59 protein-coding genes, 1 tRNA gene and 1 riboswitch (2 of these 61 cut by a window edge) are annotated in these 54561 nt (G+C 70.8%); of the genes, 37 read left to right on the top strand and 23 right to left on the bottom strand.

The genetic code is table 11. The features are described 5' to 3' along the window. The 7 genes from AB0I49_RS12730 to AB0I49_RS12700 form a co-directional block, all read left to right on the top strand. Window positions 1-749 carry the 3' portion of a putative sulfate exporter family transporter gene (locus tag AB0I49_RS12730; protein ID WP_363227001.1) on the top strand. Its footprint begins 232 nt before the window's first position, so only the last 749 of its 981 coding nucleotides appear in the window; its start codon lies off the left edge, out of view; it ends in the stop codon at window positions 747-749. Between the two features lie 111 nt (window positions 750-860). Then, a complete protein-coding gene (locus AB0I49_RS12725) occupies window positions 861-2435 on the top strand; it encodes an MFS transporter (RefSeq protein WP_363226917.1) in 1575 nt (524 codons plus the stop codon). A 186-nt stretch (window positions 2436-2621) separates the two neighbouring features. Continuing rightward, window positions 2622-2837 carry a hypothetical protein gene (locus AB0I49_RS12720; protein WP_363226916.1) on the top strand — a complete coding sequence of 72 codons (216 nt, stop codon included), beginning with the start codon at window positions 2622-2624 and terminating at the stop codon, window positions 2835-2837. Next, window positions 2834-3226 (top strand): type II toxin-antitoxin system death-on-curing family toxin, encoded by a 393-nt coding sequence (locus AB0I49_RS12715; RefSeq protein ID WP_363226915.1) that lies wholly within the window; start codon window positions 2834-2836, stop codon window positions 3224-3226. Before AB0I49_RS12720 ends, AB0I49_RS12715 begins: the two co-directional genes overlap by 4 nt. Before the next feature lie 232 nt (window positions 3227-3458). Then, window positions 3459-5246: a DEAD/DEAH box helicase gene (locus AB0I49_RS12710; protein WP_363226914.1), complete on the top strand. Its 1788-nt coding sequence runs from the start codon at window positions 3459-3461 to the stop codon at window positions 5244-5246. 320 nt (window positions 5247-5566) lie between these two features. Continuing rightward, a complete protein-coding gene (locus AB0I49_RS12705) occupies window positions 5567-6208 on the top strand; it encodes a helix-turn-helix domain-containing protein (protein WP_363226913.1) in 642 nt (213 codons plus the stop codon). A 221-nt stretch (window positions 6209-6429) separates the two neighbouring features. After that, on the top strand, window positions 6430-7173 hold the full coding sequence (locus AB0I49_RS12700) for a S16 family serine protease (protein ID WP_363226912.1): 744 nt from the start codon (window positions 6430-6432) through the stop codon (window positions 7171-7173). A 31-nt stretch (window positions 7174-7204) separates the two neighbouring features. Here the strand turns inward: AB0I49_RS12700 and AB0I49_RS12695 are convergent, their stop codons facing one another. The 5 genes from AB0I49_RS12695 to AB0I49_RS12675 all read right to left on the bottom strand — a co-directional run bounded on the left by AB0I49_RS12695 (window position 7205) and on the right by AB0I49_RS12675 (window position 11553). Continuing rightward, window positions 7205-8095 (bottom strand): glycine betaine ABC transporter substrate-binding protein, encoded by an 891-nt coding sequence (locus tag AB0I49_RS12695; protein WP_363227000.1) that lies wholly within the window; start codon window positions 8093-8095, stop codon window positions 7205-7207. 140 nt (window positions 8096-8235) lie between these two features. After that, entirely contained in the window at window positions 8236-9114 is an 879-nt protein-coding gene (locus AB0I49_RS12690) for an ABC transporter permease (RefSeq protein ID WP_363226911.1), read from the bottom strand. After that, window positions 9111-10385: a betaine/proline/choline family ABC transporter ATP-binding protein gene (locus AB0I49_RS12685; protein WP_363226910.1), complete on the bottom strand. Its 1275-nt coding sequence runs from the start codon at window positions 10383-10385 to the stop codon at window positions 9111-9113. Before AB0I49_RS12685 ends, AB0I49_RS12690 begins: the two co-directional genes overlap by 4 nt. After that, window positions 10378-11025, bottom strand: a complete 648-nt coding sequence (locus tag AB0I49_RS12680; RefSeq protein ID WP_363226909.1) for an ABC transporter permease — start codon at window positions 11023-11025, stop codon at window positions 10378-10380. Before AB0I49_RS12680 ends, AB0I49_RS12685 begins: the two co-directional genes overlap by 8 nt. A 24-nt stretch (window positions 11026-11049) precedes the next feature. Further along, on the bottom strand, window positions 11050-11553 hold the full coding sequence (locus AB0I49_RS12675; RefSeq protein WP_363226999.1) for an Lrp/AsnC family transcriptional regulator: 504 nt from the start codon (window positions 11551-11553) through the stop codon (window positions 11050-11052). A 101-nt stretch (window positions 11554-11654) separates the two neighbouring features. On the opposite strand from AB0I49_RS12675, the gene hppD reads away from it, so the two are divergent. The 4 genes from hppD (at window position 11655) to AB0I49_RS12655 (ending at window position 16213) form a co-directional block, all read left to right on the top strand. After that, complete coding sequence (gene hppD / locus AB0I49_RS12670; RefSeq protein WP_363226907.1) at window positions 11655-12794, top strand: 4-hydroxyphenylpyruvate dioxygenase; 1140 nt, start codon at window positions 11655-11657, stop codon at window positions 12792-12794. A 236-nt stretch (window positions 12795-13030) separates the two neighbouring features. Then, the gene (locus tag AB0I49_RS12665; protein WP_363226906.1) at window positions 13031-14134 is read left to right on the top strand and encodes a teichoic acid biosynthesis protein C; all 1104 of its coding nucleotides are present in this window, start codon (window positions 13031-13033) and stop codon (window positions 14132-14134) included. A gap of 79 nt (window positions 14135-14213) precedes the next feature. Beyond that, window positions 14214-15584, top strand: a complete 1371-nt coding sequence (locus tag AB0I49_RS12660; RefSeq protein WP_363226905.1) for an FAD-linked oxidase C-terminal domain-containing protein — start codon at window positions 14214-14216, stop codon at window positions 15582-15584. Between the two features lie 233 nt (window positions 15585-15817). Next, a complete protein-coding gene (locus tag AB0I49_RS12655; protein WP_363226904.1) occupies window positions 15818-16213 on the top strand; it encodes a VOC family protein in 396 nt (131 codons plus the stop codon). A gap of 31 nt (window positions 16214-16244) precedes the next feature. On the opposite strand, the gene AB0I49_RS12650 is transcribed toward AB0I49_RS12655, so the two are convergent. Continuing rightward, entirely contained in the window at window positions 16245-16718 is a 474-nt protein-coding gene (locus tag AB0I49_RS12650) for an SsgA family sporulation/cell division regulator (RefSeq protein ID WP_363226903.1), read from the bottom strand. A 359-nt stretch (window positions 16719-17077) separates the two neighbouring features. Here AB0I49_RS12650 and AB0I49_RS12645 point away from each other — a divergent pair, with 359 nt between their 5' ends. Both AB0I49_RS12645 and AB0I49_RS12640 read left to right on the top strand, forming a co-directional pair. After that, on the top strand, window positions 17078-18709 hold the full coding sequence (locus AB0I49_RS12645) for an RDD family protein (RefSeq protein ID WP_363226902.1): 1632 nt from the start codon (window positions 17078-17080) through the stop codon (window positions 18707-18709). Between the two features lie 104 nt (window positions 18710-18813). Further along, window positions 18814-19491 carry an RDD family protein gene (locus AB0I49_RS12640; protein WP_363226901.1) on the top strand — a complete coding sequence of 226 codons (678 nt, stop codon included), beginning with the start codon at window positions 18814-18816 and terminating at the stop codon, window positions 19489-19491. Window positions 19492-19530: 39 nt separating this feature from the next. On the opposite strand, the gene AB0I49_RS12635 is transcribed toward AB0I49_RS12640, so the two are convergent. After that, complete coding sequence (locus tag AB0I49_RS12635) at window positions 19531-19872, bottom strand: hypothetical protein (protein WP_363226900.1); 342 nt, start codon at window positions 19870-19872, stop codon at window positions 19531-19533. Between the two features lie 1227 nt (window positions 19873-21099). Between AB0I49_RS12635 and AB0I49_RS12630 the strand changes: the two genes are divergently transcribed. Beyond that, entirely contained in the window at window positions 21100-21444 is a 345-nt protein-coding gene (locus tag AB0I49_RS12630; protein WP_363226899.1) for a hypothetical protein, read from the top strand. A gap of 30 nt (window positions 21445-21474) precedes the next feature. On the opposite strand, the gene AB0I49_RS12625 is transcribed toward AB0I49_RS12630, so the two are convergent. Together AB0I49_RS12625 and AB0I49_RS12620 are read right to left on the bottom strand one after the other, a co-directional pair. Continuing rightward, window positions 21475-22068, bottom strand: coding sequence for an isochorismatase family protein (locus tag AB0I49_RS12625; RefSeq protein WP_363226898.1), 594 nt, complete (start codon window positions 22066-22068; stop codon window positions 21475-21477). Between the two features lie 322 nt (window positions 22069-22390). Continuing rightward, window positions 22391-23719: a nicotinate phosphoribosyltransferase gene (locus AB0I49_RS12620; RefSeq protein WP_363226897.1), complete on the bottom strand. Its 1329-nt coding sequence runs from the start codon at window positions 23717-23719 to the stop codon at window positions 22391-22393. 178 nt (window positions 23720-23897) lie between these two features. Between AB0I49_RS12620 and clpS the strand changes: the two genes are divergently transcribed. From clpS to AB0I49_RS12585, 7 genes are all read left to right on the top strand, one after another. Beyond that, window positions 23898-24209, top strand: a complete 312-nt coding sequence (gene clpS, locus AB0I49_RS12615; protein WP_363226896.1) for an ATP-dependent Clp protease adapter ClpS — start codon at window positions 23898-23900, stop codon at window positions 24207-24209. Next, the gene (locus tag AB0I49_RS12610) at window positions 24209-24811 is read left to right on the top strand and encodes a DUF2017 domain-containing protein (RefSeq protein WP_363226895.1); all 603 of its coding nucleotides are present in this window, start codon (window positions 24209-24211) and stop codon (window positions 24809-24811) included. The genes clpS and AB0I49_RS12610 overlap by 1 nt, the downstream gene beginning before the upstream one ends. A gap of 331 nt (window positions 24812-25142) precedes the next feature. Further along, window positions 25143-26648: an amino acid permease gene (locus AB0I49_RS12605; RefSeq protein WP_363226894.1), complete on the top strand. Its 1506-nt coding sequence runs from the start codon at window positions 25143-25145 to the stop codon at window positions 26646-26648. 108 nt (window positions 26649-26756) lie between these two features. Continuing rightward, complete coding sequence (locus AB0I49_RS12600; RefSeq protein ID WP_363226893.1) at window positions 26757-27182, top strand: M67 family metallopeptidase; 426 nt, start codon at window positions 26757-26759, stop codon at window positions 27180-27182. A 145-nt stretch (window positions 27183-27327) separates the two neighbouring features. After that, window positions 27328-27441, top strand: a complete 114-nt coding sequence (locus AB0I49_RS12595; RefSeq protein ID WP_363226892.1) for a putative leader peptide — start codon at window positions 27328-27330, stop codon at window positions 27439-27441. Window positions 27442-27533: 92 nt separating this feature from the next. After that, window positions 27534-27812: a MoaD/ThiS family protein gene (locus AB0I49_RS12590; protein WP_363226891.1), complete on the top strand. Its 279-nt coding sequence runs from the start codon at window positions 27534-27536 to the stop codon at window positions 27810-27812. After that, entirely contained in the window at window positions 27812-28762 is a 951-nt protein-coding gene (locus AB0I49_RS12585; protein ID WP_363226890.1) for a cysteine synthase, read from the top strand. The genes AB0I49_RS12590 and AB0I49_RS12585 overlap by 1 nt, the downstream gene beginning before the upstream one ends. Window positions 28763-29229: 467 nt before the next feature. On the opposite strand, the gene AB0I49_RS12580 is transcribed toward AB0I49_RS12585, so the two are convergent. Next, window positions 29230-29919, bottom strand: coding sequence for an FCD domain-containing protein (locus AB0I49_RS12580; RefSeq protein WP_363226889.1), 690 nt, complete (start codon window positions 29917-29919; stop codon window positions 29230-29232). A gap of 126 nt (window positions 29920-30045) precedes the next feature. Between AB0I49_RS12580 and AB0I49_RS12575 the strand changes: the two genes are divergently transcribed. Beyond that, window positions 30046-31257, top strand: coding sequence for an MFS transporter (locus AB0I49_RS12575; RefSeq protein WP_363226888.1), 1212 nt, complete (start codon window positions 30046-30048; stop codon window positions 31255-31257). A 4-nt stretch (window positions 31258-31261) separates the two neighbouring features. Here the strand turns inward: AB0I49_RS12575 and AB0I49_RS12570 are convergent, their stop codons facing one another. Next, complete coding sequence (locus AB0I49_RS12570; protein WP_363226887.1) at window positions 31262-31585, bottom strand: hypothetical protein; 324 nt, start codon at window positions 31583-31585, stop codon at window positions 31262-31264. 240 nt (window positions 31586-31825) lie between these two features. Here AB0I49_RS12570 and AB0I49_RS12565 point away from each other — a divergent pair, with 240 nt between their 5' ends. Further along, on the top strand, window positions 31826-32578 hold the full coding sequence (locus tag AB0I49_RS12565) for an MBL fold metallo-hydrolase (protein WP_363130710.1): 753 nt from the start codon (window positions 31826-31828) through the stop codon (window positions 32576-32578). Between the two features lie 76 nt (window positions 32579-32654). Here the strand turns inward: AB0I49_RS12565 and AB0I49_RS12560 are convergent, their stop codons facing one another. Both AB0I49_RS12560 and AB0I49_RS12555 read right to left on the bottom strand, forming a co-directional pair. After that, the gene (locus AB0I49_RS12560; protein WP_363226886.1) at window positions 32655-33956 is read right to left on the bottom strand and encodes a PTS transporter subunit EIIC; all 1302 of its coding nucleotides are present in this window, start codon (window positions 33954-33956) and stop codon (window positions 32655-32657) included. Between the two features lie 308 nt (window positions 33957-34264). Next, a complete protein-coding gene (locus AB0I49_RS12555; protein WP_363226885.1) occupies window positions 34265-35575 on the bottom strand; it encodes a PTS transporter subunit EIIC in 1311 nt (436 codons plus the stop codon). 174 nt (window positions 35576-35749) lie between these two features. On the opposite strand from AB0I49_RS12555, the gene AB0I49_RS12550 reads away from it, so the two are divergent. From AB0I49_RS12550 to rdgB, 4 genes are all read left to right on the top strand, one after another. Beyond that, the gene (locus AB0I49_RS12550) at window positions 35750-36034 is read left to right on the top strand and encodes a PTS glucose/sucrose transporter subunit IIB (RefSeq protein WP_363226884.1); all 285 of its coding nucleotides are present in this window, start codon (window positions 35750-35752) and stop codon (window positions 36032-36034) included. A gap of 108 nt (window positions 36035-36142) precedes the next feature. Then, complete coding sequence (gene rph / locus AB0I49_RS12545; RefSeq protein WP_363226883.1) at window positions 36143-36874, top strand: ribonuclease PH; 732 nt, start codon at window positions 36143-36145, stop codon at window positions 36872-36874. Window positions 36875-36997: 123 nt separating this feature from the next. Then, window positions 36998-37402, top strand: a complete 405-nt coding sequence (locus AB0I49_RS12540) for a hypothetical protein (RefSeq protein ID WP_363226882.1) — start codon at window positions 36998-37000, stop codon at window positions 37400-37402. Window positions 37403-37411: 9 nt separating this feature from the next. Further along, complete coding sequence (gene rdgB, locus AB0I49_RS12535) at window positions 37412-38014, top strand: RdgB/HAM1 family non-canonical purine NTP pyrophosphatase (protein WP_363226881.1); 603 nt, start codon at window positions 37412-37414, stop codon at window positions 38012-38014. 64 nt (window positions 38015-38078) lie between these two features. Here the strand turns inward: rdgB and AB0I49_RS12530 are convergent. The 3 genes from AB0I49_RS12530 to AB0I49_RS12520 all read right to left on the bottom strand — a co-directional run bounded on the left by AB0I49_RS12530 (window position 38079) and on the right by AB0I49_RS12520 (window position 40833). Then, window positions 38079-38162, bottom strand: a tRNA-Leu gene (locus AB0I49_RS12530). Window positions 38163-38216: 54 nt separating this feature from the next. After that, complete coding sequence (locus tag AB0I49_RS12525; protein WP_363226880.1) at window positions 38217-39218, bottom strand: HNH endonuclease; 1002 nt, start codon at window positions 39216-39218, stop codon at window positions 38217-38219. 118 nt (window positions 39219-39336) lie between these two features. Next, window positions 39337-40833, bottom strand: a complete 1497-nt coding sequence (locus AB0I49_RS12520; RefSeq protein ID WP_363226879.1) for an MFS transporter — start codon at window positions 40831-40833, stop codon at window positions 39337-39339. A gap of 247 nt (window positions 40834-41080) precedes the next feature. On the opposite strand from AB0I49_RS12520, the gene AB0I49_RS12515 reads away from it, so the two are divergent. Together AB0I49_RS12515 and AB0I49_RS12510 are read left to right on the top strand one after the other, a co-directional pair. After that, window positions 41081-41623, top strand: coding sequence for a hypothetical protein (locus tag AB0I49_RS12515; protein ID WP_363226878.1), 543 nt, complete (start codon window positions 41081-41083; stop codon window positions 41621-41623). Continuing rightward, window positions 41623-42897, top strand: coding sequence for a HAMP domain-containing sensor histidine kinase (locus AB0I49_RS12510; RefSeq protein WP_363226877.1), 1275 nt, complete (start codon window positions 41623-41625; stop codon window positions 42895-42897). Before AB0I49_RS12515 ends, AB0I49_RS12510 begins: the two co-directional genes overlap by 1 nt. Here AB0I49_RS12510 and bcp read toward each other — a convergent pair. Then, the gene (gene bcp / locus AB0I49_RS12505; RefSeq protein ID WP_363226876.1) at window positions 42878-43345 is read right to left on the bottom strand and encodes a thioredoxin-dependent thiol peroxidase; all 468 of its coding nucleotides are present in this window, start codon (window positions 43343-43345) and stop codon (window positions 42878-42880) included. The genes AB0I49_RS12510 and bcp overlap by 20 nt on opposite strands. 132 nt (window positions 43346-43477) lie before the next feature. On the opposite strand from bcp, the gene AB0I49_RS12500 reads away from it, so the two are divergent. The 3 genes from AB0I49_RS12500 (at window position 43478) to AB0I49_RS12490 (ending at window position 44790) form a co-directional block, all read left to right on the top strand. Next, window positions 43478-43798, top strand: coding sequence for a DUF3618 domain-containing protein (locus AB0I49_RS12500; protein ID WP_363226875.1), 321 nt, complete (start codon window positions 43478-43480; stop codon window positions 43796-43798). Window positions 43799-43939: 141 nt separating this feature from the next. Continuing rightward, window positions 43940-44242 (top strand): co-chaperone GroES, encoded by a 303-nt coding sequence (locus AB0I49_RS12495; protein ID WP_048831771.1) that lies wholly within the window; start codon window positions 43940-43942, stop codon window positions 44240-44242. A 128-nt stretch (window positions 44243-44370) separates the two neighbouring features. Next, window positions 44371-44437: riboswitch (guanidine-III (ykkC-III) riboswitch) on the top strand. 32 nt (window positions 44438-44469) lie between these two features. Continuing rightward, on the top strand, window positions 44470-44790 hold the full coding sequence (locus tag AB0I49_RS12490) for a multidrug efflux SMR transporter (protein ID WP_363226874.1): 321 nt from the start codon (window positions 44470-44472) through the stop codon (window positions 44788-44790). Window positions 44791-44828: 38 nt separating this feature from the next. Here AB0I49_RS12490 and AB0I49_RS12485 read toward each other — a convergent pair whose 3' ends face one another. Both AB0I49_RS12485 and AB0I49_RS12480 read right to left on the bottom strand, forming a co-directional pair. After that, a complete protein-coding gene (locus AB0I49_RS12485) occupies window positions 44829-45473 on the bottom strand; it encodes a TetR/AcrR family transcriptional regulator (RefSeq protein ID WP_363226873.1) in 645 nt (214 codons plus the stop codon). Between the two features lie 106 nt (window positions 45474-45579). Next, window positions 45580-47853 carry a transglycosylase domain-containing protein gene (locus AB0I49_RS12480; protein WP_363226872.1) on the bottom strand — a complete coding sequence of 758 codons (2274 nt, stop codon included), beginning with the start codon at window positions 47851-47853 and terminating at the stop codon, window positions 45580-45582. Window positions 47854-48204: 351 nt separating this feature from the next. On the opposite strand from AB0I49_RS12480, the gene AB0I49_RS12475 reads away from it, so the two are divergent. The 5 genes from AB0I49_RS12475 to AB0I49_RS12455 all read left to right on the top strand — a co-directional run bounded on the left by AB0I49_RS12475 (window position 48205) and on the right by AB0I49_RS12455 (window position 52311). Continuing rightward, complete coding sequence (locus AB0I49_RS12475) at window positions 48205-49005, top strand: ABC-2 family transporter protein (RefSeq protein WP_363226871.1); 801 nt, start codon at window positions 48205-48207, stop codon at window positions 49003-49005. Between the two features lie 31 nt (window positions 49006-49036). Then, on the top strand, window positions 49037-49801 hold the full coding sequence (locus AB0I49_RS12470) for an ABC transporter permease (protein WP_363226998.1): 765 nt from the start codon (window positions 49037-49039) through the stop codon (window positions 49799-49801). A 15-nt stretch (window positions 49802-49816) separates the two neighbouring features. Continuing rightward, window positions 49817-50806: an ATP-binding cassette domain-containing protein gene (locus AB0I49_RS12465; RefSeq protein ID WP_363226870.1), complete on the top strand. Its 990-nt coding sequence runs from the start codon at window positions 49817-49819 to the stop codon at window positions 50804-50806. Between the two features lie 312 nt (window positions 50807-51118). Beyond that, window positions 51119-51670, top strand: coding sequence for a helix-turn-helix domain-containing protein (locus tag AB0I49_RS12460; protein WP_363226869.1), 552 nt, complete (start codon window positions 51119-51121; stop codon window positions 51668-51670). Continuing rightward, the gene (locus tag AB0I49_RS12455) at window positions 51634-52311 is read left to right on the top strand and encodes a transposase (RefSeq protein ID WP_363226868.1); all 678 of its coding nucleotides are present in this window, start codon (window positions 51634-51636) and stop codon (window positions 52309-52311) included. The genes AB0I49_RS12460 and AB0I49_RS12455 overlap by 37 nt, the downstream gene beginning before the upstream one ends. Here AB0I49_RS12455 and AB0I49_RS12450 read toward each other — a convergent pair. From AB0I49_RS12450 to AB0I49_RS12435, 4 genes are all read right to left on the bottom strand, one after another. Then, a complete protein-coding gene (locus AB0I49_RS12450) occupies window positions 52280-52846 on the bottom strand; it encodes a hypothetical protein (RefSeq protein WP_363226866.1) in 567 nt (188 codons plus the stop codon). The two genes, AB0I49_RS12455 and AB0I49_RS12450, sit on opposite strands and share 32 nt — an antisense overlap. Window positions 52847-53792: 946 nt before the next feature. Continuing rightward, window positions 53793-54002 carry a DUF397 domain-containing protein gene (locus tag AB0I49_RS12445; protein WP_363226997.1) on the bottom strand — a complete coding sequence of 70 codons (210 nt, stop codon included), beginning with the start codon at window positions 54000-54002 and terminating at the stop codon, window positions 53793-53795. Between the two features lie 64 nt (window positions 54003-54066). Beyond that, window positions 54067-54279 (bottom strand): DUF397 domain-containing protein, encoded by a 213-nt coding sequence (locus AB0I49_RS12440; RefSeq protein ID WP_363226865.1) that lies wholly within the window; start codon window positions 54277-54279, stop codon window positions 54067-54069. A gap of 2 nt (window positions 54280-54281) precedes the next feature. Next, window positions 54282-54561, bottom strand: partial view of a helix-turn-helix transcriptional regulator gene (locus tag AB0I49_RS12435; RefSeq protein ID WP_363226864.1) — the end only. 590 nt of this gene lie beyond the right edge of the window; 280 of the gene's 870 nt are visible here — the last part of the coding sequence; the start codon falls outside the window, past its right edge; its stop codon occupies window positions 54282-54284.

Below are 54561 nucleotides of genomic sequence, written 5' to 3'. Positions count from 1 at the left end.
GCTGGGCCACCGTCGTGATGGTGCTCGCCGTCGTGACCGCCACGTTCTTCGGCACGCTCTGGCTCGGCCGCCGCATCGGGCTCCGCGGCGACCAGCCGCTGCTCATCGCCACCGGCTACTCGATCTGCGGCGCGTCCGCGATCGGCGCCGTCAGCGAGGTGACCGGCAGCGACGAGGAGGACGTGGCCACCTCCGTCGCGCTCGTCACGCTCTGCGGCACGCTCGCCATCGCCGTCCTCCCGCTGCTGCACCACCCGCTGGGCCTGGACGGAACGCAGTTCGGCCGGTGGGTCGGCGCGAGCGTGCACGACGTCGGGCAGGTCGTGGCCACCGCCCAGACCGCCGGGCCCTCGGCGCTCGGCGAAGCCGTGCTGGTGAAGCTGATGCGCGTCGCGCTGCTCGCCCCGCTGGTCGCGGCGGTGGCCCTCGCCGTACGGCGCCGCAAGCGGTACGACGAGCGCGCCGCCGACGGCGCGGCGAGCGGCAAGCGGCCGACCATCGTGCCGCTCTTCGTCCTCGGCTTCCTCGCGATGGTCGCGCTGCGCAGCACCGGCCAGGTGCCGGGCGGCGCCATCGACGCCGCGCAGGACGCCCAGGAACTCCTGCTCGCCGCGGCCCTCTTCGGCCTCGGCAGCGCGGTGCACCTGCCCACGCTCGTACGGACCGGGGGACGGGTCGCTGCGCTCGGGCTGTGCTCGTGGGTGGTGATCGCGGGCGCCTCGTACGCCGGGGTGCTGCTCACGACCTGAGGCGGCGAGCGGGCGCGTGTGCACGAGTGCGTATGTCCTAGGACGGATGGATGAGTTGATCACCAACTCGCGACAGGGGCCACGGCGGTTCGTGCCTCTTACGCTGACGGCATGACCGCTCTCGACCCGCGGGACGCGGGCGCCGCCGACGCCGTTGCCCCCGAAGCGCCGCCCTCCGCCGAGCCGCCCCGAATATCGGACGGCGGTACCGGTAGGGAAACCGGCGGCGACACCGTGCTCGGGCGCCGCTACCGCGCCCTCACCCTCGGCATCATCTCCGTCGTCTCGCTCATCGCCTTCGAGGCCAGCGCGATCAACACCGCGATGCCGGTCGCGGCCCGCGCCCTCGACGGGATCGAGCTGTACGCCTTCGCCTTCTCCGCCTACTTCACCGCGAGCCTCTTCGCGATGGCGCTCTCCGGCGAGTGGTGCGACCGGGCGGGCCCGCTCGTACCGCTGTTCACCGGCATCGCGACGTTCGGCGCCGGACTGGTCGTCGCGGGCTCCGCGCAGCAGATGTGGATGTTCGTGGCGGGCCGCGGCGTGCAGGGCATAGGCGGCGGGCTGGTCATCGTCTCGCTGTACGTCGTGGTCGGGCGGGCCTACCCGGAACGGCTGCGGCCGTCGATCATGGCCTCCTTCTCGGCGGCCTGGGTCCTCCCGGTCATCGTCGGGCCGCTCATCGCCGGGACCATCACCGAACAGCTCAGCTGGCGCTGGGTGTTCCTCTCCATCCCGGTACTGATCCTGCTGCCGCTGGCCGTCATGCTCCCCGCGCTGCGCAAGCTGCCGCCCGGCGAGCACACGGCCGCCATGGACCGCCGCCGCATCCTCCTCGCGCTCGCCGTCGCGGCGGGCGCCGGGCTGTTGCAGTACGCGGGCCGCGACCTGGCGTGGATCTCCCTGCTGCCGGCCGCGGCCGGGCTCGCCCTGCTGGTGCCGGGCATCCTGCGGCTGCTGCCGAAGGGGACGTTCCGGGCCGCCCGCGGGCTGCCGTCGGTGGTGCTGCTGCGCGGCGTCGCGGCGGGCTCGTTCCTCGGCGCGGAGAGCTTCGTGCCGCTGATGCTCGTGACCGAGCGCGGCATGTCCGCGACGCTGGCCGGGCTCTCGCTCACCGGCGGCGGGCTGACCTGGGCGCTCGGCTCGTACACGCAGAGCAGGCCGCGCCTGGAGCCGTACCGCGAGCGGATGATGAGCCTCGGGCTGCTGCTCATGGCCGCGGCCATCGTGCTCGTCTCGACGGCGCTGATCTCCGGGGTGCCGGCGTGGATCGTCGCCGTGTCGTGGTTCATCGGCGGGTACGGAATGGGGCTGACGATCTCCAGCGGCAGCGTGCTGCTCCTGAAACTCTCCCGGCCCGGCGAGGAGGGCTCCAACTCGGCCTCCCTCCAGGTCTCCGACGCGCTCGGCAACATCACCATGGTCGGCGTCGCGGGTGTCCTCTTCGTCGCCCTGGGCGGCGGAACCACTGGCGCCGCCGAGGGCGCCCACGCCTCGGCCTCCGCCTCCTCGGCCGCCCCGCCGGCGGCCTTCGCGGCCGTCTTCCTCACGATGGCGGGGGTGGCGCTGGTCGGCTCGTACATCGCGACCCGGCTGAAGCCGCGCGACGGTACGGAGGCGACGGCGGGCGCGGAGCCGGCGGCGGACGCGGAGCCGGCGGCGGGCGCGGAGCCTTCGGGGGGCTGAGCCGTTGGGCGCTTGAGCCGTTGGCACTGGGGCTGTTGGGCGCCTGAGCCGCAGGTAGCTGCGGGGTCGGCGGCCGTCTGCCCCCGCGGCCGTCTGCGGCGTCTGCCGCAGAGCCGCTGTCCGCGGCAGCCACGGGTGCGCCGAAAAACGTGTGACCTGCGGAGATTTGGCCGATAGCGTCGGGCGATGCAGCAAACGCCGACGCATCGACTCACCATCGACCTCCCCGACGACGAGTGGGAGGCCCTGCGCGACCTCGCCGACGCGCGGGGCGCCGAACCCGGCGAACTGGCACGCGAGAGCGTGCGCCGCCTTGTCGACCTGGAGGAGTCGCTGACCCGCGCGGACGCCATGCGCCTCGCCATGCGCCATGCCGGTCTCCTGCGGAGGCTGGGCCAGTGACCCGCCACCGCCACCTGACGCTGCGCGAGGTCACGGACATCGCCCGGATCGCGTGCGGGGAACAGGGGGTCCAGTTCCGGGAGGCCGGTCTGCTGGCCTCCGCCGCGTACCGGCCGCGGGCGCGGATGCTGGGCGTGGCCGCGTACGAGGACGTGTACGAGCAGGCGGCCGTGCTCCTGCACGCCATCGCCGCCAACCACCCGCTCGTGGACGGGAACAAGCGCACGGCGTGGCTGTCGGCCGCCGTCTTCCTCGCCCGCAACGGCATCGACCCCGCCGACGTGTCCCAGGACGCCGCATACGACCTGGTCATCGCCGTCGCCTCCGGCCGCACACGGGAGATCGCCGAGATCGCGGCGGGGCTGCGGGGGCTGGTGGGGGAGGGGTGAGGCGGCGGGGCTGGTGCGAGATCGGGCGCGGGTCCGGCCCCGAGCGCGGTACGTATAGGGGGATGCGGGAGTGCCGTACGTACAGGCGCGGGCCCACTCCGCAGCGCGGCCGGCGCCCCGGTGTGAGGTAGGTCGCACCCGGAGGGGATGGCGGGTTGTGGCGCCGGGGTGGGGAGGGGGACGCAGGTAGGCTGACGCGGTTGCCGATCGCCGAGCCAGCCCGACGGAGACCGTGACTACCACCGCCGCCAATCACCACCTCTCGCCCGCCTTTCCCGGCCGGGCCCCTTGGGGTACCGCGAACAAGCTGCGCGCCTGGCAGGAGGGCGCGATGGCCAAGTACATCCAGGATCAGCCGCGCGACTTCCTCGCCGTCGCCACGCCCGGCGCCGGGAAGACCACCTTCGCACTGACCCTCGCCTCCTGGCTGCTCCACCACCACGTCGTGCAGCAGGTGACCGTGGTCGCGCCCACCGAGCACCTGAAGAAGCAGTGGTCGGAGGCGGCGGCCCGGATAGGCATCAAGCTGGACCCGGAGTACAGCGCCGGGCCGCTGGGCCGCGAGTACCACGGCGTCGCCGTGACGTACGCGGGCGTCGGCGTCCGGCCGATGCTCCACCGCAACCGCTGCGAGCAGCGCAAGACCCTCGTCATCCTCGACGAGATCCACCACGCCGGCGACTCCAAGTCCTGGGGCGAGGCGTGCTCGGAGGCGTTCGACCCGGCGACCCGGCGGCTCGCGCTGACCGGCACGCCGTTCCGCTCGGACACCAACCCCATCCCCTTCGTCGCCTACGAAGAGGGCAACGACGGCATCCGCCGCTCCTCCGCCGACTACACCTACGGCTACGGCAACGCGCTCGCCGACGGCGTCGTGCGGCCCGTCATCTTCCTCTCCTACAGCGGACAGATGCGCTGGCGCACCAAGGCCGGCGACGAGATCGCCGCCCGGCTCGGCGAGCCCATGACCAAGGACGCCGTCTCGCAGGCGTGGCGCACCGCCCTCGACCCGCGCGGCGACTGGATGCCGAACGTGCTGCGCGCCGCCGACCAGCGGCTCAGCGAGGTGCGCAAGGCCATCCCCGACGCGGGCGCCCTCGTCATCGCCTCCGACCAGGAGTCGGCCCGCGCGTACGCCAAGCTGATCCGCGAGATCACCGGGCAGGGCGCCACGCTCGTACTCTCCGACGACAGCGGCGCCTCGCAGCGCATCGACGACTTCTCGCAGTCCGACGACCGGTGGATGGTCGCCGTCCGCATGGTGTCCGAGGGCGTGGACGTGCCGCGCCTCGCCGTCGGCGTCTACGCCACCACCATCTCCACGCCGCTCTTCTTCGCCCAGGCCGTCGGGCGCTTCGTACGGTCGCGGCGGCGCGGCGAGACCGCCTCCGTCTTCGTGCCGACGATCCCGACGCTGCTCACCTTCGCCAACGAGATGGAGGTGGAGCGCGACCACGTCCTCGACAAGCCGAAGAAGGAGGGCGAGGAGGACCCGTACGCCGAGGAGGACAAGCTCCTGGCGGAGGCCGAGAAGGAGCAGGACGAGGACACCGGCGAGGACGACCAGCTCTCCTTCGAGGCGCTGGAGTCCGACGCGGTCTTCGACCGGGTGCTGTACGACGGCGCGGAGTTCGGGATGCAGGCGCACCCCGGCAGCGAGGAGGAGCAGGACTACCTGGGGATTCCCGGGCTCCTGGAGCCCGACCAGGTGCAGATGCTGCTCCAGAAGCGGCAGACCCGCCAGATAGCGCACAGCCGGCAGAAGCCGGCCGCCGAGGCCGATCTCGTCGAGCTGCCGGCCGAGCGGCGGCCCATCGTCACCCACAAGCAGATGCTGGAACTGCGCAAGCAGCTCAACTCGCTGGTCGGCGCGTACGTGCACCAGAGCGGCAAGCCGCACGGCGTCATCCACACCGAGCTGCGCCGGGTGTGCGGCGGGCCGCCGAGCGCGGAGGCGACGGCCGGGCAGCTGAACGAGCGGATCAAGAAGGTGCAGGAGTGGGCCACGCGGATGCGGTGACGTGACGCTCGGCGCCGGACGGTGACCGGGTGGGGCTCCGCCCCTGCCGGAGCGAGCGGTTCCGCGGCGGATTCCGTGGCCGTCCACCGGACGGATTTCGCATATCACCCGCTCGCTGCCCGGATTGTGGGATAGCCCTTCCGCTCAGCGAACCGGCTCGCTACCGTGCCGGAACACGCACACGCCCCGTGGCAGCGCCGCCGCGGAGCGCAGCCGGTGCCGTGCGACAAGCGGCCGGCGGCCTCTCGCGCGCGCTGCCGGACGGGACCGGCGGCGTCCCCACCGCGACGGGAGCCGCCACTCACGTGAGGAGGGGCGTCGTGACCGCGGAGACCTCGCAGACGCTCGACCGAGGATTGCGCGTCCTCAAACTGCTCGCCGACACCGATCACGGGCTCACCGTCACCGAGCTGTCCACCAAGCTCGGGGTCAACCGGACCGTGGTCTACCGCCTGCTGGCGACGCTTGAGCAGCACGCGCTCGTACGCCGGGACATCGGCGGCCGGGCCCGCGTCGGGCTGGGGGTGCTGCGGCTCGGCCGCCAGGTGCACCCCCTGGTGCGGGAGGCGGCGCTGCCGGCGCTGCGCTCGCTGGCCGAGGACATAGGCGCCACGGCCCACCTCACCCTGGTCGACGGGACGGAGGCGCTGGCGGTCGCCGTCGTCGAGCCGACCTGGACCGACTACCACGTCGCCTACCGCGCCGGCTTCCGCCACCCGCTGGACCGCGGCGCCGCGGGCCGCGCGATCCTCGCCGCCCGCCGCGGCGAGACCGGCGATCCGGGCTACGCCCTCACCCACGGCGAACTCGAAGCGGGCGCGAGCGGCGCCGCCGCCCCGCTGCTGGGCGTGACGGGGATAGAGGGCAGCGTGGGCGTGGTGATGCTCGCGGACTCCGTCCCCGAACGCGTAGGCCACCGCGTCATGGACGCGGCGAAGGAGGTCGCGGAGGCGCTGCGGTGACGGGGCGCTCGCGCTGAGCGCAGAGCCGATGGGCGGTGAGCCGCCGGGCGGGCTGGTGCCCGTACGCGCCACAGGCCGTCCCACCGTCCCGCCGCCTCGCCCGTACGCTCCCCGCCGCCCCCGCCCGTACGCTCCCCCCCGTCCCTCGGAGGGGCCCGGGGTCCGTGTGAATTAGGGTGGCGGGCGTGTCTTCTCGTGGTCGGGTTCTTACGGTCTGCTCCGTGCTTGTCGTCGCGCTGCTCGCTGTGGCGGCCTTCGCGCCGTTGCCGTTCTCGCTGGCGCAGCCGGGGTCGACGGCCGATGTGCTGGGGTCGCGCCGCGGGGAGCAGGTGATCACGGTCAAGGGGGCCGACACCCGGAAGACCACCGGGCAGCTGCGGGCCACCACGATCGTCGCCACCGGGCCGGACGCCGATGTGCGGCTCGGCGACGTGATCGACAGCTGGTTCCGCACCGACCGGGCCGTCATGCCGCGGGACTCCGTCTACCCCGTCGGCAATACGACCGCCGAGGTCGAGAAGCACAACTTCGCCGACATGCGGAAGTCGCAGGACGCCGCCACCGAGGCCGCCCTGCGCTACCTGCACCGGTCGTCCAAGGACGTGAAGGTCACCCTCGACCTCGCCCGCATCGGCGGGCCCAGCGCCGGGCTGCTCTTCACCCTCGGCATCATCGACAAGATCGACGGCGACGGCCGCGGCGGCGAGCTCACCGGCGGCCGTACGATCGCGGGCACCGGCACCATCGACCCCGACGGGACCGTCGGCCCGGTCGGCGGCGTGCAGCTCAAGACGCAGGCCGCCAAGCGGGACGGGGCCACCGTCTTCCTCGTGCCGAAGGGCGAGTGCAAGGAGGCCGAGGCCGTACGCCCCGACGGCCTTCAGCTCATCCCCGTCACCACCCTCAAGGACTCCGTCTCCTCCCTCCGGGCGCTGGCGGCCGGGCGTTCCGTCCCCACCTGCTGAACCGCTGGGGCCTGCTGGACCGCGCGGGGCATCAGCCGCCCTTGATGAAGCCCTCCTCGATCAGCCAGTCCTTGGCGACCTCGTGCGGGTCCTGCCCCTCCACGTCCACCTTGCCGTTCAGCGTCCGCGCCACGTCGTTGGTGAGCTTCTTCGTGATCGGGCCGAGGACGTCCTTGATGGCCGGGTACTTCTTCATCGCCTTGCTGTTGATCTCGGGGGCGGCGTTGTAGTTGGGGAAGAAGTGCTTGTCGTCGCGCATCACTTCGAGGTTCATGGCCTTGATCCGGCCGTCCGTCGTGAAGACCTCGCCGTACGTGCACGAGCCGCCCTTGGAGACCTGCGTGTAGACGATGCCGCCGTCCATCTTCTGGATGTTCGAGGCGGGCACCCGCATCCCGTACTTCTTCTGCATGCCCGGCAGCCCGTCGTTGCGCGCCGCGAACTCGCTCTCCACGCACAGCGTCACCGCGGAGCGGTTCCTCTTCGCCAGCGCGGCGACGTCGGAGAGCGTCTTGGTGCCGTACTTCTTGGCGTTCGCGGGGTTCAGCGCCAGCGCGTAGGTGTTGTTGAGGGTGGCCGGCGGCAGCCAGGTGATGCCGTTCTTGAGGTCGGCCTCGTACACGGCCTGCCACTGCTCCTGCGGATCGGGTATCGGCTTGTCGTTGCCGAGGTAGGTGATCCAGGACGTGCCCGTGTACTCGTACATCGCGTCCGCGTCACCGGACTTGACGGCCTCGCGGGCGCCGATGGACCCCTGGATGTCGGTGCGGTCCAGGACGGTCGCCCCGGCGGCCTTGAAGGCGAGGCCCATGATCTGGCCCAGGATGATCTGCTCCGTGAACTCCTTGGAGGTGACGGTCAGATCGGCGCCCTTGAGCGGCTTGCCCTGGCCTATGGAGCCCGGCTGGACGTCGTCGACCATGGGGCTGCCGCTGGTCAGCCCGCAGCCGCCGAGGAGCAGCGGGGCCAGCAGGGCGCCCGCCGCGGCGGCAGCGGCCAGGGCCCGCCGGCGGGGCGCGCGGTACGGCGCGCTCAAGGGCGTACGGACCGGCGTACGTATCATCACTCGCTCCCCTCCAGACCGCGCGGCCGCAGCAGCAGTTCGGCCAGCGAGGCAAGCCAGTCCACGAGCAGGGCGAGCACGATCGTCAGCACGGACCCCAGCACGAGGATCGGCATCCGCTGATTGGTGATGCCCGTGGTGATCAGGTCGCCGAGGCCGCCGCCGCCCCCGAAGGCGGCGAGCGTCGCCGTGCCGACGTTGAGCACGAGCGCGGTCCGTACGCCCGCGAGGATCAGCGGCACGGCCAGCGGCAGCTCGACCTTGCGCAGCACCCCGGTCGCCGACATGCCTATGCCGCGCGCCGCCTCCACCAGCGTCGGGTCGATGGCCTTGAGCCCCGCGATGGTGTTGGAGAGCACGGGCAGCACGGCGTAGATGACGATGCCGAACAGCGCGGCCCGGCGGCCGATGCCCATCCAGATGACCAGCAGGGCCAGCAGGCCGATCGCGGGCGTCGCCTGGCCGATATTGGCGACGGCCATGGCGAACGGCGCCGCGCCGCGCAGCCGGCGGCGGGTGAGCAGGATGCCCAGCGGGATCGCGATGATCAGCACGAAGAAGGTGGAGAGGACGGTGAGGTAGATGTGCTGGCGCAGCCGCAGCCAGATGTTGCCGTCCGCGATCGAGTTGCGGGCGATCGAGTCGAGGTCGGCACCGCGGAACCAGAGCCACAGCGCGAGCAGGATCAGGGCCAGTACGGCCGGCATGTAGGTGAGCCGCCGCCAGGTGAGGCGGCGGGGCGGTTTCGGCGCGGGGGGCCGGGCAAGCCCGGCGGCGGGTTCGTCCACGTCCACCTCGTCACGGAAGGCGAGGCCCTTGACCTCGTGCTCGCCCGGAGCCCGTTCGTTCCTGGGCCGCTTGCGGTCCCGGCGGCTCACGAGACGTCCTCGGGACGGACGGCGGTCGCGCCCTCCTGCTCCCGTCTGGTCTGGTGCGCGCGCTGCTCCATCAGCGCGTGCTGGTGCTCGACGGCTTCGAGGCGGTCCTCCTCCAGCAACTGCTGCACGGAGTTCATCAGCGTCTCCATGTCGACGACGCCGGTGTACTCGCCGCGCCGCCCGGTGACGGCGACCCGCCCGGCGTTGTCGGTGAGCACGGCCTCCAGCGCGTCGCGCAGCGTGGCGTCGCGGGTGACGGTGTCGTGCACGAGCGTCCCGGCGCGGGCCAGCGACCCCTTGGCCCGCATCAGGTCGCCGCGGCGCAGCCATTTGTACGGGCGCCGGTACCGGTCGAGGAGCAGCACCTCGTTGGTGGAGCCCGAGCGCAGCATGTCGAAGAGGTTCTGGAGAGGGTCGTCGATGGTGGCGGTGGGGAAGTCGACGATCTCCACGTCGCGTACGCGGGTGAGGTTGAGCCGTTTGAGCGCCGCGCCCGCGCCCACGAAGCCGGAGACGAAGTCGTCGGCGGGGTTGGTGAGGATCGCCTCGGGGGTGTCGAACTGGGCTATGTGCGAGCGCTCGCGGAGCACCGCGATGCGGTCGCCGAGCTTGATGGCCTCGTCGAAGTCGTGGGTGACGAAGACGATGGTCTTGTGCAGCTCGTGCTGGAGCCGGATCAGCTCGTCCTGGAGGTGGTCGCGGGTGATCGGGTCGACCGCGCCGAAGGGCTCGTCCATCAGGAGTACGGGCGGGTCGGCGGCGAGCGCGCGGGCGACGCCGACGCGCTGCTGCTGGCCGCCGGAGAGCTGCCGCGGGTAGCGGCCCTGGAACTCGCCGGCGTCCAGCCCGACGAGGTCCAGCATCTCCTCGATGCGGTTCTTGACCTTGGACTTCGACCAGCCGATCAGCTTCGGCACGAGCGCGATGTTCTGGGCGACGGTCATGTGCGGGAAGAGGCCGGAGGACTGGATGGCGTAGCCGACCTTGCGGCGCAGCCGGACCGGGTCGATGCCGGTGACGTCCTCGTCGTTGATCCGTATCCGGCCGGAGGTGGGCTCGATCAGCCGGTTGATCATCTTCATGGTGGTGGTCTTGCCGCAGCCGGACGGGCCGACGAAGACCACCAGCTCACCGGCCTTGATGTCCATGTTGACGTCCTCCACCGCCGGGGCGGGGGTACCGGAGTAGTGCTTCGTCAGGTCCTCCAGCGCGATGGTGGCGCCGGTCGTCGTGGTGCTCGGCGCGCTGCTCTGCGTCGATGGTTCAGGCACGGATCCCCCTGGAGATGGTCAGCCGTCCGATGAGGACGTACACGGCGTCGAAGACGAGCGCGAGAATCACGATCCCGAGCGTCCCGGCGAGCACCTGGTTGAGCGCGTTGGCACTGCCCAGGGAGGAGATGCCGCGGAAGATCTCGTTGCCCAGGCCCGGTCCGGAGGAGTACGCGCCGATGGCCGCGATGCCCATCAGCATCTGGGTGGAGACCCGGATTCCGGTGAGGATGGGCGGCCAGGCGAGCGGCAGTTCCACGCGCAGCAGCCGGGAGAGGCGGGACATGCCGATGCCCTTCGCGGCGTCCACCAGGGTGGGGTCGACGCCGCGCAGCCCGACGATCGCGTTGCGGACGATGGGCAGCAGCCCGTAGAGGATCAGGGCGGTGACGGTCGGCGCGACGCCGAGTCCGGTGATCGGGATGAGCAGGCCGATCATGGCGAGGGAGGGGACCGTGAGGACCGTGGCCGTCGAGGTGATGGCGAGGTTCCCGGCCCACTCGCTGCGATAGGTGGCGACGCCGATCAATACCCCGATCAGGGTGGCGACGACCATGCACTGAAAGACGGCGCTCGCGTGCTGATAGGTGTCGGTGAGCAATTGCGCGTACCGGTTGCCGATGTATTCCCAGAAATTCACTGGGCCGCTCCCTCGACGCTGTGGTCAGTCCTCCGCCGCCTGTTTCACCAGCGGAATGATCCTGAGTGGCACCGGATTCTCCATCACGATCGCTGTGGACGCCCGGACAATGCCATCAAAACCCACAACCCGGTCGATCACACGTTGGAGGTCGGCGTTGGAACGGGCTACGAGGCGGCACAGCATATCGCCGTGGCCCGTCGTCGTATGCAGTTCGAGCACCTCCGGCACGCCCGCCAAATGGCTGCGGACGTCCGCCCCTTGGCCCTGTTTGATCTCCAGCGTCGCGAACGCCGTCACCGGGTATCCGATGGCCGCCGGGTCCACATCGGGGCCGAATCCGCGAATGACCCCATTGCCCTGCAAACGGTCCAAACGGGCCTGCGCGGTGCCGCGTGCGACGCCCAGCCGGCGCGACGCCTCCAGAATTCCTATCCGCGGCTCCAGAGCCAGTAGCTCCAGCAATCTGCCGTCCAAATGATCGATCAACGGGGCCTCCCGGGCGACGGTTCGACGGTCGATGGTCATCATGTACAGAACGCTCGGAGATACTGCCCTATCGCTGTGCAGATTGCCCAGGGAAAACGCAAACTATTGCGCATCTTGTGGTTCGGAGAGAGCCTGCGGCCATGACAGAGACCCTGCACACCCCCAGCACCGCACGGCAGGCCGACCCCTTCCCGGTCAAGGGGATGGACGCGGTCGTGTTCGCCGTCGGCAACGCGAAGCAGGCCGCCCACTACTACTCCACGGCCTTCGGCATGACCCGCGTCGCCTACTCGGGCCCCGAGAACGGCAGCCGCGAGACGGCCAGCTACGTCCTCGAATCCGGCGGCGCCCGATTCGTGTTCACCTCCGTCATCAAGCCCGCCTCCGAGCACGGGAAGTTCCTCGCCGACCACGTCGCCGAGCACGGCGACGGCGTCGTGGACCTCGCCATCGAGGTGCCGGACGCCCGCGCCGCGTACGCCTACGCCACGGCGCACGGCGCCACCGGCCTCCAGGAGCCGTACGAGGTCAAGGACGAGCACGGCACCGTCGTGCTGGCCGCCATCGCCACCTACGGCAAGACCCGGCACACCCTCGTCGACCGCTCCGGCTACGACGGCCCGTACCTCCCCGGCTATGTCGCCGCCGAGCCGATCATGGAGCCGGTGGCGCGCCGCTTCCAGGCGATCGACCACTGCGTGGGCAACGTGGAACTCGGCCGGATGAACGAGTGGGTCGAGTTCTACAACAACGTCATGGGCTTCACGAACATGAAGGAGTTCGTGGGCGACGACATCGCCACCGAGTACTCCGCGCTCATGTCGAAGGTCGTCGCGGACGGCACCCGGAAGGTGAAGTTCCCGCTCAACGAGCCGGCCATCGCCAAGAAGAAGTCGCAGATCGACGAGTACCTGGAGTTCTACGGCGGGCCGGGCGTGCAGCACATCGCGCTCGCCACCAACGACATCGTCGCGTCCGTACGCGCCATGCGGGCGGCCGGCGTGCAGTTCCTCGACACCCCGGACTCGTACTACGACACGCTGGGGGAGTGGGCCGGCGAGACGCGCGTCCCCGTGGAGACGTTGCGCGAACTGAAGATCCTCGTGGACCGCGACGAGGACGGCTATCTGCTCCAGATCTTCACCAAGCCGGTCCAGGACCGTCCGACCGTCTTCTTCGAGATGATCGAGCGGCACGGCTCGATGGGCTTCGGGAAGGGCAACTTCAAGGCGCTCTTCGAGGCCATCGAGCGCGAGCAGGAGAAGCGCGGCAACCTCTGACGTCCGTATCGGGCCCGGGCACGCCGGGTTCGAACGCGCCGGGTTCGAACGCGCCGGGCGAGCGGGCCGGAACCACGGGTTCCGGCCCGCTCGCCGTATCCGCCCTGAGCCGCCCCCGTTTCTCATACGGATGAACTTGCCCCGCGACACGCACTCCGCACCCCGATCCCGGTCATGCACTGGACCTGACATGGCGGCGCGAGAGACGTGAGAGAGGGCAGCATCGTATGGGGCTGATGGAACAGCGGGGCCTGGCACCGGAGCAGGGACAGCGGCAGCGGCAGGACCAGGAGCGGACGATCGGCCGCAGACGGCTCCTCGGGCTGGGCGGCGCGGTCTCGGCGGCTGCCGTGCTGACCGCGCTCGACGGCCGCGCGGCGCGGGCCGCCGCCGGGGCGGCCGGGGCCGTCGAGCCCGCCCTACGGGCGGAGCCCTTCGGCTCGCCCCCCTGGATCGACTTCTCCAAGGCCCCCACCCGGCTGATCCACGGCGCGAAGCTCCACCACACCACCGTCCTCCAGTCCTTCGGCTACGACGAGCGCCGCGGCCACCTCTACGCGCTCCAGGTGATGCAGGGCGGCGTCAAACTGCGCGGCGAACCGCGCGCGTACTCGCACGCGGAGCGGCAGCGCAACGGCGACCTCTGCCTCAACCGGCTCTCCACCGGCGGCAGACGGCTCGGCCGGATGTTCCTCAAGGGGTTCGGCCACGGCGGCACGATCGGCGTCGACCCCGACGCGGGCGCCGCCGGGCTGTGGACCGAATGGGACGCCCACCCCGGCAGCGGCTACGGGCGCGGCGTCGCCCGCATCGCCTACGCGGAGGGCTCCGTCCTGCACACCGACCGCGCGGCCCCGGCCACCTACCGCCCGAAGCCCGGCACCACCGGCAACTACCCGGCCATCGACCCGACCACCCGCCGGCTGCTGCTGCGCTACCTCAAAAAGGGCAAGCCCCGCTACGCGCTCTACGACCTCGACGCCTTCGCCGCCCGGCGGTTCGACCCGCTCGCCGACTTCGCCCAGCCCGGCACGGAACTGCGGCTGCCCTACCAGGGGATGGCGGTGCGCGGCGACTACGCGTACCAACTGCTCGGCAGCGCCTACGGCCCGAAGAACCCGCGCCCCTCCGGCGGCAACACCCGCATCTTCTGCATCGACATGCGCAGCGGCGAGGTCGTCCAGGAGGAGCGGATCCTCGCGGGGAAGTCCCTCGACCCGCGCGAGCCGGAGGGGCTCGCGGTCATCGGGAGCGCCGCGGCGCCCCGGCTGTGCATGGGGTTCGCGACGGGGGCGGCGCGGGGCCGCGCGTACTCGATCTACCAATGGGGCGGCCGCTGACGGCGACGGCCGGCAGGCACGGGGGCCGCCCGGTGACGCGATCTTCCCTACCGGCCCCCGGAGTGCGAGGGTGATGAGCATGGGCGGCGACTTGATCAAACTCCTGTGCGACGGGCTCCCTGCCGAAGCGGTCCTCACCGACCCCGACATCACCCGCTCGTACGCCAACGACATGGCCGGCTTCTGCACGGCCGGGCTACCCGCGGCGGTCGTGCTGCCGCGCACCGTCGAAGAGGTGCGGCACGTCATGCGCACCGCCACCGCGCGGCGCGTACCCGTCGTGCCGCAGGGCGCCCGCACCGGCCTGTCCGGCGCGGCCAACGCCGTGGAGGGCTGCATCGTGCTGTCCCTCACCGCGATGGACCGGATCATCGAGATCAACCCCGTCGACCGGATCGCCGTCGTCGAACCGGGCGTCGTCAACGCGGTCCTCTCCCGCGCCGTCGCCGAACAGGGCCTCGCCTACCCGCCCGACCCCTCCAGCTGGGAGGAGTGCACCATCGGCGGCAACATCGGCACCGCCTCCGGCGGCCTGTGCTGCGTCAAGTACGGCGTCACCGCCGACTACGTCCTCGGCCTCGACGTCGTCCTCGCCGACGGCCGCCTGCTGCGCACCGGCCGCAGCACCGCCAAGGGCGTCGCCGGCTACGACCTCACCCGCCTCTTCGTCGGCTCCGAGGGCAGCCTGGGCGTCGTCGTACGGGCCGTGCTCGCCCTCAAGCCCGCGCCGCCCCGCCAGCTCGCGCTCGCCGCGGAATTCCCCTCCACGGCCGCCGCCTGCGCCGCCGTCTGCGACATCATGGCCCGCGGCCACGCCCCCTCGCTGCTCGAACTCATGGACCGCACCTCCGTACGGGCCGTCAACGCGCTCGCCCGCATGGGCCTGCCCGAGACCACCGAGGCGCTGCTGCTCGCCGCCTTCGACACCCCCGACCCGTCCGCGGACCTCGCGGCGGTCGGCGCCCTGTGCACCGCGGCCGGCGCCACCGAGGTCGTCCCCGCCGACACCGAGGCCGAATCCGAACTCCTGCTCAAGGCCCGCCGGCTGACCCTCACCGCCCTGGAAGCGCTCAAATCCGCCACGATGATCGACGACGTGTGCGTGCCCCGCTCCCGCCTCGCCGACCTCCTCGACGGCGTCGCCGCCATCGCCGACAAGCACCGCCTGACCATCGGCGTCTGCGCCCACGCCGGCGACGGCAACACCCACCCCACCGTCTGCTTCGACCCCGCCGACCCCGACGAGGCCCGCCGCGCCCGCGCGTCCTTCGACGAGATCATGGCCCTCGGCCTCGAACTGGGCGGCACCATCACCGGCGAACACGGCGTCGGCCTCCTCAAACGCGACTGGCTCGCCCGCGAACTCGGCCCGGTCGGCCTGGAGATGCAGCGCGGCATCAAGCACACCTTCGACCCGCTCGGCATCCTGAACCCGGGGAAGGTCCTCTGAGCCCCCGCCGAGGGCACGAGGGTCCGGGCTGGGCAGGACAGGGCAGGGCAGGCAGGGCAGGGGTTTAGGGCGAGGGACGTAGGGCGCGGGGACCGGGGGCGGCGCGGGCGGACTCGTCCGGAAGTCCGATGCGGGCGCGGACGCACGGAACGTACGGTCGAAAGCGCACCGAGCAAGCGCTGAGAAAGCACCGAGTAAACGGAAATAACGGCTTTCATCTCCCTGGAGGTTCCGTGCCCGCGCAGCTCAACCACCTGATCGTGCACAGCTCCGACCGCTTCGCCTCCGCCCGCTTCGTCACCGAGCTCCTCGGCGTGCCGGAGCCGAAGTCCTTCGGGCCGTTCGCCGAGATAACGCTCTCCAACGACGTCACCGTCGACTACGCCGACGACCACCTCCCCGAGGGCCTCAAGATCGTGCCGCAGCACCTCGCCTTCCTGGTCTCCGAGGACGAGTTCGACGAGATCTTCACGCGCATCAAGGAGCGCGCGCTGCCGTACTGGGGCGACCCCTTCCACACCGAGCCCCAGCAGATCAACCACCGGCACAACGGCCGGGGCGTCTACGTCGACGACCCGGACGGACACGCCATCGAGTTCCTGACCCACCCGTACATCAAGGACGAGTGACCACGCGCCGCCGCCCACGGGCGGCGGCCCGCTACGCGCCCTCCGGCGAGTCGTCGGACGGCCACGGGCCGCGCAGCCACAGGTCGTCGCCCGGGGTGGGGGCCAGCAGCTCGCGCAGCGCGTCGTCGATGGCGAGGCGCTCGTGCTCCGAGCCGGGCGCCACGGCCCGCAGGGTCCGCTCCAGCCACGCGGAGACCGCCGAGGCGGGCGCCTCCAGAAGCGCGTCGCCGTCCGGGGACGACAGCGCCATGCAGACGATGCTGCGGCCGTCGACCTTCGTCGGCCACACCCGGACGTCCCCGTGCCCGCACGGCCGAAAGACGCCCTCCACCAGCAGCTCGCGGGCGAACGTCCAGTTCACGGGGGATTCCGAGGTCACGTGGAAGCTGATGTGGACGGCGAACGGATCGTCGGTGCTGTAGGACAGGCGGGCCGGTACGGGGATGCTGCGCTCCGGCGACAGCACCAGGTTGAGCTCCAGCTCTCGTTCCACCACGGTGTGCATGAAGTGCGCCCTCTCTGCTCTGTATCTCTCGGTGCGCAGCCCCTGTGTGAACGGGCCCGCACCGGATAGAGCGCGCTGCCCCCCACGCCATTACGCGACTTCCCGAAAACATTCCGAATATCTTCCGGCTCGCACGTGCGGGTGGTGCTCCGGCCGGTCGGCCCCGAGTGCCCGGCCCTTCTGGTAGACCTGTTCCCCGCGCACCCGGTTGCGTTGTGTGCATTGAGGTCACGAAGCAGCGAGGTCGCGAAGCGACGAGCGCGCCCTACACCTCCTCGCGCCGGTGCGGCAGACTGCTTACGCCCCACCGAGCACCACACGACACAGCACGGCCGAACAGATACGGGACATCGGACATCATGAGCGCGTCTACCTCAGGATCAGCCGACGGCAGCCCCACCCCCGGCTTCTATCCGGACCCGTCCATCCCCGGCTACATCCGGTACTGGAACGGCGCGGCATGGGTCCCCGGCACCAGCCGGCCCGCCCCGAAGGACGGCGAGGCGATGCCCGCCGCCCCCGCCGGCGCGGCCCCGCCGCCGCTCGCCCCGCCCGTGGCGTCCTCGGCGGTGCGGGCGGACGCGGCGGGCCGGGCGGAGGCAGCCCGGGCGGAGGCCCGCGCCGAGGCCGTGCGCGCGGAGAGCGGACGTGCTGAAAGCGGTCGGGGCGACTCCGCGCGGCCCGCCGTCGCGCTGCCCGAGGAGACCGGGCCGATGTTCCTCGACGAGGAGCCCGAGCCGCTGCCGCGCGCGGCAGCCGCGGACGTACGGCCCGAGCCGGCCGCCGGCTGGCCGTCCGACACCTCGCGCCGCGGCGGCTTCGGCGGCGAGCAGGACCGCCGCAGCGCCTGGGGCTCGGACGAGCCCGGCGCCGACGAGCGGCCCGAGACGGTGTCCGCCGCCGCGCCCCGGACGGCGGAGCCGGAGGCGGGGGCGCGCGAGGCCGCCGGATACGCGCCCGCCGCGCGGTCCGCGCCCGAGGACGTCGTCTGGCCCGCCCCGGCCGAGAGCACCGAGGTCGCTCCCCAGGCCCCCGTGCCCGCCCAGGGCGGCGGCTCCGCGCCGGTGCCGCCCGTACGCGCCGCCGAGCCCGGCGCCGAGCCGTGGGCCGCTCCGGGCGGCGGGGCGATGGCCGGGTACGGGCGCGGTACGGACGTACCCGAGGCGCGCGTGCAGCCCGCGCCGGCCGGCCGACCGGATCAATCAAGCCAACCCGCCCAACCTGCCCAACCCGGCCCGATCAGTCATCCCGGCCACCCCGGTCAACAAGGGCAGCAGGGACAGCAGGGGCCGCAGGCCGTTCCGCCTCCGCAGGGGTTCGTGCCCGCCCAAGGCGGGGGCGCGCCCGCGTGGTCGCAGCAGCCGACGCGCTCCGAGGGGGCGCACGCGGGCGCGTACGGACCAGCGGCCGCGGCAGCCCCGGCGGCTCCGGCGGCCTCGGCGGAGAGCGTCATCCCGTGGAAGCCCCCGGTCGACGATCCCTTCCTCCAGGCGGCGCAGGCGCAGGGCAAGCCCGCCTCCCTCGGCCGCCGCCTCGGCGCGCGGCTGATCGACTCGGTGGTGCTGGGGGCCGTCGTGGCCGCCGCGGCCGTGCCGCTGTGGGCGAAGGCGGCCGACCACATCGACGGCAAGGTCGAAGGGGCCAAGCAGTCCGGCGAGACCGTGACCGTCTGGCTCCTGGACGGCACGACCGGCGCCTACCTCGGCATCGTGCTGGCCGTGCTGCTGCTGGCCGGGGTCGCGTACGAGGCGCTGCCGACCGCCAAGTGGGGCCGCACGCTGGGCAAGAAGCTGTGCGGGGTGCGGGTGCTGGGCATCGAGGACCACGAGAAGCCCTCGTTCGGGGCGGCGCTGCGCCGGTGGCTGACGTACGGCGTGCTGGGCCTGCTGGTGATCGGCGTCGTGAACGTCCTGTGGTGCCTGTTCGACCGGCCGTGGCGGCAGTGCTGGCACGACAAGGCGGCGCACACCTTCGTGGCGCGGGCCCGCTGAGCCCGACGGCAGGGTCTGTACGGCCGCGTTCCGGCGCGGCTCGAATTCCACCCGGACGGCGCGAGCCGGGTGCGACGGCACCCGCGGGCCGGTCTACTGGGTCCATGAGTAGCGACCAGGCGCGGCCGCCCGAGGACGACCCGTTCCGGAAGAGGCCGCAGGATCCGCCGCCTTCCGCCCCTCCGCCCCCGCCGTACGACGCGGGTGCGCCGGCCGGCGGAGGCGGTGGACCGTACGGCGGCGGGGGCGGTGGTCCGTACGGCGGTGGTGGTCCGTACGGAGGCGGGGGCGGGCCCGGCAATCCGTACGGCGATCAATTCGGCGCGGCCGATCCGCTGGCGGGGATGCCGCCGCTCGCGGGCCTGGGCCGGCGGCTCGTGGCCCGCATCGTCGACGGGCTCATCGTCGGCATTCCGGTCAGCGTCATCGCCACGCTGGTGATCGGCGGCTACGACCCGACCAAGGACACCGTGAAGTCCACGAGCCTGTCGGTCATCATCTCCCTCGTCTACTTCGTGTACGAGGGGCTGATGCTGACCAGCCGCGGCCAGACCGTCGGCAAGCGGATGATGAAGATCCGCGTGGCGATGCTGGAGAACGGGGCGATCCCGGCGGGCCGGCCCGGCTGGGCGCGGGCCGCCACCTACTCCCTGCCGGAGATCGTGCCGTGCTGCGGCTTCATCTTCTGGCTGGTCAATGTCCTGTGGTGCACCTGGGACAAGCCGTATCGGCAGTGTCTGCACGACAAGGCGGCCAGGACCGTGGTGGTCGCCGCGGGGTGAGCCGGGGCGTGCGCCACGGGGACAAAAACGTTTTGCCGCTCAACGGCGCAGGGAGTGCTCCCTGATGCGTGAACCACCGGCGCGCGCGGGCGCGCGGCGGCCGGTGATCCGGCGCGCGGCGACCGACACGGCCGCGGGAGCGGACACGGCGGCGGCGCTCGACGCGTCGGCGGTCTGCGGCTCGTTGGCCCGCGCCGCGCGAGCGGCCGTGCGCGGGAGCGGCACGGTCATGGCGACGAGGAGCCCGAGCGCGAGGGCGGCGACGGCGACCACCGCGACCCCCAGCCCCGTTCGCGTCTGCGACAGAAGCAGCATCGCGAGGGCGGAGATGACGACAGTGGCCGAACCGTAGGCGATCTGTGCGGGAGTCGGACGCGGCATAGCGGTGATCCGTCCTCGGGGCTTCGATTTAGTGGGAGAGTCGACTGTGCGTACCGCAAAACGACTCTACGGGGCTGCATGCCCCCATGGAACTGCTGGTAAGCGTGACCTAACACACGGTACCGATGCATGGGGGGCGCACGGAATCATTCGGCCAATCGACAGGTGAGATGGGCGCGCCTGTTGATGTCCGATATTCGTAACGCAGAGGTCATGTACCGCACCGGCCGACCGGGTGCCGACATGGCACATCCATTTCTTCCGCCACACCGGATTAATGCCTTCTCGGTTCTTACGGAGCGCCGCGATCACAAACGAACATCAGTCAACGGGAATCATCGGGTCCGGCGCTGCGGACCCGGCGGCCGGAGCGCTCCGGGGGGCGCGCCCGCCGACCGGGGCCGGGCACGCCGACGATCGGCCGGCGGCGGCGTGCGGCCGCGTGTCTTCGCAGTTCAGGGCGGGTTTTGGGGGAGGACTGCGGGGGACTCGGAGGCGGCTTCGCGGCTCGGTGCGCCCCCGCCTCGCGGTCGGCGGAGGGGCGCGGCGCGGAGCGCGAACGGCGCGGTGCGTCGAAGATCGTCGGGGGTGGCCGCGAGGGCTATGCGGAACTTGCACCGGAGAAGACCGAAAAGATATTTACGATCTTCAGGGGCTTGGCGGAGTCGTGAACTCCAGCGTAATAGTCGATAAATCACTGGCGTGCGCCCCGGATCCGTGAGGCGCGGCCGGCGACGCGCGGTCGCCGCTGAAGAAGCGCCGCACGGAATCCCGGACCGGCGCACACCCGCATATCCGGCCCCGGTACGTCCGCCAGAAAACACAATGCGCGGTCTTGCGTAAAGACTTCAACTGGAAAAGCTTCCAGGTTCCCCGCTTTTGGCGTCGCAAGGCTTTTGACCTGTAAGCGGAGGCGGAAGCGGAGATCCCGTGGGGGCGTGCGGTCCGGGCGGGCCCGGCGGCCGGGAGGGGTGTCCCGGCGGTGGCCGGTGACCGCCCATGTGGCGTGATCCTTACTGACACCCGCCGCCAGACCAAGATCATTAAGGGAGCGCGGGACGGCCCGATGGTGTGGCTCCGGGGCGGTTCGCTGACCGAGAAACGCACATCGTCGCAGGTCATGGCCGTGTGACTCATTGCCCTCTAGCGGGCGGCTGCCGTTAGCGTTTGAATGCATCCCGTGAAGCTCTTATTGACGCGACGTCTCACGAAGGGGTTCTGATGCACATGGCCGGTGGCGGATTCGCCAAGCTTCCGGGGGGCAGTGTGGTGGTGGCTCTGTCGCTGCCCAGCCCGCCCGGCGGCAGTGGGGTGCCGGGCGCGCGAGTGCGGGTTCTGGTGCACGCCGTGAACCGCCAGCGCGCCCTGACCAGGCTCCGCAACCTCGGGCTGCGCGCGGTCTACCTGCGCGGCAACAGCGAGCCGCCGACGCCCGACGAGATAACTGCGGTGCTGCACCACCCGGACGGCCTCGTCTGGCGGTCCGTGCCCGACGACGACACCGAGTCGTGGCATCCGATCCGCAGCCTGCTGCGCGGCCCGGCGGACCGCCGCGCGGGGGCCGGCCGCTGAGCGCTGTGCCGGCCCGCGCCCGTACGCGCGTCAGCCGTTCTGAAGGACCGGCTTGCCGCTCAGTTCCACGCCGGCGTCCCGCAGCTCCTTGAGAGCGCGCTCGGTGGTGTGCCGGGCGACGCCGGCGGTCAGGTCCAGGAGGACGCGCGTGGCGAAGCGCTCGCGGCGCGCGTCCAGCGCGGTGGCCCGTACGCAGTGGTCGGTGGCGACGCCGACGATGTCCACCTCGGCGACGTCGCGGTCCCGCAGCCAGCGCGCCAGCGGCGTGCCGTTCTCGTCCGCGCCCTCGAAACCGCTGTACGCGGCCGTGTGCGCGCCCTTGTCGAAGACCGCCTCGACCGCGCCGGAGGCGACGGCCGGTGCGAAGTTCGGGTGGAAGCCGCTGCCCTCCGTGCCGGCGACGCAGTGCGGGGGCCAGGAGTTCTCGAAGTCCGGGTGGGCGGAGAAGTGCTCGCCGGGGTCGATGTGATGGTCACGCGTCGCGACCACGTAGCGGTACCCGGCGGCGGCCTCGCCCACGAGATCCGTGATCCCGGCGGCGACGTCGGCGCCGCCCGCGACGGCGAGGCTGCCGCCTTCGCAGAAGTCGTTCTGCACGTCAACGACGATCAATGCACGGTGCATGGTGCGCATCCTTTGGCAGGGGCCGCGGGTGGTGGGGGGTTCTTTCCGGGACGTGCGGACCGACTCGCTGTGACCGAGGGTAGTGAGTGCGAGGGCGTTACGGGAGAGGGCGTTCGAACCAACCGGTTTCCGCCGGGCGGAATCGTGCCGTGTGTCGCGCCCGTGGGGCTCGTCCGGGGGCGCGACACGATGCCAAAGGGCGTGCCCAGGGGCCCTGCGCCCCCTCAACGCACCTCGCGCGCCCCCGTACACGTATTCCCTGCGCGTGCTCCGTCGTTCCTCGCCCGTGCTCCGTCGTTCCTCGCGCGCGCTCCGTCGTTCCTCAGACGTGCTCCGTCGGGAGCACCGCCTCGCCGCGCGACAGCTGGGTCGCGGACATGGGCAGCCCGGCCCTGGCCCGGATGTGGCGGTCGCGGGCGGCGTCCAGGGGCTCGCGCGCGACGACGGCGCCCTCGCGGACCAGCGGCACCTGCAACTGGTGGCCGGCCAGTTCGGCCGGCACCGGGCCGGTGCCGACGACCTCGGCCTCGGCGACGCCGTCCGCGTCCGGGCGGCGGGCCGCCCACTTGCGGCCGCCCATCGAGGACTTCGCGCCCATGGACTTCTTCGCCACCGGGCGCAGCGGGCCCGCCGGGTCGTTCGAGTCGGCGCGGGCCACCAGCTTGTAGACCATGGAGCAGGTCGGGTGGCCGCTGCCGGTGACGAGCTGGGTGCCGACCCCGTACGCGTCCACGGGCGCGGCGGCGAGCGAGGCGATGGCGTACTCGTCCAGGTCGCTGGTCACCACGATCTTCGTCTTGCCGGCGCCCAGCTCGTCGAGCTGCTGCCGCACCCGGTGCGCGATCAGCAGCAGGTCGCCGGAGTCGATGCGGACCGCGCCCAGCTCCGGCCCGGCCACCTCCACGGCGGTGCGCACCGCCTCGGCGACGTCGTACGTGTCGACCAGCAGGGTCGTGCGACCGCCGAGCGAGTCGACCTGCGCGGTGAAGGCGTCGCGCTCGCTGTCGTGCAGCAGGGTGAAGGCGTGGGCGCTGGTGCCCACGGTCGGGATGTTGTAGCGGAAGCCGGCCGCGAGGTCGGAGGTGGTGGCGAAGCCGCCGACGTACGCGGCGCGGGCGGCGGCGACGGCCGCCAGCTCGTGGGTGCGGCGGGCGCCCATCTCCATCAGCGGCCGGTCGCCCGCGGCCACCGACATCCGGGACGCGGCGGCGGCGACCGCCGAGTCGTGGTTGAGGATGGAGAGGATCACCGTCTCCAGCAGAACCGCCTCGGCGAAGGTGCCCTCGACGCGCATGATCGGCGAGCCGGGGAAGTACACCTCGCCCTCGGGGTAGCCCCAGATGTCGCCGCGGAACCGGTAGCCGGCCAGCCATTCCAGGGTGGGCCCGTCGACGATGTCCTGCTCGGACATGAAGTCGAGCACGTCCGTGTCGAAGCGGAAGTTCTCCACGGCGTCCAGCACCCGGCCGGTGCCCGCCACGACGCCGTACCGGCGCCCCTCGGGCAGCCTGCGGGTGAACACCTCGAAGACCGAGCGGCGGTCGGCGGTGCCGGCCCGCAGGGCGGCCTGCAACATGGTGAGTTCGTATCGGTCGGTGAAGAGCGCCGTCGACGGCACTTCCACCGGCAGCCCCAGGTCCGCAGCGTTCACTTCGGCCTACCTCGCTTTTCGTGCCCTCTGTGCTTGCCGTGCTTGCTGTGCTCTCCCGCATCCGCACTCGCTGTGCTGTTCACGCGTTCGGGCGCCGCCACGAGATGCTACCGCGAATACTCGTCAGAGTGACGATTTCTGGGGACCGTTTGTGCGATGCCCCACGCGGGGTGGCAGCATGGAACCCGTGAGCGTCGCACCGGTCGAGATCGAACGTCCCGAGTCGAGCGAGGCACCCTCCGTGGTGCCTGAGCCCGACGTTCCTTGGGTCACGCTCGTGCACAACGACCCCGTGAACCTCATGAGCTATGTGACGTATGTGTTCCAGGCGTACTTCGGCTACTCGAAGGACAAGGCTCATAAGCTGATGCTGGACGTCCACCACAAGGGCCGCGCCACCGTGTCGAGCGGCAGTCGCGAGGAGATGGAGCGCGACGTGCAGGCGATGCACGGCTACGGACTGTGGGCGACCTTGCAGCAGGACCGCTGATGGCCGGGCATTTCGAGCCGGTTCCCGGCGGCGGCGCCGCCATCGCCCTCGACGAGGTCGAGATCTCCATCCTGCGCAGCCTGGCCGTGCAGCTGCTGGAGCTGATCGGGCCCGGCGAGAGCGGCCCGGAGGACGAGGACCCGCTGGCCCGGCTCTTCGCGGAGGGCCCGAGCGAGCCGCCCGCCGACCCGGCGCTGGCCCGCCTTTTCCCGGACGCCTACGGCGGCCCGGAGCTGAAGCCGGACTCCGCCGAGGAGGGCGAGGCGCGCGAGCGGTCCGCCGAGTTCCGCCGCTTCACCGAGAACGACCTGCGGACCCGCAAGCGCGAGGACGCCCTCGCCGTCGTGCGTTCGCTCGACTCGGTGACGGCCGCGGGCGACGGCGGCGCGGTGCTCGAACTGCGTCCCGAGGAGTCCCAGCAGTGGCTCGGCGCCCTCAACGACCTGCGGCTGGCCATCGGGACCCGGCTGGAGATCGCCGCCGACGACGACAGCGAGATGCTCTTCCGGCTGCCGGACGACGACCCGCGCAAGCCGATGGTGATGGCGTATCTCTGGCTCGGCGGGCTCCAGGAAGCCCTCGTGGAAACCCTTATGCCCTGAATCCCCACCCCTAATGGCCTGATTTCGGATTCGCCGGGAGAAGTGTTCGCTCAACGGGTGCTCAAATCCGGATAACGATCCCGTCACTCCGGGCAGGGGTTATTGCCGTACTCCAGGCCAATTGTCCTACTTTTTCTGTGGTCGATTCCACGGCCGGCGGTGTTGATCTCGCCACGGCCGTGATAAATCTTCACGACCTGCCGCCGCGACGCCACCCATGTCACGGCGGGGGCGCCGCGCCGGCCGACCGTCAGCGTGCAGGAACTCCATCCGGGGGGATCGGGACCCGATCCGGGGCAGACCGGGTCGTTATGGAGAAAGGCGCACCACCATGACCTCTGAGCAGGTCGCGGACCACGCCGCGGGAGCGGCTGCCGCAGAGCAGGACGGAAGCGGCCAGGGAGCTTCCGAAGAGGGTTACCAGCGCGGTCTGGGCAACCGTCAGATTCAGATGATCGCCATCGGCGGAGCCATCGGCACCGGCCTCTTCCTCGGTGCGGGCAAGGCCATCACCAAGGCCGGGCCCAGCCTGATCCTCGCCTACGCCGCGGCCGGACTGGTCATCTTCTTCATCATGCGGGCATTGGGCGAACTGCTCATGTACCGCCCGGTGTCGGGGTCGTTCTCCGAATACGCGCGAGAATTCCTCGGCCCGTTCTGGGGGTTCGTCACCGGCTGGACGTACTGGCTCTTCTGGGTCGTCACCGGCATCACGGAAGTGACCGCCGCGGCCACTTATGTGCATTACTGGAACAAGGACATCCCGCAATGGCTGTCCGCCCTCGTCTTCACGGTCATCCTCTTCGGCGTCAACCTGATCTCCGTCAAGCTCTTCGGCGAGCTGGAGTTCTGGTTCTCGATGGTCAAGGTCACGGCCATCATCGGCATGATCCTCATCGGCCTCGGCGTGATAACTCTCGGCTTCTCCGACGCCGGCGACACCGCTTCCTTCACCAACCTCTGGTCCCACGGCGGATTCTTCCCGCACGGCATCCGCGGCACGCTGATGACCCTGCAGATCGTGATGTTCGCCTTCCTCGCCGTCGAACTCGTCGGCGTCACCGCGGGCGAGGCGACCAACCCGAAGAAGGTCCTGCCCAAGGCCATCAACACCGTGCCCTGGCGCATCGCCGTCTTCTACATCGGCGCGCTCATCATCATTCTGTCCGTGGTCCCCTGGACCGTGTTCCTGCCGGACACCAGCCCGTTCGTCGCCGCGTTCGCGAAGATCGGCCTGCCGGCCGGCGCGGGCATCATCAACTTCGTGGTGCTCACCGCCGCGCTCTCCTCCGCCAACTCCGGCATGTACTCCACCGGCCGCATGCTCCGCGACCTCTCGCGCAACGGCCAGGGCCCGAACCTCTTCAACTACCTGAGCAAGAACGGCCTGCCGACGCGCGGCACCGCGGTCTCCGTGGGCCTGATGCTCGTCGGCGTGTGGATCAACTACCAGTGGCCCGGCGAGGCGTTCAACTACGTCGTCTCGTTCGCGACCATCTCCGGCATGTGGGCCTGGATCATGATCCTCCTCTCCCAGCTGCGCTACCGCCGGATGGCCGACCGCGGCCTGCTCCCGCAGTCCAGCTTCCGCGCCATCGGCGCCCCCTGGACCAGCCTCTTCGCGCTCGCCTTCATCGCGATGGTGATCGTGCTGATGGGCGTCGACAAGGACGCCCGCGTCTCGCTGTACGCGGCGCCGGTGTGGGCCGTGATCCTGGTGATCGGCTACTTCGTCCTCAAGGCCCGCAACCCGCAGGCGTTCGAGCGCAAGGGGCACCCGGGGCTGGTCGCCCAGGGCGCCGCCGGGGACGCCGAGCAGACCGAGAAGGGGGACTGAAGGGGGCTGACGCGGGGGCCTTCCCGGCTCCCCGCCCCTGCCGTACACGCAGTTCCCGGGCCCGCCCGCGCCGTTCACCGGCACGGCGGGCCCTTTTATGCTGGCGCCATGCTGACCATCACCCAGGCCCTCCACGACCGGATCGTGGCGCACGCCCGCGCCGACCACCCCGACGAGGCGTGCGGCGTGGTCGCGGGCCCGGCGGGCGCCGACCGCCCCGAGCGGTTCATCCCGATGCTCAACGCCGCGCGCTCGCCCACGTTCTACGAGTTCGACTCCACGGACCTGCTGAAGCTCTACCGCGACATGGACGACCGGGACGAGGAGCCCGTCATCGTCTACCACTCGCACACCGCGACCGAGGCCTACCCCTCGCGTACGGACGTCAGCTACGCCAACGAGCCGTGCGCCCACTATGTGCTGGTGTCCACCGCCGAGTGCGGCAACGACGAGGGGCCTGTCTCCTTCCGCTCGTACCGCATCGTGGACGGTGAGATCACAGAGGAAGACGTCAAGGTCGTCGAGGAGTACTGAGCGGGGCCGCGCGGTACGGGACCGGGGCCCCCGCCGGGCCCCCGCCCCGCCCGTACGCCCGCTCACGTCCGTACAACGAGATCGAAGCGACCGCATACCGGGACAACCTTCCGGGCGGCGGACCGGGAATCGATACGATGAGCCCATGGTTTTCCACGACGTGAGCGAGAAGACGCCGGGCGCACTGCTCGTGGCGCGGCTGCACGTCGACCTGTGCCGCCTCGCCAGCGCGATGTGTCCGCGCCGCGCTGCCGCCTGATCGCCGCGGCGTCCGCTCGCACGCACCAGCACCACGGCGCGCCGCCGCGCGCAGTCCGACGCCCCTTCCCGCACTCCGACAGGAGCCCACCCATGGCCATCGACGTCCGCATCCCGACCATCCTGCGCACCTACACCGACGGCCGGAAGGCCGTCGACGGCAGCGGAGCCACCCTCGACGAGCTCATCGTCGACCTCGACAGCCGCCACCCCGGCATCCGCGAGCGCCTGGTCGACGGGGGCGAGCTGCGCCGCTTCATCAACGTCTACCTCAACGACGAGGACGTCCGCTTCCTCGGCGGCATCACCACCGAGCTGAGCGACGGCGACAGCGTCACGATCCTCCCGGCCGTCGCGGGCGGCATGCGCTGATGCGCTACGACAGCCCGCTGGCAGCCGTCGGGAACACCCCGCTCGTCCGGCTGCCGCGGCTCTCGCCGGCCACGGACGTCCGCATCTGGGCCAAGCTGGAGGACCGCAACCCCACCGGCTCCGTCAAGGACCGCCCCGCCCTGCACATGATCGAGCAGGCCGAGAAGGACGGCCGGCTCACGCCCGGCTGCACCATCCTGGAGCCGACCAGCGGCAACACCGGCATCTCGCTCGCGATGGCGGCGAAGCTCAAGGGCTACCGCATCGTGTGCGTCATGCCGGAGAACACCAGCGAGGAGCGGCGCCAACTGCTCGCCATGTGGGGCGCGGAGATCATCTCCTCGCCCGCCGCGGGCGGCTCCAACACGGCCGTACGGGTCGCCAAGGAGATCGCCGGGGAGCACCCGGACTGGGTGATGCTCTACCAGTACGGCAACCCCGACAACGCGGGCGCGCACTACGCCACCACCGGCCCCGAGATCCTCGCCGACCTGCCCTCCGTCACCCACTTCGTGGCGGGCCTCGGCACCACGGGCACGCTCATGGGCGTCGGCCGCTATCTGCGCGAGAACGTCCCCGGCATCAGCGTCGTCGCCGCCGAACCGCGCTACGACGACGTCGTCTACGGGCTGCGCAACCTGGACGAGGGGTTCATCCCCGAGCTCTACGACGAGTCGGTCCTCACCACCCGCTACTCGGTCGGCTCCGAGGACGCGGTCCGCCGCACCCGCGAACTCCTCGCCGAGGAGGGCATCTTCGCGGGCGTCTCCACGGGCGCGGCCCTGCACGCCGCGATCGGCGTGGCCCGCAAGGAGGAGCGGGCCGGGCGCGCCGCGGACATCGTCTTCATCGTGGCCGACGGCGGCTGGAAGTACCTCTCGACGGGCGTCTACACCGCGGAGACCACCGAGGCCGCGGTCGAGGCGCTGCACGGACAGCTCTGGGCGTAGCGGCGCCGTCCGCGTCGGCCGATGCGGTGCCGGTGGACCCGGCGTCGGCCGACTCGGTGCCGGTCGATGCGGTGTTGTTGTCGTTAGATTCCGTGCCGGTCGATTCCGCGTGGCGCGGGCCGTTCCGTTTCCGCGGCCCGCGCGATCGCCGCCGGTAGTCCGGCGAGCGACCGCGCCCGTCCACCAGCGCCGCCACCAGCGCCAACGAGGCCACCACCAGAACCGCCGGCCACCACGACACCGCGTCCCGCCTCCTCCCGCAACAGCCCCCGCGCTCGGCCCCCGCCTTCGACCGTACCCACCCCTGCCGGGTCCGGCACGGGCGTGGCGGGCTCCCCGGATCGCCGGGCCGCCCATGGGGTACGAACGTCGCGCCGATGCCCGTCATCGTCAGTGAGGCGGGCGGCCGGGTCGGCGACCTCGGGCTGCCGCGCAGTCGCGATGTGGGCGCGCTGGGGCGGTGACGGTCAGGTCGGGCCGTTCGTGTGCCAGGCCAGGGTTTCGGTGATGTTGGCGCCGGCCTGGCGGGCGGCTTCGGCGGGGTCGTGGGCGCGCAGGGCGGCCAGCAGGTCCTCGTGGCCCGCCGGGGCGGCGCCGGCGAAGCCGGGGGAGTCCCAGAAGGCGGCCATGGAGGCGCGCAGGGGGGCGGCGAGATTGCGGTAGAGCTCGTTGAGCAGGGGGTTTCCGGTGGCTTCCGCGACACCGGCGTGGAAGTCCCAGTCGGCGGCGACCCACTGCTCGAAGTCGTTCGCGTCCCAGGCCGCCGCGCGGCGGGTCAGGGCGTCCGCCAGGGCGTCGAGCGCGGCGTCGTCGGCGCGGACCGCGGCGAGGCGCGCGGCCTGGACGTCCAGGGCCTGGCGGACCTCCAGCAGGTGTTCCTGGCCGCTGTCGCCGTAGAGCCGCTTGACCGCGCCGGAGAGCTCGTTGGTGGCGCGTACGTACGTGCCGTCGCCCTGGCGGACCTCCAGGAGCCCGGCGTGGGCGAGGGCGCGGACGGCCTCGCGGAGGGTGCCGCGGGCCACTTCGAGCTGTTCCATCAGTTCGGGCTCGGTGGGTACGCGGGCGCCGACGGGCCACTCGCCGGAGGCGATCCGGTGCCGCAGCCGGGCGATGACCTCGGAGGAGAGGGAGGGGCGGCGTACCGGGTCCAGGCTCATCGGGTGCTCTCTCCGGGGGCTGGTGTGCGTGGCCGACCGTCCGCGACGGACGGTGACCGCCAGCATACATTTGATGATTCGACCTATAGTTGGACAGAGAAACATCAGACGTCTTACCTTTGCGGTGTGAACGCCGCACCCACCGCTCCCGTCCGCTCCGCCCTCATAGCCGGCGCGGGCATCGTGCTGATCGCCCTCAACCTCCGCCTGGGCATCAGCAGCGCCGCCGCCCTCCTGGACGAGCTCCGCGTGGATCCCGGCCTCGGCCCGCCGGCCGCCGCCCTGCTGCCAGCTCTCCCCACGCTCGCCTTCGCCGCCGCGGGCGCCGGGACCGCGACGCTCGCCCGGCGGCTCGGGGCCGAGCGCACCGTGCTCCTCGCCCTGGCCGCCCTCACCGCCGGACTCGCCGTACGAGCCGTCCCCGCCACCTGGGCCCTGCTCGCCGGCACCGTGCTCGGCACCTCCGGGCTCGCCCTGTGCAACGTCCTGCTGCCGAGCCTGCTCCGCGCCCGCTTCCCGTCCCGCGTCGCGCTCCTGACCGGCGTCTACACCACCACCATGGCCCTCGGCTCGACCCTGGGCGCCGCCACGGCCGTACCCGTGGCCCACGCCGTCGGCTCGCCCTCGCTCGGGCTCGCCGTCTGGGCGCTGCCCGCGCTGGCCGCCACCGCCGTGTGGTCGTTCGTACGGCCGCCCGAGAAGCGGGCCACCGCGAGCGACACGGCCGGGGAACGGGTGTCGCCGCTGGCCATGGCCCGTACCCGGCTCGGCGCGCTCGTCACCGCCTACTTCGCCCTCCAGGCCCTGAACTGCTACGCCGTCATCGGCTGGCTGCCCTCGCTCCTCTCCGACCACGGCATGTCCGGCGGCGCGGCGGGCGGCATGCTCGCCGTCACCCAGGCCGTCGGCATCCCCGCGACCTTCGCCGTCCTCGCCTTCGCCCGCGCGCCGAGCCGGCTGCGCACCGCCTTCACCGCGATCTCCGCCGCCATGCTCGCCGGCTTCGCGGGCCTGCTGGCCGCGCCCGTCGCCCTGCCGCTGCTGTGGGCGGTACTCGTCGGCCTGGGCCTGTGCTCCTTCCCCCTCGTCCTGGCCGTGATCGGCGACAGCGGCAGCACCCCCGCCGAGACCACCGCCCTCTCCACGCTCTCCCAGTCCCTCGGCTACCTGGTCGCGGCCGCCGGCCCGTTCGCGGTCGGCCTGCTGCACAGCGCCTCCGGCGGCTGGACCGTGCCGATGACGGCGCTGCTCGCGACCGCCGCCGCCCAACTCGCCGTGGGGATCGCCCTGTCGGGCCCCGGCAGCCGGAAGAAGCCGCACGCGGACGGGGGCGCGTAGCTCCTCACAGCCGGGGATCGGCCAGGGCGCGGCCCCGCGCGCTCCGGGCGTGGTCGGGCTCTCTCGTTCTCGCGGAGCCGCACCAGGTGCAGGGGTATCTGGTGATCGCCACCGGGGCCACATGATCCGAGCCGTAGACGTAGTGGTCCACCACGGACCCGCCGCACCGCGGCACGGCACAGGGCGCGGCCGCCGGCTGCGTGTGCTCGTCCACGCCGTTTCTGGGCACGTGATGACAGAAGAGGCACGGGAAGACGTAGATCCCGTCCGCGTTCTCCAGAACGGCGACGGCTTCGGGATGGGAGCAGTGGGGGCAGATGCTGGCCATGAGCGCGATGGTGGAGCGTCGGCCGCCGCACGCGCCGGACGCGGGCGGCGGGTTCACCCCATCGAGGGCCCCGCCCCGGAACCCCCGCAGTCCGGCGGCGAGCGGCGGGCGCCGGGCACCCTAACCGGTGACATCGCACACAAGCAGCCCGGCGGAGGGGCTGCCGCCCCCTTCGCGCCTTACGCTCAACGGACCGCATGGCCCCCGGACCGGAACCAGCCCACGGAGGTTCACGCCCGTATGAAGCTCACCGTCGTCGGATGCTCGGGGACGTTCCCGTCCGCGGAATCGGCATGCTCGAGTTACCTCGTGGAGGCCGACGGCTTCAGGCTGCTGCTCGACATGGGCAATGGCGCCCTCGGCGAGATGCAGCGACACATCGGTCTCTACGACCTCGACGCCGTACTCCTCTCGCATCTGCACGCGGACCACTGCATCGACATGTGCGGCTACTTCGTCGCCCGCTACTACCGGCACGAGGGCGGCCGCGCCGACGCCATCCCCGTGTACGGGCCCGAAGGCACCGAGCAGCGGCTTTCCACCGCGTACGGCGACGTGCCCGACGACAAGTGCATGAGCGAGGTCTTCGACTTCCGCACGCTCGCCCCCGGCAGCTTCGAGCTCGGGCCCTTCACGGTCCGCGCCGAGCGGATGCGCCACCCGGTCGAGGCGTTCGGCTTCCGCGTCGAGCACGGCTCCGCGGCGCTCGCCTACTCCGGCGACACGGGCCCCTGCGACGCCCTGGACACCCTCTCCGCCGACACGGACCTGCTGCTCTGCGAGGCGTCCTTCACCTACGGCAAGGAAGACATCCCCGACCTGCACCTCAACGGCCGCGAGGCGGGCGAGATCGCCTCCCGCGCCCGCGCGGGCCGGCTGGTCCTCACCCACATCCCCCCGTGGACCGACCCCGTCACCAACGTCCGCGACGCCGAATCGGTCTACGCCGGCCCGGTCGAGGCCGCGTCGGCGGGAGCGGTGTACGAGCTGTAGGCGCGGAGGCGTACGTACGCGAAGGGCCCTGGAACCAGCCGGTTCCAGGGCCCTTTCGTCAGGCAGTCGCCTCGGCCTACTTCGTGAGGTCCTCGACCTCTTCCTCGGGCTCGCGGCCCGGGGTGGTGAGGTTGAACTTGGTGATCACGAAGCGGAAGAGCAGGTAGTAGACCACCGCGAAGCACAGGCCGATCGGGATGATCAGCCATGGCTTGGTGGCGAGGTGCCAGTTCAGCACGTAGTCGATCAGACCGGCCGAGAACGTGAAGCCGTCATGGACGCCGAAGGCCCAGGTGATGCTCATCGAGAGGGCCGTCAGGACGGCGTGCACCGCGTACAGCAGCGGGGCGATGAACATGAACGAGAACTCGATCGGCTCGGTGATGCCGGTGATGAACGAGGTCAGCGCGAGCGAGAGCATCATGCCCATGACGGCCTTGCGGCGCTCGGGGCGGGCGCAGTGGGCGATGGCCAGGGCCGCGGCCGGCAGGCCGAACATCATGATCGGGAAGAAGCCGGTGGTGAACAGGCCGGCGCTCTGGTCGCCCGCCATGAAGCGGTTGATGTCGCCGTGCACGAGCTGGCCGGCCGCGTTGGTGAAGTCGCCGAGCTGGAACCACGAGACGGTGTTGACGAACTGGTGCATGCCGACCGGGATCAGCGCGCGGTTGATCAGACCGAAGAGGCCGGCGCCCACGGAGCCCAGGCCCGTCATCCACTCGCCGAAGCTGGTGATGGCGTCGCCGATCGGCTGCCAGCCGACGACGACCAGGACGCCCATGGCGGTGCCGACGAAGGCCATGATGATCGGCACCAGCCGGCGGCCGTTGAAGAAGCCCAGCCAGTCGACGAGCTTGGTGCGGTGGAACCGCTGCCACAGGACCGCGCTCAGCAGGCCCATGATGATGCCGCCGAGCACGCCGGGGTTCTGGTACGTGGCGGCCACGGTGTCGCCGTGGGCCGGTACGCAGGCCCCGTCGATCGAGCCTATGGAGACGAACTTGGAGCCGTCCGCGCACGCGATGGGGAACTGGTGGATCACCGAGTAGTAGACGAGGAACCCGGTGACGGCGGCGAGCGCCGTCGAGCCGTCCGCCTTCTTCGCGAAGCCGATCGCGACGCCGATGCAGAAGAGCAGCGGCAGTCCGAGGGAGGAGTCGAAGAGGATGCCGCCGGCGCCCGAGAAGACCTTGGCGACCTTGTCCCAGCCGAGGCCGTCGACGCCGAAGACGTCGGGCTGGCCGAGCCGGTTCAGGATGCCTGCCGCGGGGAGGACCGCGATCGGCAGCTGGAGACTGCGGCCGACCTTCTGCAGTCCTTGGAACAGCCCGGACCCCCGCTTCTTCGCGGGTGGCGCCGTGGCGGTGGCCGTGCTCATCGGATTCCTCCAGGTGAGGCGGGCGCTCGGGAAAAGGGACGGCCCGCATTTTGGTCTACACCATTCACTGGTTTAGACCTGTTGTAACACGTGAGGACCACATAAAGGAATCCATGATTCACCGCTTTGCACAACACACGCCAAACAGCCCCCACGTCACCCGACTTGGGGGCCGATGTTCACACAGGGCCCGCCAATACGGGAAGACCCAGATGAGAGCTGTACGAACCGAGAGCCGTACGGACGTCCGTAACCGAGAGCTGTACGGGCGTCCGTAACGGAGAGCCGTACGGACGTCCGTACCGGCGCTAGCGCACGTTGTCCTGCTCGATCTCTTCCGCCAGATCCTCCGGCTCCCGGCCCGGCGTCGGCAGATCGAACCGGGTGATCGCGAAGCGGAAGACGACGTAGTAGACCACCGCGAAACACAACCCGATCGGAATGATCAACCAAGGTTTCGTCGCGAGACTCCAGTTAATGACGTAGTCGATCAAGCCCGCCGAGAAACTGAACCCGTCATGCACGCCGAATGCCCACGTCACCGCCATCGACACACCCGTCAACACCGCGTGCAGCCCATACAGCACCGGGGCGATGAACAGGAACGAGTACTCGATCGGCTCCGTGACCCCCGTCACGAACGACGTAAGCCCCACCGACAGCATCATGCCGCCGACCACCTTGCGGTTCTCCGGCCGCGCGCAGTGCGCGATGGCCAGCGCCGCAGCCGGCAACGCGAACATCATGATCGGGAAGAAACCCGAGGTGAACTGCCCCGCACTCGGATCACCCGCCAGGAAACGGTTGATATCGCCGTGCACCACCGTGCCGTCCGGCTTCTCGAAGTCGCCGAACTGGAACCACATGAACGTATTCAGGAACTGATGCAGCCCGATCACCAGCAACGCCCGGTTCGCGACACCGAAGATCCCCGAACCCGACGACCCCAGATCCGTCAGCCACCTGCTGAAACTCGTCAGCGCATCGCCCACCGGCGGCCACACCCACAGACACAGCACCGCGAAGACCAGCGCCACGAACGACATCAGGATCGGCACCAGCCGCCGGCCGTTGAAGAAACCCAGCCAGTCCACCAGCTTCACCCGGTGGAACCGCTGCCAGAACCACGCGCTCAGCAGCCCCATCACGATGCCGCCGAACACCCCCGGATTCTGATACGAGGGCAGATCCGCCGACGACCCCTTCAGACACGTCCCCGCCGTGAACTCCGCACCGCCCGCGCAGTCCGGGAACTGATGCAGGATGTTGTAGTAGACGAGGAAACCCGCGACCGCGGCCAGCGCCGTCGAGCCGTCCGCCTTCTTCGCCATCCCGATCGCCACACCCACGCAGAACAGCAGCGGCAGCCCCAACGACGAATCCAGCAGGGCCCCGCCCGCACCCGCGAAAACCTTGGCCACGTCATCCCAGCCGAGCCCCGTGGGACCGAACACATCGTCCTGCCCCAGCCGGTTCAAGATGCCCGCCGCCGGCAGCACCGCGATCGGCAACTGCAGGCTGCGCCCCATCTTCTGCATGCCCTGGAAAAGCCGCTGCGGCCACGGCTTCCGCGCCCCGGACCGCTTCCTCGGGCCCGCCGCGGCGGCGTCTGCACTCATCTGCGTCCTCCCGGACGTCGCTGCTCTCCCAGCACACTTGCCGCTTGCCGCATACTGGTGTAGACCACTGCGATAGCGACGCGGCCCCACCCGGAGCGCGGCACCGGATAGCCGCCATCCTCAGCCGGATGGCACGCCGACGCCCACATAGTTGGGCCATCCGTGCGTTAACGTGTGAAAACCGCTCGGCGGCGCCGCCGAAGGGCCGAGACAACAGGAGTGCACATGGCCAGCAAGGCTGAGAAGATCGTCGCCGGGCTCGGCGGCCTCGACAACATCGAAGAGGTCGAAGGCTGCATCACCCGCCTGCGCACCGAGGTCGTCGACCCCTCCCTCGTCGACGAAGCCGCGCTCAAGGCCGCCGGCGCCCACGGCGTCGTCAAGATGGGCACCGCGATCCAGGTCGTCATCGGCACCGACGCCGACCCCATCGCCGCCGACATCGAAGACATGATGTGAGCCGCTGAACTCCCCACCACACCTCCCCGAAGGGCCCCCTCCACCGCGCGCCTCCCCGCGAGCACGCACCGGAACGGGGCCCTTCGCGATGCCGATAGGGTCGTCCCCATGTCTCGCATCGACGGCCGCACGCCCGACCAACTCCGCCCCATCACCATCGAACGCGGCTGGAGCAAGCACGCCGAAGGATCCGTCCTCGTCTCCTTCGGAGACACCAAGGTCTTCTGCACCGCCTCCGTCACCGAGGGCGTCCCCCGCTGGCGCAAGGGCAGCGGCGAAGGCTGGGTCACCGCCGAATACTCCATGCTGCCCCGCTCCACCAACACGCGCGGCGACCGCGAATCCGTACGCGGCAAGATCGGCGGCCGTACCCACGAGATCTCCCGCCTCATCGGCCGCTCGCTGCGCGCCGTCATCGACTACAAGGCGCTCGGCGAGAACACCATCGTCCTCGACTGCGACGTCCTCCAGGCCGACGGCGGCACCCGCACCGCCGCCATCACCGGTGCGTACGTCGCCCTAGCCGACGCCATCGCCTGGGCCCAGGGCAAGAAGATCATCAAGGCCGGACGGCAGCCGCTCACCGGCGCGGTCAGCGCGGTCAGCGTCGGCATCGTCGGCGGCGTACCCCTCCTCGACCTCTGCTACGAGGAAGACGTACGCGCCGACACCGACATGAACGTCGTCTGCACCGGCGACGGCCGCTTCGTCGAGATCCAGGGCACCGCCGAGGCCGAGCCCTTCGACCGCACCGAACTCAACTCCCTCCTCGACCTCGCCGTCGCGGGCTGCGCCTCGCTCGACGCCGCCCAGCGCGAGGCGCTCGCCGCCACGCTGTAACGGCAACCACCGAGCAACCCTCGGCGGGGGAAAGCGCGTTCCTAGAGATACGGGTGTACGGACCCGGACCGGCTGTCCGGGCCCGTACACCCGTATCCGCAGCTTCCGGGAGGGGAACCCGCCATGACCGAGCGCCCGCGCAACCGCCGCCGCCGCGCCACCACCGCCGTCACCGCCTGCGCCGCGCTCGCTCTCGCGCTGCCGCTCATATCCGCGTGCGACCCCGTCGACAAGGCCGTCGACTGCGGACGGCTCGCCTCCACGCTCTCCGACGACGTGAGCGACCTCGTGCGCACCGTTCACAACACGTCGGCAGGCTCCGACGAAGCCAAGAAGTCCGTGGACCGGCTGCAGAAGGACCTGGGACGGCTCGCGAAATCCGACGACGAGTCCGTGAAAAAATCCGTCGGCGCCCTGACGAAAGCGGTCGATGAGATCGACGACGCCGTCGCCGACGACCGGCGCCCCGACTTCTCCAGCCTCAAGAACGCGACCAGCGGTCTCGTCAAGACCTGCACCCCTGGATAATCGGGCCCCATGCACCGTCTGATCCTCGCCACCCGCAACGCCAACAAGGTCACCGAACTGCGCGCGATCCTCGCCGACGCCGGCCTCGACGTCGAACTCGTGGGCGCCGACGCCTACCCCGAGATCCCCGACGTCAAGGAGACCGGCGTCACCTTCGCCGAGAACGCCCTCCTCAAGGCCCACGCCCTGGCCCGCGCCACGGGCCACCCGGCCGTCGCCGACGACTCCGGGCTCTGCGTCGACGTCCTGAACGGCGCCCCCGGCATCTTCTCCGCCCGCTGGTCCGGCACCCACGGCGACGACCAGGCCAACCTGGACCTGCTCCTCGCCCAGCTCGGCGACATCGCCGACGAACACCGCGCCGCCCACTTCGCCTGCGCCGCCGCCCTCGCCCTCCCCGACGGCACCGAACGCGTCGTGGAGGGCCGCCTGGAAGGCACCCTCCGCCACACCCCCGCCGGCAACGGCGGCTTCGGCTACGACCCGATCCTCCAGCCCCTGGGAGAGTCCCGCACCTGCGCCGAACTCACGGCGGAGGAGAAGAACGCGATCAGCCACCGGGGGAAGGCGTTCCGGGAGCTGGTACCGGTGGTGCGGGAGTTGCTGGGCTGACGTGCCGTACGCCGAAGGCCCGGCGCGTTGTCTCCGTGCGCCGGGCCTTCGATTCCAATGTCAGTGCGGCCGGTGGGACTCGAACCCACATGGGATTGCTCCCAGGTGCCCCTAAAACACCCGCTTATGCCAATTCAGCAACGGCCGCCGACCGCCGACCACGGATCTCGGTCGGCGGCTCATAGTGTACGGCGACGCGAACCTATTCCACGAGGGGCTTCGATCGGCGGCTGCGGCACCAGGTGTCCGTCAGCGCGTGACAGTTCGGACAGAGATAGCGCAGGTTCTCCCGCCGGTTGTCGAGCCAGTCGCCGCTGATGTGGTCGATGTGGAGCGTCACCGGCCTGCCGAGCCACTCGCCCGGGTTGCCGCAGGAGGCGCAGCGGTACGGGACGCCGATCTCGCCGAGGGCCCTGTGCAGCCGCGAGCGGTTGACGCGTGACGAGCCTGCCGGATTCACGCGGAGCACCTCGTCGGCGATGAGCTTCGGAGCCACCACCCGGACCGTGCGCTTGGTCTGTCGCTTGAAGTGGCCGGTGTCGATGCCGAGCTGGGTCGTCCGGCGGTGCAGCCGTCGATGGTTCGCGTCGTTCACGGCGAGGCCCAGGGCGCGCATGACGTCGGCGTAGCTGGTGGCCCGTGCGACCGCCGCGGGCAGCCGGTCGTCGGGGAGCGCCGGCCGGGAGTGGCTGAAGTGCCCGGTGTCCACTCCGTGCTCCGCCAGCATGCGGCGGAGCACGGCCCGGGACCGACCGTCGTCGGGGATGCCGAGCGCTCGTGCCGCAGCGCGAACGCTTGTCGCGGACGCGGCGGCCGTTGTGAGTTCCTCGACGGTGAACGGCAGGTCGAGCTGTGGTCGGTTCAGCGCGGGGAAATGGCCCGCGTCGATTCCGGCGGCGGCTATGCGCCGGCCGATGTGGGAGAGCGTGCCGGTCGCCGGTGGCGCACCGAGCTTCTGCGCGACCTCGCGCAGTGTGGTGGAGGAGGCGACAGCCTCGGCTATCGCCTCGTCCGGGTATTTGCGCCACGGGCTCCGGTGCTTGAAGTGGCTGGTGTCGATTCCGTAGCCCGCCGCCGTGAGCTGCAACGTTCTGCGGCGTCCCCCGCTCGCCTTGACGCCGAGCCTGCGCATGAGCTCGGCCCATGTGGCCGAGGCGGACACGGCCTCGGCCAGCGCCTCGCGCGTGTAGCGGACAGCGGCCACAGCTTCCCCCCTCCCTACCCGGCCACGCGTTCGCGGCCTCGTACGGAGAAACGAACCGCTTATCGGACGGTTACGCCCGAAAAGCGGAGCGGTTCCTACCGGCGGGGGAGGGGGTGGGTCAGAACTTGGGGTCCGGGGCCGCGGAGGTGACGATTTCGGCGGCTTCTTCCTTGGTGGCGACCGACGGCGGGGAGCCCTCCAGAGGCTGGCGGGCCGTCTCCTTGAGGCAGGCGACCGCGATCATGCCGACGAGGGCGGCGGCGGTGGTGTAGACCGCCGGCATCATGTCGCTGCCCGTCGCCGTGATCAGGGCGGTGATCACGAGCGGGGTGGTGCCGCCGAAGAGGGAGGCCGAGAGGTTGTAGCCGATGGAGAGCGAGCCGTAGCGCACGTTGGTGGGGAAGAGCGCGGGGAGCACGGCGGACATGGTGCCGAGGAGGCAGACCAGGGGGAGGCCGAGCATCAGCATGCCGCAGGTGACCGCGAACAGGCTGCCCTGCTTGAGCAGGAGAAAGGCCGGGACGGACAGGAAGAAGAATCCGATCATGCCCGCCATCAGCAGCGGTTTGCGGCCCACGCGGTCGTTGAGGCGGCCGATGAAGGTGATGATGACCATCAGCACGGCCATCACGCAGATCAGGATGATCAGACCGTGCGCGTCGTTGTACTTGAGCTGGTCCGTCAGGTACGTCGGCATGTACGACAGCAGCATGTAGTCGGTGATGTTGTACGCGCCGACGAGCACGATGCACAGCACCAGCCGGGGCCACTGCGCGATGAAGATCTGCTTCAGCTCGGTGGTCTCGCTGTTGATGTTGTCGCCGGTGGGCGACGCGTTGTCGTCCTCCAGCTTCTGGAAGGCGGGGGTGTCCTCCAGCTTCATCCGGAGGTAGAGACCTATCAGTCCGATCGGGCCCGCCACCAGGAACGGCACCCGCCAGCCCCACTGGTTCATGGCGTCGGAGCTGAGCGTCGAGGTGAGGATGACCACCAGGCCGGCGGCGCCGACGTAGCCGGCCAGCGTGCCGAATTCGAGGAAGCTGCCGAAGAAGCCGCGCCGTTTGTCCGGCGCGTACTCGGCGATGAACGTGGACGCGCCGCCGTACTCGCCGCCGGTGGAGAAGCCCTGGAGCATCCGGAAGAGGATGAGCAGCACCGGGGACCAGAAGCTGATCGATTCGTACGACGGGATCAGGCCGATGGCGAAGGTGCTGATGGCCATCAGCAGCATGGTCAGGGCCAGCACCCTCTTGCGGCCGATGCGGTCGCCGAGGGGGCCGAAGAACATGCCGCCGATGGGGCGTATGAGGAAGGCCACGGCGAAGGTCGCCAGCGAGGACATCAGCCGCACGGTGTCGTTCCCGGAGGGGAAGAACACGTTACCGATCGTGACGGCGAGGTAGCTGTAGATGCCGAAGTCGAACCATTCCATGGCGTTGCCGAGCGAGGCCGCCTTGACCGCGCGCCGGACGATCTTCTCGTCCGTGACCGTGATGTCGGTCCGGCGCAGCTTGGGGTCCTTGCGGCGCGCGGCGGCTCTGAACAGGGCCCGGTGCCGCTTGAGGGCCTGGGGGTCCTGGTCTGGGTCAACCTCGGTGGTGCTGCCGGTGGACACGGCTCGGGTCCTCTCGATAGGTCGGCCGCGCTTGCGGCTGTGCTCGTACGAAGGGGACGTCTGCACGATCGGTGGCCGCTCAAACCATTTTCTTGGCCGAACGCGACGTAGGTCACTCGGGCGAGGGCCATTCGGGTGAGGAACGATCCGGGGCCAAAGGGAACGCGGGCTCTTTTTTACCCGTCATCTCAACGGGGAAGATGGTGCCCGCCGCCGGGCAGGACGCCCGTGAAGGAGAGAGAACCCGATGACCGACCGGGCCGTGACGCGACGGGCCAGCTGGCGGGCCGTGCTGGCGACGTTCGCGGTCGTGACCGTGCTCGTGCTGGGCGGGGTGTGGCTGGGGCAGGCCGCGGACCGGGCGAGTGCGGTGGGTGCGGCGCCGAAGACGGCGGCGGCGCAGAAGGCGCGGCCGTCGGCGAAGAAGGAGCAGACGCACCGTACGGCGGACGCGAAGTCGGCGGCCCCTGTGGAGCTGCCGGGGGTGCGGGACTGCGGGGCCGGCGAGCCGGTGCTCGAACCGAAGGTCATTACGTTGGCTTGTGCGGACGCGGGAGCGGTGGCGAGCGACATCAAGTGGGAGCACTACGGCGCGGACGGCGCGGACGGCAGTGGTGTGGTGCTGGTGTCCGGTGGTGCGAAGGGTGTGGCGCCGGCGTCGTTCCCGGCGGTGTTCCATCTCTACGGGGCGAAGAACGTGGACGGGAAGAGGGCTTTCACCGGGCTGGACGTGGAGTATCTGGGGGCTACGCCGTCGGGCGACTCCACGGAGACTTACACGATCGCGTGATGGGTATCCGTGGTCGGATCGCGCTCGCGATCTCTTTCGTCACCGCGCTCGCGGTGGTGGTGCTGGGCGTCGCCGTGCATCACATTTCGGGTATGGAGCGGGATCATCAGGCCCGCTCGTATCAGGACGGGCTGCTGAGTTCGGCGCTCCAGGTCTATCAGCGGGACGGCACGTTGGCGCTGGGCGCGCAGTTGGACGACTCGGCGCTGCCGACGCCGCTGGTGCATACGGCGGCGGCGGGGCACGCCGGTACGTACATCAGCGGCGGCGGTGATCCGCGGGTGTGGGCGGCCACGGGGGTGGGCGGCGGCAAGACACTGTCGGTGTCGGCGCCGTATCCGGAGCGGGACGCGTTGCAGTCGGCGCTGGACAAGGCGCTGCTGGTGGCGGGGGTGGTCACGGTGGGGCTGATGGCGGTGGTGGCGTGGTTCGTGGCGCAGTCGCTGTCGCGGCGGTTGCGGCGCAGTGCGGCGGCGGCGCGGCGGATCGCGGCGGGGGAGCCGCCGGACGCGGAGGCGCTGGCCAGCGGGGGCCGGGACGAGGTGGCGGAGCTGGGGCGTTCGGTGCATGACATGGCGGAGGCGCTGGCGGCGCGGGTGGAGACGGAGCGGAAGTTCACCGCCGATGTGGCGCATGAGCTGCGGACGCCGGTGGCGGGACTGGTGGCGGCTTCCGAGTTGTTGCCGCATCCGCGGGCGGTGGAGATGGTGCAGGACCGGGCGCAGACGATGCGGGGGCTGATCGAGGATCTGCTGGAGGTGTCGCGGCTGGACGCGGGGGTGGAGAGCGCGCAGCTGGATCCGGTGGATCTGCCGTCGCTGGTGCGCGGGATCGTGAAGCGGGCGGCGCGGCAGCGGGGGGTCTCGGATGTGTCGGTCGAGGTGGTCGGTGCGGGCCGGATCGTGTCGACGGATGCCCGTCGGGTGGAGCGGATTCTGGTGAATGTGCTGGCCAACGCGGCGAAGCATGGGAAGCCGCCGATCGAGATCACGGTGCGCGGGACGTCGATCGTGGTGCGGGATCACGGGGCGGGGTATCCGCCGGATCTGGTGGATCAGGGGCCGCGGCGGTTCCGTACGGCGGCGCCGGAGCGCGGTACGGGGCATGGGCTGGGGCTGACGATCGCGGCGGGGCAGGCGGCGGTGCTGGGGGCGCGGCTGCGGTTCGGCGCCGCCGAGGGGGGCGGCGCCGAGGCCGTGCTGGAGTTGCCGGAGTCGCCGGAGGGCGGTGCGCCGGCGGTGCGGGGCGGTTCGGTTACAGCCCCAGGTCCTTGATGATCTTGGCGACGTGGCCGGTGGCCTTGACGTTGTAGAGGGCGCGTTCGACCTTGCCTTCTTCGTCGACGATGACGGTGGAGCGGATGACGCCGGTCACCGTCTTGCCGTACAGCTTCTTCTCGCCGAAGGCGCCGTACTCCTCCAGGACCTTTTTGTCGGGGTCGCCGACGAGTGTGACCTTGAGGTTCTCGGTCTCGCGGAATGTGGCGAGCTTCTCGGGCTTGTCGGGGGAGACGCCGATGACGTCGTAGCCGTGGCCGGCGAGGAATTCGAGGTTGTCGGTGAAGTCGCAGGCCTGCTTGGTGCAGCCGGGGGTGAGGGCGGCGGGGTAGAAGTAGACGATGACCTTGCGGCCGCGGTGGTCGGCGAGCGAGACCTGCTTTCCGTCGGCGTCGGGCAGGGTGAAGGCGGGGGCAGTGTCGCCGGGCTGAAGTCGCTCGCTCATGGCTCTCCTCATGGCTGGGTGGCTGTGCACCCGAGGGTAGCCACGTCCCCGATCGGGGGTGCTGTGGGGCGTATGCGCGGGGGAGCTGACAGACTGTCCACCACGGAACATCGACATGACGGAGGCAGCGCGGTGTCGGAAGCCAGGACCCCTGCGCAGATCGAGGCGGACATCGCCCGTAGGCGGCAGGAGCTCGCCGTGACGCTGGACGAGATCGGGGTGCGGGTGCACCCGTCGACGATCGTCGGCGACGCGAAGGCGAAGGTGGCCTCGACCGTGGACCGTACCGCGGGTCGGGCGTATGTCGCGGTCAATCGCGTGGTCTCCGACGCGCGGGCGCAGTTCGTCTCGCCGGACGGGGCGCCGCGGGTGGAGCGGATCGTGCCGGCGGCGCTGTTCGTGGTGGGCGTGGTGGGGCTGCTGACGCTGTCCTCGCGTCGCCGCCGGGATTAGTACGGCTCGTACGGGTCGCGTTCGCCCTGCCTCGGGCGTAGGCGGCCCCTGGTTGTGCGGTCCCGTGTCCGCGGAGGCGTGCCGGGCAGGTACCTTCTTGGCGTGAGCGAGAATCCCACCCACGACAAGCTGCCCATCCGGATGCTGCACGACCGGGTGCTGGTCCGTACCGACATCCCGGAGGGCGAGCGCCGGTCGACCGGCGGCATCGTCATTCCGGCGACCGCGGCGGTCGGCCGCAGGCTGGCCTGGGCCGAGGTCGTGGCGGTCGGGCAGAGCGTGCGGACGGTGGAGCCGGGCGACCGGGTGCTGTACGACCCGGAGGACCGGGCGGAGGTCGAGGTCCGCGGCGTGGCGTATGTGCTGATGCGCGAGCGGGATCTGCACGCGGTGGCGGCGGAGCGGCTGGAGGGCTCCGAGGACTCGACGGGGCTGTACCTGTAGCGCACGGCGCCTGTAACGCACTGCATCTGTAGCGCATCGCGCCTGTAACGCACCGCGTCTGCGACGCACGGCATCTGCGACGCGCGGCGATGAGGGCTGGTGGCCGAGGTCACCAGCCCTTTTCGTATGCCTTTTGCTAACGTTGCAAGGAACCCGACGAGACGCGCCGTACCGGGTAGGCAAAGACGACGCACCCCTGTTGAAGCTCGTTTCACGGAGGTGCCGTCATGGCATGGATCCTGCTCACGATCGCCGGTCTGCTCGAAGTCGGCTGGTCGATCGGCATGAAGTACACCGAGGGTTTCACCCGGCTCTGGCCGTCCGTCGGTACGGTCGCGGGCATCGCGGCCAGCATGCTGCTGCTCTCGCAGGCCGCGAAGACGCTGCCGATCGGCACGGCGTACGGCGTGTGGGTGGGCATCGGGGCGGCCGGCGCGGCGGTGCTGGGCATGGTGGTGCTCGGCGAGCCGGCGACGGCGGCCCGGATCTTCTTCGTCTGTCTGCTGCTGGTGGCCGTCGTCGGCCTGAAGGCGACCTCCGGCCACTGAGCCGCTCAGCCGCTGAGCCGCCGGGCGGCGGGCGGCGGTCAGGAGGCCGAGAGGTCGTCCACCTCGGAGGCGAAGAGCACGGCGGGGTCGATGCCCATGCCGGTGAAGTGTCCGGCCAGCTCCAGGGAGAGCACGCCGTGCAGCCGGGTCCAGGTCGTCAGCGCGCGGCGCAGCGTCGCGGGCGTGGCCGGGTGTCCCTGTGCCCAGTGGCGGTGGTCCGTGAGGTGCGTCTCCAGGGCCGTCGCGGGGCGGTCCGGGGGCGTGCCGCAGGCGCCGAGGAGCGCCGTCATGATCTCGTCGGCGATGGCGGTGACGTCGTCGGGCGCGTGGTAGCCGGGTACGGGCGTGCCGTAGATGAGGAAGTAGCGGTGGGGGTCGGCGAGGGCCCAGTCGCGCAGGGTGTGCGCCAGCTCGGCGAGTCCGGCGCCGTCCTCGGCGGCGGCGTCCTGGACGGCGTCGGCGAGACTGCGGTACGCGTCCCTGATGAGGGCGGTGATCAGTTCGTCGCGGCCGGCGAAGTACCGGTAGAGGGCGGGGCCGCTCATGCCCATCTGCTTGGCGATCGCGTTCAGGGACAGCCCGGAGGCGCCCGAGGCGGCGATCTGCTGCCGGGCGTGGTCCTTGATCTCTGTACGTACTTGGTCCCGGTACCGCTCACGGGGGCTCGCCTTGGCTGCGGCCATCACCCACCACGCTCCCTCTGGCTGCGCTTTCCCTTGGGTGACAACCTATCGCCAGAGGTAGAGCGTGCAGCGCGGCGTCGGGTGTCCAGCCGTCCGCGGGGCCGAGCTAGGGATGGAACAGGGAGTCCTCGTTGCCCGGCGCGCCGCCGCCCTCGTCGGGGCCGGTGGTCTCGGCCGGCGGGGTGGGGGCGCCGGTCGGCAGGGTCGGGGCCTCGGTGGGCGGGGCGGCCGAGGTCGGCGGGGTGCTGGGGGTGGTGGGTTCGGTGGAGGTCGGGGGGCCGCTGGTGGCGGTGGGCTCGGTCGAGGCCGAGGTGGTGGGTGCTTCGGAGGGTGTGGACGGGTCGTCCGTGGGGGCCTCGCCGCCGCTCTCCAGGTCCAGGTCGAAGTCTGCGGCCGGCTCGCCTTCCAGCGCGGCGGCGGTGTACGCGGCCCAGATCTGGGCGGGCGGGCCGCCGCCGTTCATGCGGGGCTGGCCGGCGGCCCCGTACAGCGGTTTCTGCACGGCGCTGTCGGGGTCCTGGCCCATGACGGCGACGACGGTGGCGAGGTCGGGGGTGTAGCCCGCGAACCAGGCGGCCTTGTCGTCGTCGGCGGTGCCGGTCTTGCCGGCGGCGGGCCGCCCGGCGGCCTGGGCGGCTGAGCCGGTGCCGTTGTCGACGACGCTCCGCAGGATCGACGTGGTGGTGTCGGCGGCGTCGCGCGGCACGGCCCGCTTCTTCTCCCGGCCGGGCAGTTCGACTTCCTCGGAGCCCTTGGCGGCCTTGGTGACCATCGTGTACGTGCCGTGCTCGCCGTGACCGGCCAGGGTCGCGTACGCCTGGGTCATGTCGAGGACGCTGGCGGTGGCGACGCCGAGGGCCATGGAGGGGAAGGCGTTGAGGTTGGGGGTCTGCTTCGGCAGGCCGAGGGCGGTGGCGGTGTCCTTGACCTTCTTGGTGCCGACGTCCTCGGCCATCTGGGCGTAGACGGCGTTGACGGACTTGTCCATGGCCTTGGTGACGGTGACCCGGCCGTAGGAGACGTCGTCCTCATTGGGCGGGGCGTAGCCGACGGGGCCGTTCGGGCCCTGTACCGGGCGGCGGTTGGCGCCGTCGTAGGAGGTGCTGGGGGTGATCGTGCGGCCGTCCTGGGTGGTGGAGCCGTGCTGCACGGCGGAGGCGAAGATGAACGGCTTGAACGTCGAGCCGACCTGGTAGTCGCGGCGGGTCGCGTTGTTCACGTACTGCTTGGTGTAGTCGACGCCGCCGTAGAGGGCGACGACCTTGCCGGTCGCCGGGTCGATGGACGCGCCGCCGGCCCGTACGTACGAGTCGACCTTGCGGGAGTCGCTGAGCTTGTCCATCAGCTGTTCGCGCACCGCGGTGACGAAGGCGTTCTGGCGTTTCTTGTCGATGGTGGTGGTGATGCGGTAGCCGCCGGACGCGAGGGTCTGCTCGTCGATGATCTTGTTGCTGGTCAGATACGACTTGACGGCCTCGACGAGATAGCCGCGCTGGCCGGACATGCCGGCGGCGGGCTTGGCCTTGCCGGGGGCCGGGAACTTCATGGCGGCCCGCTCGGAGGCGCCGAGCCACTTCTCCTTGACCATGCCGTCGAGGACGTAGTTCCAGCGGTTCACGGCCCGCCGCTTGTTCTCGGGGTGGGCGGAGATGTCGTAGGCGCTGGGCGCGTTGAGGAGGGTGGCGAGGTAGGCGGCCTGCGCGGTGTCCAGGTCGTCGACGTCCTTGCTGAAGTACGCCTGGGCGGCGGCCTGGATGCCGTAGGCGTTCCGGCCGAAGTAACTGGTGTTCAGATAGCCCTGGAGGATGTCGTCCTTGCTCTCCTCGCGGTCGAGTTTGATCGCGATGAAGAACTCCTTCGCCTTTCGGCTGAGGGTCTGTTCCTGGCCCAGGTAGTAGTTCTTGACGTACTGCTGGGTGATGGTGGAGCCGGACTGTTTGCCCTTGCCGAGGACGGTGTTCCACGCGGCCCGCAGCATCGCGCCGGGGTTGACGGCGGACTCGGAGTAGAAGCCGCGGTCCTCGGCGGCGAGCGCCGCGCGCTGCACGTTCTTCGGGATCTTGCTGAGCGGCACGTTCTCGCGGTTGACCACGCCGTCGCGGGCGAGCTGGGAGCCGTCCGCGTAGAGGTAGACGTTGCTCTGCGCGACGGCGGCGTCGTTCGGCTTGGGGATGTCGACCAGCAGGTATCCGGCGATCAGGCCGCCCGCGATGAGCAGCACGATCAGCAGGAAGCCGCCGAGGAGCATGCGCCAGGTGGGCACCAGCCGGCGCCAGCCCTTGCGCTTGGGGCGGCGCTTGCCCGCCTTCTTCGCCGGCCAGCCGTCCGTCGTGGCGGCGCCGTCGCCGGGCTGCTGCTGCTCTGGCTGCTGGTCGCTCATGTGTGTGAGGGCTCCTCGGCCGCCGCCGGGGCGCGGCCCGGCGAGACGGGGTGGTGGCGGGCGGTCCCATATGTCTGGTACGCCCCGTAAAACACTCTCGCACCATGCGTTCCGTGGGAAGGGGACGGCTCGCACCTGTGACACCTCTGTAACGAGCCGTTCGGCCCCGGCTGTCCACTCGGACGAGTGAAAAATGTGTGGCATCGGCCGCGATCACCTGGCTAAGCTCTGGCCTTTTGCCGCCGGAACCCGCGCTGAGCGGGCACGGAACCGCCGCGGAAGCGGCGGCCGTCCGGGAGACGGCTGCACGGAGCATCCAGCGGATGCCGAGAGAACGAGGGGGAGCGCGAGATGCGGCTGTACGCAGCCGTCGCGGTGAACAGCTTCCGGCGCTACGCGACCTACCGGGTCGCCACCGCCGCGGGCGTCTTCACCAACACCGTATTCGGCTTCATCATCGCCTACACCTTCATCGCCCTGTGGAGCGAACGGCCCCACCTCGGCGGCTACGACCAGTCGCAGGCCCTCACCTTCGTCTGGGTCAGTCAGGCGCTGCTCGCCGCGTGCGCGCTGCTCGGCGGCGGCTTCCAGGAGGAGCTCCAGGAGCGCATCCGCTCCGGGGACATCGCCGTCGACCTCTACCGGCCCGTCGACCTCCAGCTGTGGTGGCTCGCGAGCGAACTGGGCCGGGCCGCCTTCCAGCTGCTCGGCCGGGGCGTCGTGCCGCTGGCCGTCGGCGCGCTCGCCTTCGACCTCGCCCTCCCCGCCGACCCGCTGACCTGGCTGGCCTTCCTGCTCGCCGTCTTCCTCGGCATCGTCGTCGGCTTCGCCGTCCGCTATCTGGTGGCCCTGTGCTCCTTCTGGCTGCTCGACGGCGCCGGCGTCAGCCTCATCGCCGGGCTGGCCTCGACCTTCTTCTCCGGCGTGCTGCTGCCGCTCAACGCCTTCCCCGGCGGCTTCGGGGAGTTCGTACGGGCACTGCCCTGGGCCGCGATGCTCCAGGTGCCCGTGGACGTGCTGCTCGGCCGGGACAGCGGCGGCGGGCTGCTCGCGGCGCTGGCGTTCCAGGCGGGCTGGGCGGTGGCGCTGCTCGGGGCCGGCCGGGCCCTCCAGGCGCTCGCCACCTCCAAGGCGGTGGTCCAGGGTGGTTGACGGAATCCGGGCGTACGGCCTGATCGTCGCGATGTGGGTCCGCTCGACGATGGCCTACCGCGCGTCCTTCCTGATGACGGCCGCCGGCAACTTCCTCGGCAGCGGCCTCGACTTCGTCTCGATCCTGCTGATGTTCTCCCACATCGAGGCGCTCGGCGGCTTCACGCTGGCGGAGGTCGCGCTGCTGTACGGGGCGACGAGCACCTCGCTCGGCCTCGCCGACCTCTTCCTCGGCTCCATGGACCGGATCGGGCAGCGGGTCCGCGACGGCACCTTCGACACCCTGCTGGTCCGCCCCGTGCCGGTCTTCGCGCAGGTCGCCGCCGACCGCTTCGCGCTGCGCCGGCTCGGCCGGATCACCCAGGGCGTGCTCGTACTGTGCCTGGGCCTGGCGGGCGCCGACATCGTGTGGACGCCGCTGAACGTGCTGCTCATCCCGGTGATGCTGATCAGCGGCGCGGTGATCTTCGGGTCCGTCTTCGTGGTGGGCGCGGCCTTCCAGTTCTGGGCGACCGAGGCCGCCGAGGTGCAGAACTCCTTCACCTACGGCGGCAACACGCTCCTCCAGTACCCGCCCACGGTCTTCGCCAAGGACCTGGTGCGCGGGGTGACGTTCGTCGTGCCGCTCGCCTTCGTCAACTGGCTGCCCGCGCTGCGGCTGCTGGGCCGCGAGGACCCGCTGCACCTGCCGGGCTGGGTCGGCCTGTGCGGACCGCTGGTCGCGGCGGCCATGGCCGCGCTCGCCGGGCTGGCCTGGCGCACCGGCCTCAGAAGCTATCGGAGCACGGGAAGTTGAGAGTGGAGTCGCGTGATGTACGAGAGCGATAGCGATGGCGATCCCGAGCGGTTCATCGAGCTGGACGGCGTGGAGAAGGTCTTCGACGTCCGGCGCAAGGCCGGGCTGCTGCGCCGCGAGAAGCACCGGGTACGGGCCGTGGACGGGATCAGCTTCACCGTGCCGCGCGGCCAGATGGTCGGCTACATCGGCCCCAACGGCGCCGGGAAGTCCACCACCATCAAGATGCTGACGGGCATCCTGGTGCCCAGCGGCGGCCGGCTGCGCGTCGCCGGCATCGACCCCTCGCGCGAGCGCACCCGCCTCGCGCGCCGCATCGGCGTCGTCTTCGGGCAGCGCACGACGCTCTGGTGGGACCTGCCGCTGCGCGACTCGTACCGGCTGGTGCACCGCATGTACAAGATCCCCGACGCCCGGTACCGGGAGAACCTCGACCGCTGCGTCGAACTCCTCGACCTCGGCGACCTGCTGGACGTGCCCGTACGGCAGCTCTCGCTCGGCCAGCGGATGCGCGGCGACATCGCCGCCGCCCTGCTGCACGACCCCGAGGTGCTCTACCTCGACGAGCCCACCATCGGCCTGGACGTCGTCAGCAAGGCCAAGGTCCGGGACTTCCTGCGGGACGTGAACGCCGAACTGGGCATGACGGTGCTGCTCACCACCCACGACCTCACCGACATCGAGCAGCTGTGCAAGCGCGTGATGGTCATCGACCACGGGCGGCTCGTGTACGACGGCGGGCTGAGCGGCCTGCACGCGGTGGGGGAGAGCGAGCGGACCCTCGTGGTGGACCTGGAGCGCGAACTGCCGCCGATCGAGGACGTGCCGGGGGCCCGGGCGGTCCGGGTCGAGGGGCCGCGGCAGTGGCTGGCGTTCGCCGCCACGGACAGCGCGGCCCCCATCGTCGCGGCGGTCGCGGAACGGTACCCGCTGGTGGACCTGTCGGTGCGGGAGCCGGACATCGAGGCCGTCATCGCGAAGATGTACGCGGAGCGGTCGGCTTAGTGGGCTTGAACTCGGGGTGTCGTAACTGCTGATAGGGGTAGGTCGCCGCGGTGCGCCGTCTATGTGAGGTGCATGAGGTACGCGCAGGGCGGCGGTCTGTCGGGCGAGTGCCGGTTTCGTCTTGGACCCTGCGAGTCCAGAGCGCCGCCAGTCGGGCGAGGTCGGGGCAAGGTTCCCTGGAGTGCTGCCGCGCTGAGCGGCGTTCGGCTCGGCCGGGTGCGGGTTTCGTCTCGGACCCTCCGGGTCCAAGTCGCTAAGCGGTCTGGGTGAAGTGGGCTGCGGGGTGGGTAGGCGTCTTGTGGGAGGGACGTCATGCCGAAGGACCTCCGCCTGGACCTGACTGAGGATCAGCGCCGTGGCGTGCGTGCGATGCTGGCACGGCGGGATCCGACCCGTCACACCCGGCTTCGCGCGGAGTGCATCCGCCTGCTCGACCGGGGCAGGTCTGTGACCGAGGTCGCCGACCTGCTGGAGTGCCACCCGGTCACCGTCCGCGCCGCGGTCCACCGCTTCAAGAAGGGCGGGCCGGCCGAGCTGCCGGATGCCAGTCGGCCGGGCCGCCCCGCCACGATCCTGGGTTCAGACGATCGTGTCGCGCTGGCCGGGTCGCTGGACGCCTCCGCCGCGGCGGGAGTCACCTGGACGGCCCCCGCCCTGCGCGACTGGCTCCGCGAACAGCGTGGGGTGGAGATCTCCGTGTACTGGCTGTGGGAGATGCTGCGCCGCGACGTCCGCTTCCGCTGGAAACGTACCCGCGACAGTCTCCGGCACCTGGCCGACCCCGTCCTTCAGCAGGCCGCTCGGGCCCGCCTGAAGGACTTGCGGCCTTGCGGCAGGACGCTGATGCGGGACGACGCGACTTGATCTTCCTGGACGAGTCCGGGTTCGCCCCGACCATGCCCACGGGCTATACCTGGTCCCGGATCGGGCAACGGGCGGTGGTCCCGCGCGAGGACACCAAGAACCGGCGGATCAACGTGCTCGGCGCCCAAATCAGCGGCACCGTGCCGGACCTGCTCCGGCAGCGCACCTGCGGGAAGGCCGACGGAGCTGTGCTGCTGGAGTTCGTCAGCACGTCTATCGCTGGGCTGCCCGGCGGGGCCAACGCCCTGGAGCCGGCCGCCGACGGCCTCGGCGTTGAGGCGATACCGGTCTGGGAACGGGCCCGGCCGTGCACGGTGGTGCTGGACAACGCCTCCGCGCACACGGCCAGGGCGGTCAAGGGACGGCGGCAACAGCCGGCGAAGATCGGGGTGGAGCTGTTCTATCTTCCGCCACGTAGTCCGGAGCTGAACGACATCGAGCTCGTGTGGCGCCACGCGAAGCACCGGGACTACCCGCAACGCGCCCAGCCGAGCACCGAGGCCCTGGGGCAGGCCATAGACAGGGCGATGCTGCGGCAACGTGACCGGATCCGGGGCACGGCACTGGCCTGTGCCCAGACTGCACGACAGCCCAGGTCGCCCCAACTGTTCAGTGGTGTCCCCATACTTCGCCCGGGATGACGTCGTCCAGGGTGTAGACGATGCGGTCGTCGGGGTTGGCGAAGACGGCCCGGGTCAGCAACATGTCGCCGGCGCGCTGGACGCCGGGCATGAATCCGAGTTCCTGGTTGGCGATGTCTCCCTGGGGTGTGAACGTGAAGCCCATGTCCCGTTCCGCCAGGTAGGTACCGAGTTCGTTCATGAGCTGCGAGGGGATGCGACCGATCAGCCGCATCCCGTCGAACGAGACCTGCGGGCCCGACAGTCCGTCGACGACGATGCAGGTCAGTCCGACGCCCTCCACGTAGTACGCGGTCACGTCCGTCTGGTACGGCTCACGCTCCTGCGTCTTGCGGAACTCCGCCTTGTGCTGGCTGCGTTGGCTGTTCCACGGGTGCATCTCGACAAGGTCGCCAGTGAAGCCCGCTGCCGTCATCCGCGTGGCGGCCTCGCTGGGACTCATGCCGAACTGGAGCGGCCCCACCGTCGTGAGTGGGGTGTACTCCCACTGATCCCGGTCGGCGTCCCCGACGACGGTCCACAGGTCCGCGTACATGCGCTGTTCTCTTCTCTCCTTGTCACGGCCGTCCGACAGGTTCCGGCGGCACTGGGATGCAACCCTATGAGCGGGCACCGACACTCCCCTTCCGCGCACTCTGCTCAGCGCCTCCCCCTGCACATACTGGAGCGAGCGATGACTTGCATTGCCGGTCCTGGGCCACTCATCTGAAGAGTCGAAGGATCAACACCTGACTTCGCCGTATCCGCTTAGCAGCGGGAGGGAGGGGGGCGGGGCGGCTGCCGGTTCACTGTGACTGCCGGGCGAGTTCGCAGCTGAGGTCAGGACTGGCTCCGCTGCTGGCTGCTGCCGCGAAGCGGTTGTTGCCCGTTGGTCGGGTGCGGGTGCGTCTGGAGCCTGCGGCCCACGGCAGCCGAAGGGGGAAGGCGCGCTGCGCTGCGCCCGGGGGTGCTGGCCGTTCGGGGTGCGGTTTCCGCCCGTACGAGGAGGGCCCGCGGCTGGGGAAACTCCACTCTGACGCTGAGTGCGCCCGATATGCCCGACACGCTAGTTCCCACCTTCAACTGAGTGCCGTTACCGCCCGATTCCACATCCCATAAGGCGCTTTTGTCGGGTGGCAACCGCACCCTACCTGCCGGTAGCCAGCTGCGGAGCGCAGCGGAGCCTCCTGCGGTCCCCACTATTGCCCCACCCGTCACTACGGGTGCTGTGGACCCGCAGGGTCCGAGACGAAACCCGCACCCACCCACTGGCAATACCGCCCCATCCACCAGCCGCCTGCGACATTGGCCCACCCCCCGGCGGCAGACAGCGAACCCACCCCAACCCCGTCGCCGCTCGCCCTGTGGACCCGCAGGGGCAACCCTCCCGACACCACACATTGATGAGCAGCAGTGACCTGCGGTCGGATCTTGCGTGCAAGCAGCGCCCGACCCCCTGAATGGGTCGGGCGCTGCTCTGTAGTCGGGATCTTGGTGGATGGCTACGGACGGACGAATTCCCCGTCCGACATGCCGCCCGCGAACGCGTCCCATTCGCCGGGGGTGAAGACGAGAGCGGGGCCGTTGCCGTTGTCCTTGCTGTCCCGCATGGCCACGCGGCCATCGTCGAGGAACGCTATCTCGACGCACTGGCCGTTGTTCTGGGAGCGGCTGGACTTACGCCACACCGCACCCGCGAGGTCTGAACTCATCATCGCGCAAACTCCTTTGCCGCTTGTCGAAGCATGTTCTGCGTGATCTTGGCGTCCAGGGCCGCTACGGGCGGATGAACTCCCCGTCCGACATGCCGCCCGCGAACGCGTCCCATCCGCCGGGGGTGAAGACGAGAGCGGGGCCGTTGCCCATGTCCTTGCTGTCCCGCATGGCCACGCGGCCATCGTCGAGGAACGCGATCTCGACGCACTCGGCCTGGCCGTTGCTGCGGCGGCTCTTCCGCCAAACCGCGCCCGTCAGGTCGGAACTCTTCACTGTTACAGCTCCCTTATTGCTTGCAGGAGGAGACTCTGAGTGCCCTCGTGGTCGAGGGCAGAGCCCCAGGTCGCCTTGAACGCGGCGTCGTACCGATCAATCTCATGGGGCTTGTCGAGGTACAAAGCCCCGGTGAACCCGTCCACGTAGACCGTGGGCGGCTCGGTGTCCCGGCCGTCACCATTGGCCGGGAAGCGCATCATGACGAACGGCCCCGACATGAGACTGGCGTGCAAACCAGCGCTGAACGGCACGACACGGATCGACAGGTTGTCGAGCTTG

Origin of the sequence: Streptomyces sp. NPDC050617 (assembly GCF_040654795.1) — a bacterium.
In the GTDB taxonomy this organism is placed as follows: Bacteria; Actinomycetota; Actinomycetes; order Streptomycetales; family Streptomycetaceae; genus Streptomyces.
This window is presented reverse-complemented; position numbering and strand designations above follow the sequence as displayed.

Excerpts from the sequence above, each read along its gene's own strand:
- AB0I49_RS12725 (WP_363226917.1), top strand. The coding sequence starts at position 861 with ATGACCGCTCTCGACCCGCGGGACGCGGGCGCCGCCGACGCCGTTGCC.
- AB0I49_RS12720 (WP_363226916.1), top strand. The coding sequence starts at position 2,622 with ATGCAGCAAACGCCGACGCATCGACTCACCATCGACCTCCCCGACGAC.
- AB0I49_RS12695 (WP_363227000.1), bottom strand. The coding sequence starts at position 8,095 with ATGGTCGACGACGTCCAGCCGGGCTCCATAGGCCAGGGCAAGCCGCTC.
- AB0I49_RS12675 (WP_363226999.1), bottom strand. The coding sequence starts at position 11,553 with ATGACCATCGACCGTCGAACCGTCGCCCGGGAGGCCCCGTTGATCGAT.
- hppD (WP_363226907.1), top strand. The coding sequence starts at position 11,655 with ATGACAGAGACCCTGCACACCCCCAGCACCGCACGGCAGGCCGACCCC.
- AB0I49_RS12665 (WP_363226906.1), top strand. The coding sequence starts at position 13,031 with ATGGAACAGCGGGGCCTGGCACCGGAGCAGGGACAGCGGCAGCGGCAG.
- AB0I49_RS12660 (WP_363226905.1), top strand. The coding sequence starts at position 14,214 with ATGGGCGGCGACTTGATCAAACTCCTGTGCGACGGGCTCCCTGCCGAA.
- AB0I49_RS12650 (WP_363226903.1), bottom strand. The coding sequence starts at position 16,718 with ATGCACACCGTGGTGGAACGAGAGCTGGAGCTCAACCTGGTGCTGTCG.
- AB0I49_RS12645 (WP_363226902.1), top strand. The coding sequence starts at position 17,078 with ATGAGCGCGTCTACCTCAGGATCAGCCGACGGCAGCCCCACCCCCGGC.
- AB0I49_RS12640 (WP_363226901.1), top strand. The coding sequence starts at position 18,814 with ATGAGTAGCGACCAGGCGCGGCCGCCCGAGGACGACCCGTTCCGGAAG.
- AB0I49_RS12635 (WP_363226900.1), bottom strand. The coding sequence starts at position 19,872 with ATGCCGCGTCCGACTCCCGCACAGATCGCCTACGGTTCGGCCACTGTC.
- AB0I49_RS12630 (WP_363226899.1), top strand. The coding sequence starts at position 21,100 with ATGGCCGGTGGCGGATTCGCCAAGCTTCCGGGGGGCAGTGTGGTGGTG.
- AB0I49_RS12625 (WP_363226898.1), bottom strand. The coding sequence starts at position 22,068 with ATGCACCGTGCATTGATCGTCGTTGACGTGCAGAACGACTTCTGCGAA.
- clpS (WP_363226896.1), top strand. The coding sequence starts at position 23,898 with ATGGAACCCGTGAGCGTCGCACCGGTCGAGATCGAACGTCCCGAGTCG.
- AB0I49_RS12610 (WP_363226895.1), top strand. The coding sequence starts at position 24,209 with ATGGCCGGGCATTTCGAGCCGGTTCCCGGCGGCGGCGCCGCCATCGCC.
- AB0I49_RS12605 (WP_363226894.1), top strand. The coding sequence starts at position 25,143 with ATGACCTCTGAGCAGGTCGCGGACCACGCCGCGGGAGCGGCTGCCGCA.
- AB0I49_RS12600 (WP_363226893.1), top strand. The coding sequence starts at position 26,757 with ATGCTGACCATCACCCAGGCCCTCCACGACCGGATCGTGGCGCACGCC.
- AB0I49_RS12595 (WP_363226892.1), top strand. The coding sequence starts at position 27,328 with ATGGTTTTCCACGACGTGAGCGAGAAGACGCCGGGCGCACTGCTCGTG.
- AB0I49_RS12590 (WP_363226891.1), top strand. The coding sequence starts at position 27,534 with ATGGCCATCGACGTCCGCATCCCGACCATCCTGCGCACCTACACCGAC.
- AB0I49_RS12585 (WP_363226890.1), top strand. The coding sequence starts at position 27,812 with ATGCGCTACGACAGCCCGCTGGCAGCCGTCGGGAACACCCCGCTCGTC.
- AB0I49_RS12580 (WP_363226889.1), bottom strand. The coding sequence starts at position 29,919 with ATGAGCCTGGACCCGGTACGCCGCCCCTCCCTCTCCTCCGAGGTCATC.
- AB0I49_RS12570 (WP_363226887.1), bottom strand. The coding sequence starts at position 31,585 with ATGGCCAGCATCTGCCCCCACTGCTCCCATCCCGAAGCCGTCGCCGTT.
- AB0I49_RS12565 (WP_363130710.1), top strand. The coding sequence starts at position 31,826 with ATGAAGCTCACCGTCGTCGGATGCTCGGGGACGTTCCCGTCCGCGGAA.
- AB0I49_RS12560 (WP_363226886.1), bottom strand. The coding sequence starts at position 33,956 with ATGAGCACGGCCACCGCCACGGCGCCACCCGCGAAGAAGCGGGGGTCC.
- AB0I49_RS12555 (WP_363226885.1), bottom strand. The coding sequence starts at position 35,575 with ATGAGTGCAGACGCCGCCGCGGCGGGCCCGAGGAAGCGGTCCGGGGCG.
- rph (WP_363226883.1), top strand. The coding sequence starts at position 36,143 with ATGTCTCGCATCGACGGCCGCACGCCCGACCAACTCCGCCCCATCACC.
- AB0I49_RS12540 (WP_363226882.1), top strand. The coding sequence starts at position 36,998 with ATGACCGAGCGCCCGCGCAACCGCCGCCGCCGCGCCACCACCGCCGTC.
- rdgB (WP_363226881.1), top strand. The coding sequence starts at position 37,412 with ATGCACCGTCTGATCCTCGCCACCCGCAACGCCAACAAGGTCACCGAA.
- AB0I49_RS12515 (WP_363226878.1), top strand. The coding sequence starts at position 41,081 with ATGACCGACCGGGCCGTGACGCGACGGGCCAGCTGGCGGGCCGTGCTG.
- AB0I49_RS12510 (WP_363226877.1), top strand. The coding sequence starts at position 41,623 with ATGGGTATCCGTGGTCGGATCGCGCTCGCGATCTCTTTCGTCACCGCG.
- bcp (WP_363226876.1), bottom strand. The coding sequence starts at position 43,345 with ATGAGCGAGCGACTTCAGCCCGGCGACACTGCCCCCGCCTTCACCCTG.
- AB0I49_RS12495 (WP_048831771.1), top strand. The coding sequence starts at position 43,940 with ATGCTGCACGACCGGGTGCTGGTCCGTACCGACATCCCGGAGGGCGAG.
- AB0I49_RS12490 (WP_363226874.1), top strand. The coding sequence starts at position 44,470 with ATGGCATGGATCCTGCTCACGATCGCCGGTCTGCTCGAAGTCGGCTGG.
- AB0I49_RS12485 (WP_363226873.1), bottom strand. The coding sequence starts at position 45,473 with ATGGCCGCAGCCAAGGCGAGCCCCCGTGAGCGGTACCGGGACCAAGTA.
- AB0I49_RS12480 (WP_363226872.1), bottom strand. The coding sequence starts at position 47,853 with ATGAGCGACCAGCAGCCAGAGCAGCAGCAGCCCGGCGACGGCGCCGCC.
- AB0I49_RS12475 (WP_363226871.1), top strand. The coding sequence starts at position 48,205 with ATGCGGCTGTACGCAGCCGTCGCGGTGAACAGCTTCCGGCGCTACGCG.
- AB0I49_RS12470 (WP_363226998.1), top strand. The coding sequence starts at position 49,037 with ATGTGGGTCCGCTCGACGATGGCCTACCGCGCGTCCTTCCTGATGACG.
- AB0I49_RS12465 (WP_363226870.1), top strand. The coding sequence starts at position 49,817 with ATGTACGAGAGCGATAGCGATGGCGATCCCGAGCGGTTCATCGAGCTG.
- AB0I49_RS12460 (WP_363226869.1), top strand. The coding sequence starts at position 51,119 with ATGCCGAAGGACCTCCGCCTGGACCTGACTGAGGATCAGCGCCGTGGC.
- AB0I49_RS12450 (WP_363226866.1), bottom strand. The coding sequence starts at position 52,846 with ATGTACGCGGACCTGTGGACCGTCGTCGGGGACGCCGACCGGGATCAG.
- AB0I49_RS12445 (WP_363226997.1), bottom strand. The coding sequence starts at position 54,002 with ATGAGTTCAGACCTCGCGGGTGCGGTGTGGCGTAAGTCCAGCCGCTCC.